Origin of the sequence: Okeania sp. SIO3I5, assembly GCF_010672085.1 — a bacterium.
GTDB lineage: Bacteria > Cyanobacteriota > Cyanobacteriia > Cyanobacteriales > Microcoleaceae > Trichodesmium.
On sequence record NZ_JAAHHT010000019.1, the window covers coordinates 82,192 to 128,438 of the forward strand.

Annotated in this window: 32 protein-coding genes (1 of these 32 running past the window's edge); 8 read left to right on the top strand and 24 right to left on the bottom strand. The window is 37.1% G+C overall.

What is annotated here, in order from left to right:
• From F6K40_RS07075 to cysE, 24 genes are all read right to left on the bottom strand, one after another.
• A protein-coding gene (locus F6K40_RS07075; RefSeq protein WP_293133359.1) for an autotransporter outer membrane beta-barrel domain-containing protein crosses the window boundary here: on the bottom strand, positions 1–402 show its start. 1,623 nt of this gene lie to the left of the window's left edge; only the first 402 of its 2,025 coding nucleotides appear in the window; it begins with the start codon at positions 400–402; the stop codon falls past the left edge of the window.
• A gap of 15 nt (positions 403–417) precedes the next feature.
• Positions 418–3,891 (bottom strand): baseplate J/gp47 family protein, encoded by a 3,474-nt coding sequence (locus F6K40_RS07080; protein WP_293133361.1) that lies wholly within the window; start codon positions 3,889–3,891, stop codon positions 418–420.
• Positions 3,892–4,112: 221 nt separating this feature from the next.
• On the bottom strand, positions 4,113–4,547 hold the full coding sequence (locus F6K40_RS07085) for a hypothetical protein (RefSeq protein WP_293133362.1): 435 nt from the start codon (positions 4,545–4,547) through the stop codon (positions 4,113–4,115).
• A gap of 157 nt (positions 4,548–4,704) precedes the next feature.
• A complete protein-coding gene (locus F6K40_RS07090) occupies positions 4,705–6,702 on the bottom strand; it encodes an eCIS core domain-containing protein (RefSeq protein WP_293133364.1) in 1,998 nt (665 codons plus the stop codon).
• A gap of 83 nt (positions 6,703–6,785) precedes the next feature.
• On the bottom strand, positions 6,786–7,967 hold the full coding sequence (locus F6K40_RS07095) for a hypothetical protein (protein WP_293133366.1): 1,182 nt from the start codon (positions 7,965–7,967) through the stop codon (positions 6,786–6,788).
• A gap of 414 nt (positions 7,968–8,381) precedes the next feature.
• Entirely contained in the window at positions 8,382–8,783 is a 402-nt protein-coding gene (locus F6K40_RS07100; RefSeq protein WP_293133368.1) for a GPW/gp25 family protein, read from the bottom strand.
• A gap of 73 nt (positions 8,784–8,856) precedes the next feature.
• Positions 8,857–10,491 (bottom strand): type VI secretion system tip protein VgrG, encoded by a 1,635-nt coding sequence (vgrG, locus tag F6K40_RS07105; protein WP_293133370.1) that lies wholly within the window; start codon positions 10,489–10,491, stop codon positions 8,857–8,859.
• Positions 10,492–10,497: 6 nt separating this feature from the next.
• Positions 10,498–11,208, bottom strand: coding sequence for a CIS tube protein (locus F6K40_RS07110; protein WP_293133372.1), 711 nt, complete (start codon positions 11,206–11,208; stop codon positions 10,498–10,500).
• A gap of 9 nt (positions 11,209–11,217) precedes the next feature.
• Positions 11,218–11,385 (bottom strand): DUF5908 family protein, encoded by a 168-nt coding sequence (locus F6K40_RS07115; protein WP_293133375.1) that lies wholly within the window; start codon positions 11,383–11,385, stop codon positions 11,218–11,220.
• Positions 11,386–11,387: 2 nt separating this feature from the next.
• The gene (locus F6K40_RS07120; protein WP_293133378.1) at positions 11,388–11,846 is read right to left on the bottom strand and encodes a phage tail protein; all 459 of its coding nucleotides are present in this window, start codon (positions 11,844–11,846) and stop codon (positions 11,388–11,390) included.
• Positions 11,847–12,443: 597 nt separating this feature from the next.
• Positions 12,444–12,905, bottom strand: coding sequence for a phage tail protein (locus F6K40_RS07125; RefSeq protein ID WP_293133381.1), 462 nt, complete (start codon positions 12,903–12,905; stop codon positions 12,444–12,446).
• A gap of 602 nt (positions 12,906–13,507) precedes the next feature.
• Complete coding sequence (locus F6K40_RS07130) at positions 13,508–15,478, bottom strand: phage tail sheath family protein (RefSeq protein ID WP_293133384.1); 1,971 nt, start codon at positions 15,476–15,478, stop codon at positions 13,508–13,510.
• A gap of 525 nt (positions 15,479–16,003) precedes the next feature.
• Entirely contained in the window at positions 16,004–18,826 is a 2,823-nt protein-coding gene (locus F6K40_RS07135) for a phage tail sheath family protein (RefSeq protein ID WP_293133387.1), read from the bottom strand.
• 739 nt (positions 18,827–19,565) lie between these two features.
• Positions 19,566–22,154 carry a phage tail sheath family protein gene (locus tag F6K40_RS07140; protein WP_293133390.1) on the bottom strand — a complete coding sequence of 863 codons (2,589 nt, stop codon included), beginning with the start codon at positions 22,152–22,154 and terminating at the stop codon, positions 19,566–19,568.
• A gap of 121 nt (positions 22,155–22,275) precedes the next feature.
• Positions 22,276–22,413 (bottom strand): hypothetical protein, encoded by a 138-nt coding sequence (locus F6K40_RS07145; protein ID WP_293133392.1) that lies wholly within the window; start codon positions 22,411–22,413, stop codon positions 22,276–22,278.
• A gap of 53 nt (positions 22,414–22,466) precedes the next feature.
• Positions 22,467–23,819 carry a phage tail sheath family protein gene (locus F6K40_RS07150; protein ID WP_293133394.1) on the bottom strand — a complete coding sequence of 451 codons (1,353 nt, stop codon included), beginning with the start codon at positions 23,817–23,819 and terminating at the stop codon, positions 22,467–22,469.
• Positions 23,820–23,860: 41 nt separating this feature from the next.
• The gene (locus F6K40_RS07155; protein ID WP_293133396.1) at positions 23,861–24,781 is read right to left on the bottom strand and encodes a hypothetical protein; all 921 of its coding nucleotides are present in this window, start codon (positions 24,779–24,781) and stop codon (positions 23,861–23,863) included.
• A gap of 26 nt (positions 24,782–24,807) precedes the next feature.
• Positions 24,808–25,392: a Pvc16 family protein gene (locus tag F6K40_RS07160; RefSeq protein ID WP_293133398.1), complete on the bottom strand. Its 585-nt coding sequence runs from the start codon at positions 25,390–25,392 to the stop codon at positions 24,808–24,810.
• Between the two features lie 152 nt (positions 25,393–25,544).
• Positions 25,545–27,545: an ATP-binding protein gene (locus tag F6K40_RS07165; protein ID WP_293133401.1), complete on the bottom strand. Its 2,001-nt coding sequence runs from the start codon at positions 27,543–27,545 to the stop codon at positions 25,545–25,547.
• A gap of 1,098 nt (positions 27,546–28,643) precedes the next feature.
• On the bottom strand, positions 28,644–28,844 hold the full coding sequence (gene nifT / locus F6K40_RS07170; protein WP_293133404.1) for a putative nitrogen fixation protein NifT: 201 nt from the start codon (positions 28,842–28,844) through the stop codon (positions 28,644–28,646).
• Positions 28,844–29,113, bottom strand: a complete 270-nt coding sequence (locus tag F6K40_RS07175) for a nitrogen fixation protein NifZ (protein WP_293133407.1) — start codon at positions 29,111–29,113, stop codon at positions 28,844–28,846. Before F6K40_RS07175 ends, nifT begins: the two co-directional genes overlap by 1 nt.
• A gap of 520 nt (positions 29,114–29,633) precedes the next feature.
• Positions 29,634–29,864 carry a DUF2949 domain-containing protein gene (locus tag F6K40_RS07180; RefSeq protein ID WP_293133410.1) on the bottom strand — a complete coding sequence of 77 codons (231 nt, stop codon included), beginning with the start codon at positions 29,862–29,864 and terminating at the stop codon, positions 29,634–29,636.
• A gap of 253 nt (positions 29,865–30,117) precedes the next feature.
• Entirely contained in the window at positions 30,118–30,396 is a 279-nt protein-coding gene (locus F6K40_RS07185) for an Asr1405/Asl0597 family protein (protein ID WP_293133413.1), read from the bottom strand.
• Between the two features lie 109 nt (positions 30,397–30,505).
• Positions 30,506–31,150, bottom strand: a complete 645-nt coding sequence (gene cysE / locus F6K40_RS07190) for a serine O-acetyltransferase (protein ID WP_293133440.1) — start codon at positions 31,148–31,150, stop codon at positions 30,506–30,508.
• A gap of 1,429 nt (positions 31,151–32,579) precedes the next feature.
• Here cysE and nifB point away from each other — a divergent pair.
• The 8 genes from nifB to F6K40_RS07230 all read left to right on the top strand — a co-directional run bounded on the left by nifB (position 32,580) and on the right by F6K40_RS07230 (position 45,914).
• Complete coding sequence (nifB, locus tag F6K40_RS07195; RefSeq protein WP_293133416.1) at positions 32,580–34,055, top strand: nitrogenase cofactor biosynthesis protein NifB; 1,476 nt, start codon at positions 32,580–32,582, stop codon at positions 34,053–34,055.
• Between the two features lie 619 nt (positions 34,056–34,674).
• Positions 34,675–35,877 (top strand): cysteine desulfurase NifS, encoded by a 1,203-nt coding sequence (nifS, locus tag F6K40_RS07200; RefSeq protein ID WP_293133419.1) that lies wholly within the window; start codon positions 34,675–34,677, stop codon positions 35,875–35,877.
• A 476-nt stretch (positions 35,878–36,353) separates the two neighbouring features.
• Positions 36,354–37,229 (top strand): Fe-S cluster assembly protein NifU, encoded by an 876-nt coding sequence (gene nifU / locus F6K40_RS07205; protein ID WP_293133422.1) that lies wholly within the window; start codon positions 36,354–36,356, stop codon positions 37,227–37,229.
• Positions 37,230–37,631: 402 nt separating this feature from the next.
• On the top strand, positions 37,632–38,531 hold the full coding sequence (nifH, locus tag F6K40_RS07210) for a nitrogenase iron protein (RefSeq protein WP_293133425.1): 900 nt from the start codon (positions 37,632–37,634) through the stop codon (positions 38,529–38,531).
• A 194-nt stretch (positions 38,532–38,725) separates the two neighbouring features.
• Positions 38,726–40,183: a nitrogenase molybdenum-iron protein alpha chain gene (nifD, locus tag F6K40_RS07215; protein ID WP_293133428.1), complete on the top strand. Its 1,458-nt coding sequence runs from the start codon at positions 38,726–38,728 to the stop codon at positions 40,181–40,183.
• A 220-nt stretch (positions 40,184–40,403) separates the two neighbouring features.
• On the top strand, positions 40,404–41,942 hold the full coding sequence (gene nifK, locus F6K40_RS07220) for a nitrogenase molybdenum-iron protein subunit beta (RefSeq protein ID WP_293133431.1): 1,539 nt from the start codon (positions 40,404–40,406) through the stop codon (positions 41,940–41,942).
• Positions 41,943–42,186: 244 nt separating this feature from the next.
• Positions 42,187–42,606, top strand: a complete 420-nt coding sequence (locus F6K40_RS07225) for a hypothetical protein (protein WP_293133434.1) — start codon at positions 42,187–42,189, stop codon at positions 42,604–42,606.
• 500 nt (positions 42,607–43,106) lie between these two features.
• A complete protein-coding gene (locus tag F6K40_RS07230) occupies positions 43,107–45,914 on the top strand; it encodes a bifunctional nitrogenase iron-molybdenum cofactor biosynthesis protein NifEN (protein WP_293133437.1) in 2,808 nt (935 codons plus the stop codon).
• Positions 45,915–46,247 lie beyond the last annotated feature (333 nt).

Below are 46,247 nucleotides of genomic sequence, written 5' to 3' on the forward strand. Positions count from 1 at the left end.
ACCACTGTCATTTACTACTAAGCGGTCACTATGTACCTCTAGCGGTGTTGCACTCCCAATACTCACAACTGTGCTGTTTACTACTAAGCGATCTTCATGCACTTTGAAAACTTCTGTTGTAGTTGCATTCCCAATACTCACACCTGTGCTGTTTACTACTAAGCGGTCGCCTCCTACCGTCAAATCTCCACTTACATTTAGGTTTGAAGTTGATGTGCCTATATTGACACTATCGTTTTTTACTACTAAATCACCTTGTACCTGTAAACTACCACTTACTATTTCTGTACTCGTCTCTGCAAGATTCAGACCAGAATCAATGAAATCTGCAAAATCTTGTCCAGAAGGGATTGCACCCTGTTTAAATTTTTCTTTTAAGTTGTCTCTATTTTGTGCACTCATAATTTTTAATCCTCATTAATTAATTTTAAAGTTATCACCAATCGCCATGTAACCAATACCGTAAGTATCTGGTTCAGCAACTGCTTGTATTTCATGATTCTCAGCAGAAATCAAGATCCAATCCGGTTGCATCTCAATTTTATCTTTAAATTCAAAATAGTCAACATAATGTACATATTCTCTTTGAGCAATAAAGTTAATAACTAAAGATTCTTCAATATAACGACCCAAAGGAATATCCACTGTCTGATCATAAGCCCACGGAGCAAAAAATTGTTTAAGCTCTTCATTAAGTTTATTGATATATTCACCTTCTTGATTAGATTCACCAGAAAACACAACTCTCATTTTACATGTCATAGGTATATACTCAGGATTTTTTACCTCCATTGTTACAAATGCTGAAGTCTGTTTTGTGAGGAAATCTGTTATTTGCTTAAGCAAATACAAAGGTGCTTTCGGTTCTTCTGGCAAAGGTGTCGTATTAGAAATATCAGGTATAACAACCACTGTCACGTTGGCAGCAGCAGGGTTTTTATTCTCAGTTGCAGTAATACATTTTACCTTATATATTTCCGAAAATTCTTCTAATACCAGACGTTCGTAATCCCAAGCTGTTATTGCCCTATGTTTATGGCGTAGTCTTTCACTAACCCGTGTGATAAACTTCTCATCATCTTCTTCTGGTTTACCACCAAATGATGTAGCAGGTTGTTTCACTATTTTAATAGCTGCTTCAGGAATAACAAATCCTTGAATAGAATTAGCTGGTAAAGGTTTCGCAAAATGATCGGCAGCATTTCCCTGATTTAAGAAAGTAGCACTAACTGCTTGAGTTTTGATATCCAGAGTTTCAGGAATAGCCAAAGCATCTTTCTCTACACTAGCTCGTAACCAATATAAATCATTGGGTAATATATGCTGATCCGGATCTAATTTTAGCACTCCCAACTGGATAATCCCCGTATTTAATAACCCGCTTGTACTATCATACACTATCTCTTTATCTTCAAATTTTTTCCAAGAATTACCATCTAAATAATGCCAGTAAATCTGGGGTATTTCTAATTCTTTATTACCACTTCCTGGTATCATTTGAAAGAGAATAGAGATACTTTTAGGAGGCTTTAGGTTGCGAAGACCAATGTATAACCTACCTTCATTTTCGTATTGAGGTAGGAGGTATTTTTTATCTTCTTGATTTTCTGGGTTATATTGATCTGCATAACCAAATGAATTTTGGATATCCACATAATACCCAAAAGGATGAATTTGGAATACTTTGTCAGACTCTTGTTGTGTTGGAGAAGAAGGCAAGTTAATTTCGACTGAACTGGTATAGTCGAGGGAGATAGTTTTTACTTCCGGGGTGTAAGGAGGATATACAATTGTTGTATTCTCTGGAGTTGTTGCATCCTCTGTTATTGTACCTTCTAGAGCTATTGTATCTCCTGGAGTTATTGTACCTTCTAGAGTTATTGTATCTCCTGGAGTTATTGTACCTTCTAGAGTTAGTGTACCTTCTAGAGCTATTGTATCTTCTAGAGTTATTGTATCTCCTGGAGTTATTGTACCTTCTAGAGTTATTGTATCTTCTGGAGTTGGTGTAGAGTTAGACAAAGCAATCTGATTTAATACTATAGGATATAAATCATGTCCAAAATCTGGTTTTTCTAATTCTAATTTAAAGTACCTGCTGTATTCAAAAGGATCTTCTGCATCAATTTCTGAGGTAGAAGTTTCTGGAGCATAGGAATCGACATCATCAAATTGGTAGTTAAGCTCAGTGCTATCACTTAATTTATTACCATTTCCATCTCCATTTTCTGCACTTGTTTGTTGTGCTGTATTTTCTGTATTTGCTTGTTGTTCTAAAGTTACTTCTTCTTCTTCATTAAAAAGACATTTAGGATCTTCAATATCCACCCAATTTTTATTATTGAGAAGCTTTAAACTAGCTTTAAAGCTTGTATTAGTAATCGGGTCTATTTCCAGAGTTTCATAATAAGCTCTATAATGTTCACTAAAATCATCAGGAAGTCCTATCCATTCCATTCTTAACGTCAGAGTCTCTAATTTTTTCTGGCTTACTTCTTGATTAGTGAAGTAAAAACCTGAACCTACTTTCGGAGTATTACCAAACAGTTCAAAAGCTGCTTTACTATCAAGAACTGAGTTATCATTTCGTAATTTTATATCCTGGATATTTTCAGCTTTGACCTGTATATGAGCCTTTGTTAATTCTATAGACTTAAACTGTTCATAATATATTTCATATTGAGTAGTTTCTACTTCTGATAATTCTGTTTGAGTAGCTTCTGCTTGTGATAATTCTTCTTCAGTAGTAGTTGTTTGTTCTGGTACTTCTATTTCATTTTCTTTCAACAAAATTTTGATAATTGGATAGGGAGCTTCAATGACAAAATCTGACTCCTCATTTAATTCCTCTAAATTGAGTGGCAAGATAGGAGGTAAAGTAGAATCAACGATTAATTTAAACTGTAAATTGTTACTATTTTCTGGATCTATTCCCCAGCTAAAAAATTGAGGTTGTATCCATTCTGCTCCACTACTCAAGTAAATATCAAAAGGTTCAACCTTCCTATTATTTTGTAGTTCTTCAATAGCACTTTGATCCAAAGTTCCTGGTTTTGCTTCAAAAGTCAGAATAATAGTCCGTTTTCCTTCTGGCAAAAATAATACCGGAGAACTAACAGCAAAACCAAGAATTATTGGCGTATTATTATTAATATCACTTCCTAAAGTTAGAAAACTTTTTTCTAGTTGTAATTCACTTTCCTCTCCCTCATTTGCATCCACTACAGAATTTGTATAAATATTTTCAACTTTATTTGATTGGTTTTTCTCAACAAATAAAGTTTTAATACTAGCTACTTGAGCTTGATTAACATTTATATCCCTATCAGTCTGATAATGAAGGTCAATATCTTGACTATCTACACCCGCATTTAGCAATGTTCCCTTTTCAATCAGATGTTCTTCTACTCCTGGAACCAGCTCAAAAATCACATTTACTCGATCGGCTACTTCTGTTTTATTAGTTAACTGCAATACATCTTTATAATAAAAATCAAGATATCTTTCAGTCAAGTCTTTAAACTGTTGCTGAGGATGTTCTAATAATTTTAAAAAAGTGAATAATAAAGCCAGATGAGCCTGAGATAATTCCCTTAATTTCTCCTGGTCATCCTGGAATTCTTCAGGATTCTCAATGTAATCCACCATTTCCTGAACATATTGATCATTTTTTTCTTTGCTATCTTTGCTAGGAAAAAAATTAGACCAATCACCATTTTTACTATTAGAAATATCATAATAGTTGACATTCTTAGCATACTCTTGTACAAACTCAAGTAAATCTGACAGAGTACGCTCGTCCACCGCCACATAATCTGGTTTGAGTTCTTTCAGGAGGCGATCGCCCTGACTCACCCCATCCCGAAAATTTTCTTGTTGATTTTCACTCATCAGCTAATACCTATTTAAACCTAATTAATGTTCCTCAATCATCAGCCATTTTTTCGCTCTTAACTATTGTTTGTTTATGACTAATTTTAAACCATAACAGCCTTACTAAACTCCATATAAAATATGAATAATAATTGCGTATCTATAAAGTTTATTTTCAAGCTTCTCTCAAACAAGTCTATAAATTTTAATATAAATTTAATGAACAAAAATCAATTTGATTAACTTCCTTGCCATTTTGTATTAGTTGTGGAAAAATTCCCCATTCCTGAATATTCAGATGTAGGATCTGGTGTAGGAGGTGCAGGACCTTTAGGAGGTTCCTTGGCAGGATTTTGAACTTCAAATTTAGCTTTAAATATACTTCCTTGAAGTAGGACTTTTTTTCCACCACTGTTAGTTTTCCTAGCCTTTTGGTCTCCCCCTAAAGATGCTATTTTTAATGTACCAGTTCCAGGAATTACATACGGAGGAGAAATGTACATACATCCGGGAACGGATAGATCTTTTTCATCCCCATCAATACAGATTTTTTTTCCTTTTAATGTAGATTTACCGTTGGCTTTTAAATTACCAGGTTTAACTGTCACTATTGCTTTCCCAAAGGCGGGAATAAAATTGGCTTTGTCGCCATCTATAAGAATAAATCTAGACATTGAATTTTGATTTTTTGATTTGATTAGGGATGATGGTTATTTGTCTACAATACAGACAATCCAATACTTACTTATTATTTACGATAATTGATTTTACTTTTCATTTTTGGAGATGTCTATTCTACAAGACGCGATCGCTTGTAATTTACTCTCCCCTCTAGGCATTCCTATTTTTCCACTCCGTGGATATCTGTTTTCCGACTGCTTTTATAAGCTTATTCAAAACCTCTTGAATCTTTTTATTGATTTCATCATTTAGAATGTCAATCGAATTTTTTTCTTCCTCATTCACAGCCATCCACTTTGCTCCTCTCTGCAACGTTTCTTGATCCCATATGCTTTGGTCAACAGCTTTGATTGCCGCAATAAATCTCTCATTAAATTGAGCTATGTTTGGTTCTGTTTGAGCGTTTAATGTTTCGGCCAACAAGTTTACTACCTCATTTAAGCGTCCTCCATGTGATGTTGGCATTGGTTCTTTTAAAGATTCAAATTGGTTTTTTATGCCATAATTTTTTCTCAAGCTCTTCGCTAGTGACGCACCTTCCTTGATCTGCTTTTGACCAGAAGATGCAAATTCTTCATATTGATTCCATGCTGCACCTGGATCTGGTCCCTCAGTTTCACCTCTATAATAAGTTGTTGGTTCAATGGCATATGTTTGTTTTCCCAGTTCTGTTGAAACATACTGCACCACTTGTCCTTCTGCACGATATATTGCTTTGCAGATTCTGTCAATAAATTGGTCTTGGCTATTTGGGATTAACTGGTAGTTAAATGTGAGCATTGCCCCCCCTGGAGCATTTTCTTCGCTCTCTTCCAGTTTTGTGTTCACATCACTATTTTGGTTAGGATCTAAAAATTGCATATCATCATCGCCCACCCGTCGCCAAGTCCGCCCCTGCGATCGTCGCTGTAAGTCTGCATAGAGATTGACTGCTCCAGTATCTACCGCAGCTTGTTTACGCAGTTCAGCAAATGGAACCTCTCCTCGTATACTTTCCTGTAAGTTTTCACGCCCATCCTGCCATAGGACTCTTACAACATTTATAGATGGGCTTTGTTTTTTCATGTTGCGTGCAATAGCTGTCAAATTTTTCTGCTTTTGATCTATTTCATCTGGCTTTTGGAAGCTATCGTTAATTGCAACAGACAAACCTACTGATGCGTTAAATTGTTGAGTCTCTTGTTTATATCGGTTTGCTAGTTGATTTCCGTTTCCAGCTATTACCATAGTTTCATACATAACTCCCCTATTTATTATTGGTTCATCACGTTGCAAATTAAACTCTCCGTTTTCAACATATATTTGCCTCGTTTTTCCAGCACTAATACGATATTGTTGCCTTTTATATGCTCTTTGTATTACATTATTATCAGATGTGTTTGTCTGTGTTTCGATAGCATGATTGTCTCTTTGTGTTCTTTCCCATCCAACACTTTGCTGCACCACATTAGTCAATTTATGGGCTACCAACTCTTGTCCTCCCTGACTTTCTAGCTGATGTGTTTGTATTTTTTCTCCCATCACATCCGCTTCTCTCTCCAACCCCGCATCATCATTAATCTGTACCCCCTTCATCTGCATCGTTGGTTTCACCTTTCCCTGCATCTGCTGAACAACGTGCCATGTTTCATGGGGTAAATGTTTCTCCTGTCCTGGAGCTACATGAATATCCGTCCCTTGGGTGTAAGCTAACGCCTGTAACTGAGAAGGTTTAGGGGAATTATAATGAACTTTAACATTATCAAGAGAATACCCTGATAAATTTTCTACCCCTGCTTTGAGACGATCTGGCAACCCAGTTTTATTTCGAGGAACTTGTGCTGTGGCAAAACCAGAGCGAGGAGGTGCTTTAAGCTGGTGTACAGGTGCAATATGATCTTCCCCTTGCTGAGGTCTCAATACTTGTAACTGCTTACCATTTATATAGTTTGGTGGTACTGAAGAATTTGACTCAGAAAAATTTCTCATTACATTCGCTATCATTTCCCCAGTCTTAGGTTTGCGGTATTCTGATAAGTCAGTTTTTGCTGAGGTAGCTGTAACATTCTGAACAACCGGAGGAAATTTACTTTCCTGAAAAATGCTCTTTTTATGGCCAATATTTGCTACTTGCCTAGATGTAATTTTTTGCCTACCGAGATTTCCCATAATTTTATGCCTATTTTCTATAATTTTTTTGATAGTATTATAATGTTTGAGCTTTAATATTAAGACCGCAAAGATCGCAATTTTTATTCATATTCACTATATTCTAATATGCGTTCTTTCAAACTCGGGTCGTTTTTTATTAACTTCTGTGCATATCGCCACTCACTTTCAGTTATCTTTCTCTTACCTCGATCCTCTTCAACATCTTTAATTATTCCCTTTGGATCTGGCTCCCATCCTCCTGTATCATTCTGCCTACCTGAAGTAAGGTTAAAATGTACCCTAGCATCTAATCCTGATTCCATTGTTGTTGCAAAATCAATTCCCAGTTTGCTTGTCCGTCGCCAAAAGGCATTCTGTACCCATTTATTTACATCTTGCGCTAATGGATTATTTTCCTTGTTTAATTTAGTAAACTTGTTCAACGCGGTATCATAATCTGTTCCATAACTTAATAATTTATGCACTAGCTTTTCTGTTAATTTTTTATTAAAATTCTCATCTATATTCTTTTCAAACCTTTTTTTAGATTTAATGAGATTTAGACCTGTTGCTTTTCCTGGTAATAATTGGAAAAATCGTCTACCTTCAGGTGTAGAATCGCCTAAATCCCATAGACCTATTTTCTGACTATTCGCTACAAGAAATTTCATCCATTTTTGTTCATTAGAGATATCTGCTCCATCTTCTTTCTTTGGGTACGTAATTTTTGATGCAGGCAAATAATCTTTCCATTTTTCAGGATTTTCTAGAGCTTGTCTAACACTATATACTCCCAGAATTGGAGATACACCTACAATATCTAAGCCTAGCGCTTGATTGTACTCATCTATTGTCATTTTCCTACTTTCTATTCCAGGTATGCTATCCTCTTCAGCCTTATCTTTTATTCGTTTTATTGTTGTTCCTCTATATCCTGCAAGGCCATATAGTAAATCATTTTTATGTTCCGGTTCTAAAATTCCCTGGCTCAAAGGATCGTCACCTTCTATTACTCTTTGTATTATTGGATTAGCAACTTTCCCTGTACTGTAGTTTTCAGATTTACTGCTTTGCTGGGCCAAATAGGTCAACTCATTTGTTTTTGTTTGAACTACTCCTACAGTAGGAAAACCAAGCCGAGGAGGTGCTTTGAGCTGGCGTACAGGTGGAATATGACCTTCTCTTTGCTGAGGTCTCGGTACTTGTAACTGCTTACCACTTATATAGTTTGGTGGCGGTGAATAATTTGACTCAGAAAAATTTTTCATTACATTGGCTATCATTTCCCCTGTTTTAGGTTTGCGGTATTCTGATAAGTCCGTTGCTGCTGAGGTAGGTGTAACATTCTGAACAACTCGAGGAAATTTACTTTCCTGAAAGATGCTCTTTTTCTGGCTAATATTCCCTACTTGCCTAGATGTAATTTTTTGCCCACCAAGATTTCCCATAATTTTATCCCTCTTTTTTGTATTTTTGAAATATTTTGCTGTTAATAATAACTTAGTTTACCATCCTTTGCTACCCAAAGGTTTTCTTAGTTGTTGATACAATCGCTTTTGAAGAGTATTGATTAATATTTTTTGTTCTTATAAAGATAATTTTTCAACTGTTTCAATTGCTTGTTGAAAGTCTGAAGTCTTAATCATAATTCCTCAGTAATTTTGATTTAATCTTCTGTCGATTTTATCATATTTCAATTATTGAGCATCATCAAGATAAAAAGGATAAACCATATTAGACCTAGTATTAGTTGCCCGAACAGTATAACTTACACCAATTAATAATAAACCCTGTTCTTCTCCTTCTTCAACACTAATATCATCCACTTCTATTCGAGGTTCATGCTCCAAAAGAGCATCAGAAACTGTACCTCTAATTCTAGTAATTAAACTTTGAGTAATTTCCTCAAACATAAACTGACTTAACTCACAACCAAAGTCTAATTGCATAACTCTTTCTGAGGGACCAGTTGAGAGAATAATCTCTAAACTCTCTCTAATATCTTCCTCATTTGATACCATTTCTACTGTTCCCGTATCCTTATTAAAGGTAGGTGGAAAACTCCATCCTGTTCCTAAAAATGAAAGCTCTGTTTCCATAGTTTACTCGTCCTTTTTTTTTATATATTTTAGTAAGTATATGAAGTAGGATTAAAGCTAATTTTATCTTTGCTTAAATAACATCCACTTTTGAACCTTTAATATCGATATTTTTACCTTCAATTGTAATATCTTTACTGGATTTAATCTGAATTCCCTTATCATCCATAGTAATCGTATTACCATTTTCATCTGTTAAATTAATTCCTTTACCCTTCTCTGATAATTCAATCTTATTACCTTTTTTGGTACTAATTTCAATTAACTTATTTTCATCATCAAAAATTATTTGTAATGATTCCTTAGTTACAATTCCTTTCTTATTATTTTTCTCAGTTACTTCTAAACCAGCAGGTAAAGCATTTTTTTGACTATATACAGCCCCTAAAACTATAGCTTGTCTAGGGTCATCATTAATAAAGCCAACAATTACTTCATCACCAGGTTCTGGTCTAAAGAAAATACCTCTTTTATTACCAGCTTCCACAGAAGCTAATCTTGCCCAAACAATACCATCTGTTTCAATTGATGGAATTTTTACTTTTACCCTAAACTGTTTATCTGGGTCTGCTTCATACTTATCAATAATTCCCATTTGCAAACCATTAATTGCTGGAATTAATCCTGCTGCTGAAGTATCAATAATATCATCATTTTGTCGATAAAAAAAGTCAGCAGATAAGCCAAACTGTACATCAGTTTGCCAACCTTCCACATCAACTTGATGGCGAATTCCTGTTACTAATGTACTCCCATTGAAGCGATCGCTAATACCAGCAACTTCAATGATATCTCCTGGTTTTACCTTAGCAAACCCAGGCACTTTGAAACGACCTTTTAACATAGACAAACTACTTTTTAATAATTTTGCATCTGCCCAAGCTTGTATTTCTTGTTCTTCTATTTGAGTTATACTTGTTAGATTAATTTTATCTCCACCAACAGCTTTTGATAATGATGAATCTCCTTTTAAATTACCTTGCTTAAGATTAAACTTTTTACCTTTTGATTCTAATACTTTCTGATTTTTAATATCCCATGCATGACTTTTTACTTCTCCATATTGATAACGAATATCAGCTTCCATTTCTAATTCATAAATCTCATTCCTACCATACTCAAATGTATGTTTTGCTGAACCGCTTAAATCTGGCTCTTCTACAGTAATTTTACCATCATCAACTATAACCCAGTTACCATTAATATCAGCACGAGATAAAACAAAATCCCAATCGGTGCAGTAATATTGCACCATTTCTTTGTACTTTGCTTTAGTTGCTTTAGATGTAACTTGTAACCCTGCATTTTTAACTATTTTATTAATAATTTCATTATCTTTCATATCTCGAAAGACAATACTTTTTCTTTCGGTACTAAGTTTAATCGCTGCATCTTTTAAGTCAATGGTAAGCAAAGAACTATATCGATCTGCTTGCACAGAGTGTTTAACTACAATACCCTGAAAAACTGTCGCTTCCTCTGCAACATTACCTTCATAACGAAGTTTAATTTCGATTGTTTTACCAGGCTTAAAAAAGTTACTATTACTAATAGCAAATTCCTGTTTTGCAGCGTCACCATCTAAGAGAATTATTTGAGCAGAAGGAATTTTATTTACCTCTTTAATAATGTCAATTGACATAACACAGTATTCTGGGTCTAGAGTAGACCCTTCACTCAAAATTGTTGCTGTGACGACACCACTCATTATTTTTTATTCTGATTGTTCTTCTTTAATCGGAGGAAATTTAAGATTCGTACCTGTTTTTAACTTTCTAAAATTATTGAGATTATTAACTTTAGCAATCTGAATATAATAGGCAGGATCGCCGTAGATTGTTTGTGTCATTAAAGGTAATTTATCTCCTGTTTTTACCATCCTAGAATGATATACATCGGGAGAATTTTTATTTTCTTTTTTAACCCGTTTGGAATCTTCTATATCCCCACAAAAAACAGTTTCTAGTTCTGCTCTAGTAGGTTGTCCGCTGCGATTAAAAAGAGTATAATTAATCTGAACTGATTGAAGGCGACAACTAAAATTTAAGTCTCCCCATTCAATTTTCAAATACTTAGGTTCATGGATGTTTCCATCCATATCAGTAGTTAATTTTAGAAAAGTCTGGACTCGTTTATAAACATCATTTTCCCCTGAAGATAATAAATTTGTTGCTCCCATACTCGTAACTCCCGTATTATCTAAAATTAATTTCAGAGACAACTCCTGGGGTTTAGAGAGAGAATATTTAACCATACGTGCGCTGGTATTAATCCCTTGATAAGTTTGAAAAACATTTTCGTATTTCAAGGAATATGATTCGGGATTAAACATCACTTCAAAGGTATCTTTTGGGGAACCACTTCGAGCTACTTTGTCATAAACATTAATCTTGAGCTTTTCTAGTTTAAAAGGATTTTTAATCACTTCTATTTTTTACCTCTCTCGTTGACGTTCTAATATTTTCAGCACTTGTGATACACAAGCAGCAATAATCTCTTGTTTTTGTCCGGTAGTTTCTTCACTTTCAGATTCTGAATTTTCATCATTATTATTGTTAACAATATTGGCACGAATAACTAATTCTTTGATTTCTACAGGCATAACTAAACCCTCAAACTTTGAAATCTGGCATAAGCTAATTCCATTGTATCAATTACAACGGCATTGTTATTAGCATCTAAATCTGATGTACTCCATTTAACTGGGTAAGCTCTCTGAAATAGCCAACCTGCAATAGGAATACTATCTTCATTTAGTAGTATAACTAAAACATTGCTGGGAGCAAATTCCATGGTACTCATAGCAACATTAAACTCTATATTTAGAGGAGAACCAACTACGAATCCTCTTTCTAAAACTAGATTATTATAAGTAACCTGGTTTGGCAAACGATGTCTGAATACATTCTCGCCTCCTTCTCGAATATCTGTTGTTTCTATTTCTGCAGAAATTCCAGATACTTTTTGAAAGCGAATATCTAAAGGATTAGGGACTACTCCACCTACCAAAAAATTAACGAGAAAATGAAATCCTACAGGTGGATTTCCAGTTATATCAACCATTATATTAAGAACAAAAGTCAAAGGTTGGTCATTTCAGTTATCAGTTAGACGTTGCATGCAACGTCCGTACAGTTATCAGTACTTCCTGGAATAGGGATAATTGAAATACGGAATCTTCTTTTTTTTTATCCCCTTAAAAGGGGAAGACCAAAATTTTTCGGTCAACTATCAGCTTCATTACCTTTATAAAAAGGAAAAATTAATTGGTAGTCCTGTATATGTAATGGTAAAATTATAGTCAGGCGATCGCTTGGTTATAATAATGAATGAAATACCAAACAATTCCTAGCTGAGAGCTGACTGCTAATAGCTGAATACTTAGGATATTTTGCCTAAAAACTCCTGTTGAAAAACTTTTCAGGCTTATATCAAATCTGGTAGTATCGGTATAAGAAAATAGAAACCGGGTTGGTCTTAAATGCCCCACCATACTAATATCTACCTGCCATAAACCCGGTTTCTTGATCTTACTAGGACTTACCCATAAACCGGGTCAAGGGAGGAAGTTTAGTGAGAGGGAAAAACAATAATCAAGGCCATAAACCCAGTTTCTTCTTTGGGTCTGCAATTCCTGATATTATTAGTAGAATTTAAGAATTATCCAGGATAGTCAACTTTGAGACTATTCGCCATTAATTCTAAACTCTCAATGGCGACTTCATTGCTAGTAGCATTGAATGATGGTGCATCTAATTTTTTAGGGAAAGCATCTAGTGCTGTCCAAGAAACGACTGGTTCACCTGCTTCGTCTAATAAGTCAATCTTAAGATCGCGCTTCTCTACAGTATTTAAGTTAATTGTATTAATCCAGCTCAACAAATAGCTATCTGCTCTGACAATACCTTTTTGGAGGGTTAGGTTAACAGGTGAATCTAATCCTGGCATGTGCTTTGCCCCTTCTTTATAACTTAAACCATCTCTATAGGTAATAGTTTCGTATTCAATACTCAGTCCCGATACCTCTGAGAATGCGTGGGAGTCATCATCTCCGATGGTAACTCGGTAGAAAAATACTGGTAGAGGATAACTAGCTTTAATATCGTCTGGTGTAGTTGCCATAATTTATTGTTCCTTGATTTTAATGTTTGCCTTACCTAATCTTACGATTAATTTTACCAAAAAACTAAAGAAAAAAAATTTCTTTTTAGTTAATTTTATTCTTCAAAAAAAGAAGAATTAATTAATAGACTTCTTGCCGAAGTCAGGGAATAGGGAATAGGGAATAGGGAATAGGGAATAGGGAATGAAATTGTTAATTTCATATCTGGAATTGATTTCATTTTTTATTTTTGGAGATGTCTAATTGATAATAGACAATGAATAATGGATAATATCAAATCCGATACCATTGCTCTTATTCAGGATTCTCAAAAATTCTCAAGATAAGAGTCTATATCGTAGGGGCGCTAGGCGAAACCCATGCCGTTAGGCGATATAGCATTTACCCTTAATCATTGGATGATGATGATAGAATTATATTACTCAGAAGCCAAGCGACTATCAATTATCCATTGGTAATTATTAATTATTCATTATTAATTATTAATTATTCCATGCACTTTTTTTCTCCTTAGAATGAAAGGCTTTAAACCTAATTGATCGACTATCAATTATCCATTGGTAATTATTAATTATTAATTATTAATTATTAATTATTCCATCTATCCCTCCTGTAATTTGTGAGAAAATCTGAGAATAATAAACTCTACGGGACGAACTGCTGCAATACCTATTTCTACAATCATTCGTCCTTCTAAAATATCCTGTTGTGTCATACTTGTACCTAGTCCCACATTTACAAAGAAAGCTTGGTCCGGAGCGCTACCTGCAAGCGCTCCTTGTCGCCACAACCCCTCCAAATAAATTTCGATCAAGGATTGGACTTTCAACCAAGTAATACTGTTGTTAGATTCAAAAACAGCAAAACTGGTAGCTTTTTGAATTGATTCTTCAACAAAATTGAATAGTCGGCGTACAGATACATAACGCCATTCATTGTCGTTACCTGCTAATGTCCTTGCACCCCAAACTAAGGTGCCTTTGCCTGTAAAAATGCGAATAGCATTAATTGATTTACCTGTAAAGTGAACATTTAGGTCTTCCTGTCCTTCGTCGTTAATTTTAATTGTGGGACCTGTAACTGATGATAAACTTATATTAGCAGGTGCCTTCCAAACACCCCGCTCTCTGTCTACTGTGGCATATATTCCTGCTATAGCGGGACTAGGAGGTAATATGACTCGCTGTTTATCTATCTCTGTTTTAACTTTGTTATACAATTCTGTATTGTCAAACTGATAATACCATAATTGTGGTTGAACGAGGGGTTCATTAGAGACTGGTGAATCTACATTGGCACTACCATCACCGTCTTGCTTCAGGTTAAAGTTGCGATCGCTATTTTCCTTTTGCCAGTTTTTCCATTCTTTGAGGATTTTTGCTACTTTTGTACTTTCTTCTCTGAGTTTAATAGTAATAGAATTATCACTCACTTCAAAATCTGCAGCATTCGTATTATCCTCATTGTTAATCGTAATAGTTACTTTAATATCTACTTCTTGTTCATAATCCTGTGTTCCGTGATGGGTAACTACCAGACCATTAGGTTTAGTTCTATATATCCTTAAATATAGGAGATCGAGTCTTTTAGGAGGATCGACTTTGCATATACAACCACAACAATTACCATTTTTCCTAACCTCAAAATTCTTTTTGGGACTATAACTTTTCCATGCCTCAACAATTTTGTCTACACTGTTGCAGTCTTGTTTGACTTTGATTCTGAGAATTTCATCGCGATCGCCTTTAATTTTAAATTTAACATCTTCTTCCTGGTCACAGTGAATAGTAATATTGATTTTGGGTCGGTCCGACTTACCTCCAGTATAATTGACTATCAGACAATTATCATCACCTCTGTATTCAAAGCGTTGGTTATAAAAAGGGTCAATGCTTACAGAATCATCTGTATAATAATAGTTCAGGGAAGTTTGTAAGTAGGGATGGTAAGCTGCGCCATATTTTAAATATAGTGTACCTATTCCTTCTCGGAATTGATCTATTCTTCCTATTGGTCGATCGTTGCTATTATTCCTTTCGAGAACATCAAAGATAGCAAACCTATCCTTTAATTTATTACACTGTGCTAAAGCTTGTTGACAAAGGTTATAATAATCATTTTCACTATCTAAATTAGTGGCATCAGTCAGCAAAATCAAAGTAGGTTCGTCTTCTGTTTCTAAAACATCTAAACCTTCCTCAAAATTTTCGATTAGTTTTTGTGGTGTATTTTCTTGGTAGGTACCAATAGAAACAATATAACAACCACCTCCACCATTATCAAAAAACATCTGCAAAGCATAGTACATTAAATACTGGAGGTCACCAATTTCAGAGATCCAAATTTCATCAGCGCTCTCTTTAATTTCAAACTTTGTAGGTTCAGCTTTGCCAAAAAATGTTTCATAATCTAGAAGAGAACGAATTAGAGTAGGTTTATTGATTAACTCTTCTTGAGTTTTTGGATCGGTATAACCAATAAAAGCAGGAATTGCTGTAGATACACTAGCAACTGAGGGAGGTAATGTAGAAATTTCTTCAACATAAACGTTGGGAGTTTTATATGTCACCATAATTAAATCGTGAGTTTTTGCTTATAGCGCTACGCGCTAGGGAATAGGGAATAGGGAATAGGGAATAGCAGATTATGAAAAGGTTTTTCCTGCGGAAATGCTCCGCAAACAGGATTTAGAAATATCCTAACCTTAATGCATAGTGCTATAGTTTTCAAATTTGAAAAACACTTGAGGACATTTAGGAAGAGGATAGAGTTTTACAGAAATCAAAAGTGAGAGTTACTCTATTAACTTTTAACTTTCTTAAATTCTTACTTTTGAATTTTGAATTTTGAGGGCGATACAGTTTTACAGAAATCAAAAGTGAGAATTACTCTATTAACTTTTAACTTTATTCAATTCTGACTCTTGACTTCTGAATTTTAACTTTTTTTCTTACTTTTGACTTTTGACTTTTGACTTTTGAATTTTGAGGGCGATACAGTTTTACAGAAATCAAAAGTAAGAGTTACTCTATTAACTTTTAGCTTTCTTAAATTCTGACTTTTGACTTTTGATTTTTGACTTTTGATTTTTGACTTTTTATCCTTCTTGTAATTTATGGGAGAATCTTAGGATAATAAACTCTGCGGGACGAACCGCTGCAATACCTATTTCTATAATCATTCGTCCTTCTAAAATATCCTCTTGTGTCATACTTGTACCCAGTCCCACATTCACAAAAAAGGCTTGTTCGGGAGCGCTACCTGCAAGCGCACCTTGTCGCCATAACCCCTCTAAAAAATTTTCACTCATAGACTTGACTTTGAGCCAGGTAATGGTATTGTTAGATTCAAAAACAGCAAATTCTGTGGATTTTTTGAGTGATTCTTCAACATAATTGAATAATCGACGCACAGGTATATAACGCCATTCATTGTCATTACCCGCTAATGTTCTTGCACCCCAAACTAAAGTTCCTTTGCCTGTAAAACTGCGAATAGCATTGACAGACTTACCTGTAGCATGGACATTCAAGTTCTCTTGTAATTCATTGTTAATTTTAATTGTCGGACCGATAACTGATGCCAAACTAACATTAGCGGGTGCTTTCCAAACACCTCTATCCCTGTCTACTGCAGCATACACTCCTGCAACAGCAGCACTAGGAGGTAACATGACTCGCTCTTTTTCTATTTCTGTCTTGACTCTATTATAAAAATCTGTATTGTCAATTTTATAATACCATAAGGGATGGTCCCCTAATTCTTTAGTGGATAATGGAACTACATCAGCACTACCATCACCGTCTTGCTCGATCTCAAAATTCTTTTTATTGGTTTCCTTTTGCCATTTATCCCATGCGTCGGTAACATCTTTTACAGTTGTGTCTCCTTCTTTTTTGATTGTTATTTCTAGGGTTAAATCTGTAATCCCAAAAGATATCTTATTATTGGTACCTTGAGTAATCTTTACTTTAGGTATTCTATCCTCTCTCCCTTGATGAGTGACTATAATACCATTAGCTTCTGTTCTGTAAAACCTTAATAAAGATTTCAAGAGGATAAGAAATGTTGCCTCATGTGCTGCGACATTCTTATCATTCTCGCCACCTGAGCTAATTTCAAAATTTTGCCGTTCATCTTCCCATTCATTCCATGCTGTGGTAATTTCTTCTACAGTTGTCTCGCCTTCTGCTTTAATTTTTATTGTTAGGGTCTTACCATCAGTGTTAAAACCTATTTTATCAATAGAGTTTTTATCAATAGAGTTTTTGATGATTTCTACTTTAGGTCTATCTGACTTACTCCCCCTATAACTAATTTTTAGACCTTCAACCGTTGATTCAAAGTAGGATTTTAAGGGAGTAGTTATTTTAGTTTGGATATTACCTTCTTCAATATTAAAACCCGGGCAACTTGTTTGTTTCCCCTGCCATGCTGCGATAATTTCTCCTACACTTGTGTCGCCTTCTGCTTTAATTTTTATGGTAAGAATTTTGTCGTCAGGGGGTCCAAAATCTATATCATTATCGCTACGAATAATTCTCACTCCAGGTTCATCTGAGTCGCTTCCCGCATAGCTTATTTTCAAACCTTCAACTGTTGATTCAAAGTTTATTGTAGGTAAGCAAGTTAGGGTTTGAGGTGTTTCTGCTTCATTTGGTATATGATTATGATTTCCCCCATCACCTAAGTCGATATTAAAATTTTGACTATCACCTGTCAATTTTTTCCATGCTGCGATAATTTCTGTTACTCTTGTGTATTCTTGTTTTTTGATTTTTATTTCTAGGGTCTTATCATCAGTAATGTTAAAATCTGTCTGATCACTATCGTTACGGATAATTTTTACTTTGGGTTTATCTGAATTGCTTCCCCTATAAGTGATTTTCAGATGATCTTCAACTGTTAATTCAAAGTCTGCATCTAAAGCAGTCAGTGCTTGTGTTTTGATAGTATTAACACTAGATTCAATATCAAAACTTTTACGCCTGTCTTCCTCTTCATCACTTCCCGAATCCACTTGCCATGTATCCCATGCTGTAATAATTTCTTCTGTAGTTGTCTCTGTGTCTGGTTTAATTTTGATTTCTAGAATCTTGTCGTCACTAATAAAAAAATCTATACCTTCAGCAGTTTGAGCATTCCGAGTAATTTGTACTTTAGGTTCATCTGAGCTGCTTCCTGTATAATTAATTTTCAGACCTTGAAATATCGATTCAAAGTATGATTTTTCAGATTCAACCATGACAGAATCATCAGTGTAATAATAGTTCAGAGAACTGTGTAAATAAGGATAATAAGATGCACCATATTTTAAATAATTTTGACCTATTCCGTTGCGAAAATCAGTAATTTTCTGCTCATTATATTGATCGGAACTACCGTCTAAAACATCAAAAATACCAAACCTATCCTGTAACTTATTACATTGTGTCAAAGCTTGTTGACAAAGGTCATAATAATCAGTTGGAACATCTAAATTAGTTGCATCAGTCAGCAAAATTAAAGTAGGTTCATCTTCTTGTTCTAGAACAGCCAAACCTTTCTCAAAATCTTTTCTACTCTTTGTTCCTGTATATGAACCAATTGAAACAATGTAACAATTACCACCACCATTATCAAAAAATATCTGTAAGGCATAATACATTAAATATTTGAAATCAGGACTTGATTCAACATAAATTTCATCTTCGCTGGCCTTAACATTAAAATAAGTAGGTTCAGCTTTTCCAAACAAAGTTTCATAGTCCAGTAAAGAAGTAATTACAGTAGGTTTATTCGTTAAATTCTTTTTTCCATCTATAGCTTTTTCAGTATAACCAATAAAAGCCGGAATAGCTGTGGATACAGTTGACACGGAAGGAGGTAATGTAGAAATTTCCTCAATATAAACATTGGGAGTTTTATAGACCTTGACCATAGTTTAATAAGTAACTAATTTTTCTGATTTTTCTAACAAATAACAATAAAGAATATAGCAATCCTAAATGATATCAAATCCGGTTGCTTTGGAGAATCAAGTTATACCATCAGTATTGGCTAAAATTCCTAGTTTGTAGAGGGTTTTGAGACCAAACCCCTACGGTTTTAAATTCTACCGATACTACCGGATTTGATATGATTTGTGAAAAAAACTGTAGCAGTTTGTTTTCCAAATCCGATTTTTCCTTGGGTTTGGAGACCAAACCCCTACGATAAAATACTACACCTGTACGCGGATTGCTATAAGTAGTAGGGCGTCCAGCTTGAAAATGTGCGTAAAGAGTAAGTCAATGAAGACCTCACCCCCAACCCCTCTCCTGCAAGGAGAGGGGATAAATCCCCCCCTTTCAAAGCTATCCCTTATAAGGCACTCTTGAAACCCTTGTGGGAGGGTGGGGAGGAAGGGGAGGAGGGGGAGGAAGAATTCTGTCTACATTCATAAAAAAGTGTATTGAAAAATACTCTTTTCTCCTGAAAAAGCCGATTCAAGACTTAAACATAACTCCTCTATGTTGTCAAGTTTTATGAAAAGAGAAAGATGTTTATAAAGCATAGCTTTCAAAGGGGGGAACTGCAAGTCCCCCTTCTTAAGGGGGATTTAGGGGGATCGTTGATTGCCTCACACCCAGTTAAAACCGCTATACTGATAACTGATAACTGAAAACTGTTAACTGAAATTATGCTTCCTGTAATTTATGGGAGAACTTCAGAATAATAAATTCCGCTGGACGTACTGCCGCTAAACCTATTTCTACATTCATTCGTCCTTCCAGAATGTCCTGTGATGTCATAGTTACACCCAGTCCCACATTCACAAAGAATGCTTGTTCTGCAGTGCTACCTGCTAATGCTCCTTGCCGCCATAACCCCTCTAAGAAACTTTCTATCATAGATTTGACTTTCAGCCATGTCACACTGACATTAGGTTCAAAAATGGCAAATTCTGTGGCCTGTTGCACTGACTCTTCAACGTAAATGAATAGTCGGCGCACTGGTACATAACGCCATTCGTTGTCGTTACCTGCTAATGTTCTGGCTCCCCAAACTAGGACTCCTTTACCTGTAAAATAACGAATAGCATTGACAGATTTACCTGCGCTGGAATCAACGTTGAGGTCTTCTTGTTCTTCGTTGGTAATTTTGACCATGGGAGCTGTGACTGAGGCTAAACTGACATTAGCGGGTGCTTTCCAAACCCCTCGGTCTCGGTCTACCCTCGCATAGACTCCTGCCATGGAAGAACTAGGAGGTAAGATGACTCGCTTCTTAGATATTTCTGATTTAATGTCATTATACAAACCTGTATTAGCAGTTTTGTAATACCATAGGGGTAGCGGATTTATGAGGTTTGCTGGTTCATCAAGAGCTTTTACAGCGGTACTGCCATCACCATCTTGCTTTAGTTCAAAACCATGTTTAGGGTCGGCGAAAACTTCCCATTCGTCAAGGATGTCTTGTACCGTTGTTATTTGGTCTGCTGATTTGATTGTTATTGTAATCTGATTTGCAGCAGTTGTAACTGTTACTGTGTCGTCACTACCATTAGTGATAGTTACTTTTGGTGTATCGCCACTTCCCCCTTTATGAGTAACTGCAAGACCATTAGGGGCTGTTCTGTAAGCTCTCACTACTACGAGACTGAGTTCTGATGGGGCGTCCATCGTAGTTATATTTGCAGAGCCATCACCATTTTGATTTTCCGTGATTGCAAAATCATTTTTTGGAGTAAAAATACCCCATTCTGTAACGATCTCACTTGCAGTTGTAGGAGGTGTTTGTTTGAGTTTGATGGTTAGAGTTTTGTTACCATCAGTAAACTCAAAGTCTACTTTATCTGCTGCATCATTAGGAACAATATTTACTTTCAGGACATCAGCCTGATCTCCTGCATAAGTGACTATAATACCCTGCTGACCTCCTATTACCTTCAACTTTTGCTGAAAAACAATGTCAATTGGGTTTTCTGAAGCTATTATCGGAGTGCCACCATTTACTAGGATTATTTCAAAATTCTTTTTGTAAGCACTAGCAAAATCAGCACTCCATTGGTCGAAAATATCTTTTGCAGTTGTAGGGCCAGCCTTTTTGAGTTTAATGATTAGAGTTTTATCATCAGAGCTAAAATCAAACTTTACTTTATCTAACTCGCCTTCAATAATACTTACTGCCGGAGCATCACTCTCACTTCCTGTATAAGTGACTGTAATAGCAGTTTGTATTTGCGTCCCGAATAAAGTATTAAGTTTTGCTGGAGTGTTCGCTTCACCGACAGTCTCAGCGCCAGTACCATCTGCCTTGACTTCAAAAGTCTTTTTATCAGAAAAATTCTCCCATTCTGTGACAATCACATTTGCTGCTTTGTCGTCTGCTTGGAGTTTTATTATCAAAATTTCTTCATTACTACCCCCAAACTCAAAAGTTGCTACATCAGGAGCTATGGTACTATCAACAACAACATTTACTTTCGGTTCATCTGACTTTGCTCCCGTATAACCAACTATCAGACCATCAGTAGCCGTTTTGTATGCAAATGATTGATAATTAAAAGCTTTAACAGTTACAGAATCATCAGTATAATAATAGTTCAGTGATGTTTGCAAGTAGGGGTAGTAAGTAGCGCCATAGTTTAGGTATTCCATACCAATCCCATCTCGGAAATTATCAACATCCTCCTGTTCTTGAATTCTAGGATCTACCTGAACAACATCAAAGACAGAAAACCTATCCTGTAATGTATTACATTGTGCCAAAGCGGCCTTACAAAGGTCGTAATAATCGGTTGGTTTTTGCGCGGCATCCAAAGGTAAATTAGCAGCATCACTAAGCAATATTAAAGTAGGTTCGTCTTCTTTCTTTAAAGCTGCTAAACCTTCTGTAAATAGAGCTGGGTTTTTTGCCTCATCAGTCTCACTATATGTACCAACCGAAACAATATAACAAGGACCACCACCATTATTAAAAAACATCTGCAAGGCATAATACATTAAATATTTAACCCTTGCTACTTCAGCCATATTAGTAATTGAAATTCCATCTGCAGTCTCTTCAACTACAAACTTAGCTCCTTCCCCTTCTCCAAACAGCTCTTCATACTCAAAAATTGAAGTAATTCGAGTTGGGATATTCGTTAAATCTTCACCATCATTTTGTATAACCTTTGCCGTATAACCAAGAAAAGCAGGAATTCCTGTAGCAACACCCGCCACTGAGGGAGGCAATTTAGAAATTTCCTCGATATAAACATTAGGAGTTTTATAATTGACCATAATTAAGTCCTTAGTTTTTGCTTTACAGACATTTGAGAGAATAAGGTTTCAAACATCACCCTTTTAAGGGAAAAAAAAGTGGTAGTGCATTGCCATGCTGGTCTATATGTAATTATTTTGCTCAAGAGGAACAGTAGTGGGAGCATCTTGCTCCCTTGCTAGCTGTTGTGGGAGTATCTTGCTCCCTTGCTAGCTGTTGTTCATCCTTATCTACCATTAGCAGGACTACAAAAAAACCATCTTCTACATTCCAAGTCACCAGCTAATCTCTGGACATACTGATAACTGATGACTGATAACTGATAACTGAAATTATGCTTCCTGTAATTTATGGGAGAACTTCAGAATAATAAATTCTGCTGGACGTACTGCCGCTAAACCTATTTCCACATTCATTCGTCCTTCCAGAATGTCCTGTGATGACATGGTTACACCCAGTCCCACATTCACAAAAAATGCCTGTTCCGCAGTGCTACCTGCTAATGCTCCTTGTCGCCATAATCCCTCTAAGAAACTTTCTATCATTGACTTGACTTTCAGCCATGTCACAGTGACATTAGGTTCAAAAATCGCAAATTCTGTGGCCTGTTGCACTGACTCTTCGACGTAAATGAATAGTCGGCGCACTGGTACATAACGCCATTCGTTGTCGTTACCTGCTAATGTTCTGGCTCCCCAAACTAAGACTCCTTTACCTGTAAAATAACGAATAGCATTGATAGATTTACCTGCGGTAGCATCAACATTGAGGTCTTCTTGGTCTTCGTTGGTAATTTTGACTGTAGGAACTGTGACTGATGCTAAACTCACATTAGCGGGTGCTTTCCAAACCCCTCGATCTCGGTCTACCCTGGCATAGACTCCAGCTATGGCAGAGCTAGGAGGTAAAATGATTCGCTTTTTAGATATTTCTGATTTAATTCCGTTGTAGAGAGCACCTTTGGTATCTTTGATAGTCTCTAATGCTGCACCGTTCACAGTTACAGAATCATCGGTATAATAATAGTTCAGTGATGTTTGTAAGTAGGGGTAGTAGGCAGCCCCATAGTTTAGGTATTCTGAACTAACTGCACTTCGGAAAGTCTCAGCATCATCCCTAGAATCTTTCTTAAACTGAACAACATCAAAGACAGCAAACCTATCCTGTAATGTTTTACATTGGTCCAAAGCTGCCACACAAAGGTCATAATAATCAGTAGTATTCGAATCATCATCTAAATTAGCAGCATCACTCAACAATATTAAAGTGGGTTCGTCTTCTTTCTTTAAAGCTGCTAAACCATTGTCAAAATCAGCTTTTGCTTTAGTTCCATCATCTGGACCAACCGAAACAATATAACAAGCGCCCCCACCGTTATTAAAAAACATCTGCAAGGCATAATACATTAAAAACTTGGGTTCTGTAACACGTATACTGATTATCTCATCTGCACCATTTGTTATAACTGCAATTACAGTGGGTTTAGCAAGTCCAAAGAAAGTTTCATATTCCAGAAGGGAAGTAATTCGAGTTGGTACATTTGTTAAATCTTCACCATCATCATTTTCAGCCTTTTCTGTGTAACCAAGAAAAGCAGGGATTCCTGTAGAAACACCCGCAACTGAAGGAGGTAATTTAGAAATTTCCTCGATGTAAACATTGGGAGTTTTATAAGAAGTAGCCATAGTTTTATCCTTGTGTTTTGTGTTTTTTGAGTTTTGAGATTTTAGCTGTTTTTGAGGAGATTAATTACTTGATATTGAATCATCTCTTCACTCTTAGGTGCTTTTTGAATTATATTATCATTAGGTGGATTAGGTAAATGTTGTATCCATACACTCTGACTTTTCAAAAGTTGAATACTTTTTATCCCCTTTTCCTGGCAAGGAATTTTCTCTGTAGATTCAGAGAAATATTTTTTGCTACTTGGAAATTGTTCCTTAAGAGTATCATATATTGGGTCATTTTCTGTAACGTCCAGGAAGCTAGAAAAACTTATACTTCCTTCGTTATCTTTAACTAAAAATTCTTCCTTGTCATCATTAGTTATTAGATAATAACGCCAGTGTTGTTCTTTTCTCTCAAAAGTGATTTGATAATCACTGCTTTGGCTAAAATCTACAGGCAGAGAATCATTATTATCAATAATTATGACCCCCCAAACAATTTGTCCTCCTGGTAAATCTTCATAAGATAATTTGATTTTATCTTCTGCTCCGTCTGCTGGTAAGTCTTGATAATATAAGATTACTTTATCTTCTATTAATGGTACAATTCCTGGAGTATCAATATTTTTGTTACTAAAAGAAGGACATTTTAAACCATCTTCTAGCTGCTTCTGTTGAAGATTGAAAAAAATACTACCTTGAAAATCTCTTTCTGTAAAATTAACAATTTTTTGATTCTTAAGTTTTAAGATAAAAGTAAATTGCAAATCCTTGGCCAGTTCAATTTGGGGTTGATTTTCATTTTCTGGATCGACAGGAGCAATAATAATTATTCCATTAATTTTATTTCTAACAATCAAGCGATGACCACTTAATATTTTCCTACATTCAATTGTTGGCTCCAAAATGAAGTCTGGACATAAATCATTAGTATAATAATCGTGAAAAATACTCAATTCAAATAGTTTTTTATAAATCATAATCTAGACTTCACTCTTATGAAAATTTAGACATTTACAGGAACAACTATCTTTCCAGTTAGATCAGGGGTAGATTCTACTGTATCCGTATCTGTAAAGACAACCATTCTCACTTTATAAATCACAGAAGGTATATAACACAATCCCAAACCTGCCCATACATCTCTTTGTTCGGTAAAAGGCAAATTCACTAATTCCATAGTCAATTTTTGAATGTCTGGATGAAGTTCTGGAGAATTATGGTGATCGAACAACCGATGACTTTGAAAAAATTTGATAATTAAGGATAAGAATTTTAAAGATTGGTTGTAATCAGTAAAGTATGGAATAAAAAGAACATATAAGTTGAGGTAAATATTAGGGTTTTTTTTCTCTACACGACCTCCATTAGGCTTTTTTTCATAAGCGGCACCAGAACGAAAAGTATATTCTTCTTCTACATTAATTAATAAAGAAGTAATAGTATCTGGTTCTAACTGCACTTCTTTTTGAGTGTGATTTTGGAGAAGTACAACAGCTTTATCGTTATTAAAGCTGATTTGCCCTTCCATTTTGATTTGGATGTAGGTGTCGAGTTGCTCCTGGAGAAAGGAGATAACATTATCGATCATAGGCCGTTAATTGTTAATGGTAAATCAAATGGCGATCGCTTTAACTACCCAAGACAAAATATCCCAGATAAAATTTACAGTAACATGAAAACTGTTCAGATCGAAAAAAGAAACATTTTGTTATAATTTGATTTTTTTTTCAAATAAACATATTATGACCATCCTCTTATCTCTTCATCACTTAACAATTTTTTTAACTTAAAATACTCCCGTTGGGTAGCTTGGAGGATATGTTTCATCATCACGGGTTCATCCCGATCAGCAGCGAGAAAAGCTGCATTTAAGGCAATATTGCGGATATTGCCCCCAGCTACCTTAAGTTGTCCCAATAATTGGTAGTCCAACTCCTGAGTTGGTGTTTGAGGCGGAAAAATACGTTGCCAAATTTTGGTTCGTGAGGAAGCATCTGGAAAAGGAAAACCAACCATAAACCGGATACGACGTAGAAAAGCAGAGTCCAAAGCAGCTTTAAAATTAGTCGTCAAAATAGCCAAACCCTGATATGCTTCCATCCGTTGCAACAGATAAGATACTTCTACATTGGCGTGGCGATCTCGACTATCCTGAACTTCGGTACGTTTACCAAACAAAGCATCCGCTTCATCAAAAAGTAAAATTGCTCCTCCTGTTTCCGCTGCCAGGAATATGCGCTCTAAATTTTTTTCCGTTTCCCCTATATATTTACTAACTACAGCGCTCAAGTCTATACGATAAAGATCCAAATGAAATTCATTAGCTAATACCTCAGAGGCCATAGTTTTACCAGTCCCACTTTCACCATGAAAAAGGGCGCTGATACCTAAACCCCGATACCCCTTGTTGGCAAAACCCCATACTTGATAAACTTTAGCCCTTTGTCGCAGATGAGTCGCTATATCTGTGAGCACCTGACGTTGTTGTGAGGCCAAAACTAAATCATCCCAAGTTGCGGATGTCTCAATACGTTGAGCTAAACCTTCTAGTTGAGGACGAGCTTGAGAGCGACAGAAATTCCAGAGTTGCTTGAATTCAGAAGAGGTGTCGTCTAATTCTGTTTGAGAAGGAGCAGAGACATTTTTAGTTTCAGCTTTCAGTTTTGAATTTTGAATTTTAAATTGTTGACAGACTGATTGAATAGTGGTATTACTGAGATTAAATTGAGACACTAACTTACTAATTTCGACTTGAAATTGGTTTGCATCTGTACCGAGATGGGTTAGCCAAATGTCTGTTTGTTCTTGATAGCTCAGTTGGGGTATATCAAAAGTAATAAAATGACTATGTTTAGCTTGTAACCGTTTCTGACTACAAATAATCACAGGAGTTGACAAACTTTCTACAAACTGGGAAATCTGAAAAGCAAGTTGAGACTCATTTGGTAAAATATTCTCACACTCAAGTATTAGTAGATTATTGTTCAACAAAGCTTCCCTTTGCCAACGTTGTTTGATTTGCTGAATATCATTAGGAGATTGAGAAAACACAGTCGCTGACATGAAATACAAATTAAAACCGAGGTAAACAGATACAGCTTTAGCTATGGCATATTTAGCTGTTGATTCTTCACCACAGAGTTGTAAGGTAGGATATGGATAAGATAGCTCAGACCAGATCCCTACTATTTGCTCCACAATTTTTTCTTGGGAGGGAGCTAAAGGAATTTGTTCTAGATGAGGAGGAAGAGGATAAACAAAACCCAATAATTGTTTGTCAAAAGTTGGTTCTCCTAGAAGATAACTAAGAATATGTGGCTCAATGCGCAGAGAAGCTTGAGTGAGAGTTAACCCCGTACCAATTTCTATTAGTCGCCAATACTGTAATGAATTATGGGGAGAAAGTACAGACAAACTAGCTTGAGGAAAAGTATTTAAGGCTAAGGCAAGGGTAGGATAATTAAGTTGAGGATTCCCTTGGAGTTTAGCACATAAATCAGCCAGGTTGGGTTCAATCTCTAGGGTGCTACACAGCAGGAGGATATCCCGCTCAAATTCGGTGAGGCTAAATATGTGACACAATCTAGCTAAAGCTGAAGTAGGTGGTATTATGTCAGAAGGTAGGGGTTGTAGTGTTTTATCTTCCAACTTATTTTCTAGATATTGACGGATATGGTTGGTAGTATTTATTAGTGTGGTTAAGTTTTCTTGATTCCAGTTGTAGACAGGGGAGGTTTTCATGTTATAAATATACAAAGATTATACGGATCAAAATAATACTGGAAATTTTGATTCATTGCGTACTTTTCCGCAATTCCAGGTATTATCTCATCTATGTCGAACAAATCTAAGCCAGGAGTTATCTCAGCGGCTAAAAATTAGAGCCAAGACTCAAAAAATAAATTTTATCTTCCGACAAAAACAAGATACTAACTATTTTACAGAGTTATGCCTGAAGTGTGTAGGCAGTTGAGTGTGAAATTCTTAATAGTACAGGACTAAAGCCATGCAAACCCAGAAACCCGGTTTGTCGTAAACGTTTATTGTCAAAAACAATGATTTAGCCTAGAAACGGGGTTTCTTTGCGTAAGTCCTGTAGTCGAAACAAGTAATGAGCGTATCTTCTAGTATACCGGCGATTCGCGTTTGCAGAGCATTCTGTAGGAAATCGCCCCTACGACTACTGATATAGAATCCGGTTATATAGTATATGTTCATTATTAAATCGGACAATCGGACCATCTCCCCCAACAATACACTCTTGTATTCAACCGGATTTGATATTACTCCTTACTCCTTACTCCTTACTCCTTACTCCTTACTCCTTACTCATTACTCATTACTCCTCAGTAATACGATAACTAATTACCCGGATTCTATATGACTACTGATATCATGTCCACTGGTATCGTTTGTGTAAATCTAACAGGCAAGATGCCTATTCCACAAGGTGAATATCTACAGGAAATTTAAGTTTTTTTCTTCCTCTTAAGTATTTTTCCTTCCTGTTCCCTATCTTTGCATACAATACTGATGCTACCGGACATGATATGACTACTAGATTGATAGTGAGGTTGTTTAACTGGATTTGATATAATGCCCTACATCGCGCGATCGCTACTGTTCTCTGTTACCTTACAGTGCTTTTCAGTTGAGTAGACCACAGTAGGGACGTTCCATTGAACGTCCCTACAGGGTTTTGGTTGTGACGATGTGGTTCATCAAGAAAGAAAAGCGCTGTAATTTTTAAGAACTTGAGATCGCAAAAAAAACCACCAAACAAGATATAAATCTCATCTAGCGGTTGCACAATAAGGAGTAACTATGGAAAGGAAACCTTTATTCTAATTTCTTAGCATCTATTGTTATCGGTAACTTTTCTGGTTGGTCTTTAGGAATAGATAGTTCCCAACCATTTGTTAAAGTTAAAATTTTATTGTCTCCCTCAATTTTTTGTGAGACAACTTCTTCTTCTAGGTCTTTTTTAGCAACATAAACTTCTAAGTTTCCTGCTTCATTATTCCGTAATATTACTTTCATTAATGACTTTCCTCAACAAGTTCAATTTCATTTTTACGACAACCGATAATCATTCCTTTTTTGATGAAATGCACGGAATAAATATAAAATTTTTGTAAGAAGGTGCCGATGCCACAAATGTAACCGACCTCTCCTCCCTCCAAAAGAATGTCACCTCGATTTTTTCCTGGGAATGTACCATCATTACGAATGATTTTGCAAACCCTGACTTTTTGTTCGAGTTCAAATGTAGGGGGTCCGTCTAATTCTATAACTTCATCTACTTTCATTGAGTTACCTCGCTAATAGTGAATAAATTTGGTAGTTTTTGTACAGGTAAACTATGTTTAATTGACACAAATATTGGCTGAAGTCAGAAGTAAGAAGTTAGAAATCAGATAATTAAATTTTTGCTGTAACTCTTAAGTTTCCTGCCAACTGCTATATCTACAATCACTTGTAAAATAGTTGTAATTTTTTCAAATATGAAAGTAATACCTTATTCTAAATAATTACATATTTGTGTTTTGAAAAAAAGTAGCGATCGCTGCCATTTCAATTATCAGTTATCACTTATCACTTTTGTCCGAGTCAAAGGAAAATTATTAATTACTTTAGGTATAATGTATATCCCTGCCGAAGCAAATATATATCTATATCTACAAAATCACCTGTTAAACGATATTTAACTAACTAACTCAGATATTTTTAGATTAAATTACTTAAATTTTAGTTTAAGTATTTGCCTCTATTAAACATTAGTTTCCCAATCAGATAGTTTTTATTTAGATAAATTTTATAATTCATCTTTTAACTGATAAGCTGATCGTAGCAATGAGTATTTTTATTATAAGACTCTAACCAATCAAAAATTTGCTGTAGTTGATGAATAGAAATCATTCCAAACTTCCACAAAATCATTGGTAGAGGACCACAAGAAGCTTCGCTATGTTTCCGTGCTACAGAAATTGCTGCTGCCGAAAGAGCTAATTCTTCCTGCAAAAAATGAATTAATAGAGTAGTTTTGCGATCGCCTTCCATAATTATTATCCTTTATTATATTATCCTTAAGAAATTAAACTACAAGTATATAGATATGGAAATTCAGCAACTAACAATTAATAATTACCTCTCCCTCAAAGGGAAAGGATTGAAGATCAAATAAAAACAATTCTTTCCCTATTCCCTCTTCCCTATTCCCTATTCCCTGACTTCTGCAAGAAGTCTATTAATTATTAATTATTAATTATTAATTATTCCATATCCATGTGCGGATGAGCATTGTTCATTCAAATTAATGGTTGTATTTAGGAAAAACTTCCATTTTCCAGCATCTTTCTAACCAGTCTACTAACTCTGTCCGAGGAGCAATAAATTGCTTAACAGTGCTTTGGAGCAGAATAGCATCGGTGCAATTCTTGACTTCTACTAATAACTCACCATTGTCGGTACACCAACTATTAATCATTAGCTCTTTTAAGCGATGGTGAACAAACCAACGGTCTACTTGAGAAAGATTCACAATTTTAGTCAAATCTTTGGGATGAGGTTGAGAATTATGATTACTAAACATTGTTGCTGTTCCTTGTATCGCCCATGAGAGTTTGCAATTGTTGTTCTAGTTGCTCAATTCTGTCAACTAAAGCACGAGTTACGGCAGCTGAGGTTGAGAATTATGATTACTAAACATTGTTGCTGTTCCTTGTATCGCCCATGAGAGTTTGCAATTGTTGTTCTAGTTGCTCAATTCTGTCAACTAAAGCACGAGTTACGGCAGCTTCTGCATCTGGTAACTTTCCATGTTCAAGAACTCCAGTCCGTTGCCCAGATTTAGAGACGACTCTACCAGGTATACCGACAATGGTGCAGTCAGAAGGGACATGACGCAAGACAATGGAACCAGCACCGATGCGAACGTTATCACCAATATTGAGATTTCCTAGTACCTTTGCACCAGCACCAACTACAACATTTTTACCAATAGTCGGATGGCGTTTACCAGTTTCTTTTCCTGTACCGCCAAGAGTGACACCCTGATAAATTAATGAGTAGTCTCCAATAATTGCTGTTTCACCAATAACGACTCCCATGCCATGATCGATAAATACTCCCTGTCCAATTTGTGCCCCTGGGTGAATTTCTATTCCTGTTAAGAAGCGTCCCAAATGGGAAATTAAACGTGGAATTACAGGCACTCTTGGACGGTACAATTTATGAGCAAGACGGTGTAGTAACAAGGCGTGTAAACCAGGATAGCAGCATAAAACTTCCATCCAGTTGCGTGCTGCTGGATCTCGCTCGAAAATTATTTGAAAATCTGTTAATATTGTATCTAGTTCAGGAAAGGTAAAATATCTATACCAAAATCTCTGTCTACGAGAGGAATAAAGCTCTCTATTAAATTCTAGTTGTAGATTTTGTTGTTCAACTTTAGTATCAACCTTGACTTTGCCTTGAGACTTCAAGTTGTCTTGACTTTTTCTCAAGTTAGAATTGTTAGTTGTGTTAGGTAAGGTGCAGGTATTGCCAGTCATTTCAGTTATTAGTTATCAGTTATCAGTTAACCTCCTGGGGAGGTACTTTTAAACCAGTTCCTCCAGAAATAGCGGGGTTTGAGACCTTATTTCTTAGTCATGGATCGATTGAGAAAGGGATTCCCTGTTTAACAAGAATGTTTGCTTTTAAATGTTTATATCAAGTGCCTTACCAACTATTGAGAAATATTTCCTGCTCAATCTTTATTAGGTTAATTATGTTTGTACTCACAATATTTAACCTATTACGGTGATGGTATTACAGATATGTTCAAAATATATTTTGGGGTATAGGTGCTAGTATTTTTTGTAGTGGGTACGATTATTTATTAAATAATGTACTAGCATTTTTGTACTCAAGCCTCATACTTGTATTTAAGCAGGTTTGAGGTTTTTAAGTGGGGTTTTCTCTGAAGATCGAAATTTGTACTCAACTTTAGTGTAACTCATAAAATAACTGAAAATATTAAAAAAAACGTTAAAAATTATCTACTTAATTCTGAAAAAACTGCTAATTTAATTACAAAAGCTAAAAAGAAGTGTGGGAAGTGTGGGAAGATGGGGGTGAATATTTATAATTTATATCTGGATTTATCTGAATTATACAACAACGTTAATTAAAATTATTCTCAAATAAAATTTGTTCTAATTATGTGAAATACTGTAAAATAATCATAGTTAACCAAATTGCTTATTAGACTTATTAGGAATAATTGGCAAACTATAAAGAAAAGTTGAGATAAATTTGATTTACTTGCCAAAAACTGATACATTATATACAGTAATAAAGGATGAACTTAAATAGGGGGTATATGAGTACACGAGCATAGAGAAAAAAGAAGGGTCAAAAAAAACGCGAAATAACTAACATATATAGGTTCTAGCATGAGTACATAGAAGCCTATACCATTCCCCTATAAATACACATACCCCACTTAAAAAATACAAGTACCTATACCCCAATAAAAAATTTGAGATATGCCGATCTAATTGAAATTATTCAATTAGAAAAATTCGAGTACAAAATTAATTATTATAATAAAAACTAATCGCGGTTTTTGAATTTAGCAGTCTAAAACCCACTGATATAAAAACTATAACGCCGGACACACAATCTACTGACAGAACACCGCCAATGTTCCGGTCACCTAGAATTAAGTGTATCGACGCGAGTAATCCGTCACCCACGGCGACAGCTAGTACAATACCAGTGGAAACTTAGATGTTACAGCCAACAGAAGTCTCTTCCAAACCAACAGTCAACAGCTTCGCAAATACTATAGAAACCCCAGTAGAAAAAAAATCTGGCGGCTGCGCGTCAAAGGGTTGCGGAAGTAGCAAAAAAGAGGAAGTTGCTCCCAATATCCAAGAGCGCATTGCTAACCATCCTTGCTACAGTCAAGAAGCACATCACCATTATGCAAGGATGCATGCTCCAGTTGCACCAGCTTGCAATATTCAATGTAACTATTGTAACCGGAAATACGACTGCGCAAATGAAAGTCGTCCTGGTGTAGTTAGCGAACTCCTAACTCCTGAAGAAGCAGCTCACAAAGCTCTAGTAATTGCTGGAAAAATTCCTCAAATGACAGTTATGGGTATTGCCGGTCCTGGCGATCCATTAGCGAACCCAGAGAAAACATTCCGTACTTTTGAGCTTGTAGCGGAGAAAGCTCCAGATATCAAGCTTTGCTTGTCAACCAATGGTCTAGCTTTACCTGAGTATGTAGATCGGATTAAAGCATTAAACGTTGACCACGTTACTCTAACAATTAATATGGTTGACCCTCAAATCGGGGTAAAGATTTATCCTTGGGTTCATTACAAGCGGAAGCGTTACAGAGGAATTGAAGGAGTCAAAATTCTGCATCAAAGGCAAATGGAATCTTTGGACTTGCTCCAAAAAGCTGATATTCTCTGCAAAGTTAACTCAGTGATGATTCCTGGTATTAATGACGAACACCTAGAAGAAGTTAACAGAGTTGTTCGTTCTAAGGGTGCATTTATCCATAACATTATGCCTCTAATTTCTTCACCAGAACACGGTACTTACTTCGGTTTAAATGGTCAGCGCGGTCCTACCACTGAAGAATTAAAAGAATTACAAGACAAATGTGATGTTGGTGGTATGAAAATGATGCGCCATTGTCGTCAATGTCGTGCAGATGCAGTTGGTCTCTTAGGTGAAGATCGTAGTAAGGAATTCACAAAAGAAGCCATCATGGAGATGACTCCAGAATATGACTTGGAGAAGCGCAAAGAAGTTCATGCTGGTATTGAAGGTTTCCGCAATAAACTAGCAGAAGCTAAGGCAGAAGTTCAAGCTCCTGAAAAAGTTGCTGAAGCGGGTCCGCCAATACTATTGGCAGTAGCAAGTAAGGGTAACGGATTAGTTAATCAACACTTTGGTCATGCTAAAGAGTTTATGATCTATGAAGTGGATGGTGTGAAAGCCAGATTTATTGCTCACCGGAAAGTTGACCACTATTGTCTAGGTGGTTATGGTGAAGAAGGAAGTCTGGAGAATATCATCAAGGCAATTTCTGATTGCAAAGCTGTGCTGGTTTCTAAAATTGGTGAGAGTCCTAAAGAAAAGGTACTCAACGCAGGAATAGACGTAGTAGAAAGCTATGATGTAATTGAAACAGTTGCTTTAGATTTTTACAAGCAATTCATAAAATTAATACAACCTGCATAGGTAATGAGTTAATAATTAGCAATCAGCAATCAGCAATCAGCAATCAGCAGTCAGCAAGCTGATAGCTAAAAGCTAATAGCTAGTTAAATCATTACTAGCTAATGTATTTCCTGCAATCATTGCGTTTCCCAATGCTTCACTGGTGCTATTCACTCCCACAAAGTAAAGTATGGAAACCGGGTTTGTATTTAGATACCCTACTATACTAATATCTATCTCTCACAAACCCGGTTTCTGATCACATTAGCTACAGCACCAGTACCAGCAGATTATGGATTCCTGGTTTGTTACTTATAACAAGTTGGTTTCTTAAATGAATGAGACCAAGCAGCGAAATTATTGGCTTTAGTGGTTTTAACTCTACTCGGAAAGATTGTCGGAGCAACTTTAAGCTTTAATTTTCAATGTATAAAGGTTAGTGCAGTTATACAGAAATCAAGAATATTTGACTACTGTTTTATCTGTGCTAGTTCTTAATATTAGAGCATAGAAACCGGGTTTGTATGAGATCGCCTACCATACTAACATCTTTCTCCTAATAAACCCGGTTTCTGATAACACTCCGAAGCAGACCGATTTGATATTACTTACAACCATCACCTCAATTTTTTACTCAGCTATGCAACAAACCATTTATCTAGACAATAATGCTACCACTAAAGTAGATGAGGCAGTGCTAGCGGAAATGCTGCCTTACCTGAGTGAATTTTATGGTAATCCCTCTAGTATGCACAGTTTTGGCGGACAAGTTGGTAAGGCAGTGAGAAATGCGCGATCGCAAGTAGCAGCTTTACTCAACGCCGAAGATACAGAAATTGTCTTTACCAGTTGTGGTACTGAGGGTGATAATGCTGCCATTCGTGCTGCTCTTACCGCTCAACCTAATAAACGGCATATTATTACTACTCAAGTAGAACACCCGGCAGTTTTGAATGTGTGTAAACATTTGGAGAAGCAGGGATATACAGTTACTTATCTGTCAGTAGATAGCCAGGGAATGATAGATTTAACTGAACTGGAAGCTGCTATTACAGGTAATACTGCTCTAGTTTCAGTTATGTACGCCAATAATGAAACAGGTGTAATTTTCCCCATAGAGCAAATTGGGCAAATAGCTAAGGAATATGGTGCGCTGTTCCATGTTGATGCGGTGCAAGCAGTAGGAAAAGTGCCCTTGGATATGAAGAATAGCACTATAGATATGCTGGCTTTGTCTGGTCATAAGTTGCACGCTCCTAAAGGTATTGCTGCTTTGTATGTGCGCCGTGGTACTCGGTTCCGTCCGTTATTGCTTGGGGGACATCAGGAACGGGGACGCCGTGCCGGGACCGAAAATGTCCCTGGTCTGATTGCTCTGGGTAAAGCTTGTGAATTGGCACAAGAGCATTTAGCGCATATCAACAAGGAACGGGAACTGCGCGATTATTTAGAAAACAGTATTCTAGCTGCTATTCCTGATTGTGCTGTTAATGGTCATCCTATTCAGAGGTTGCCTAATACTACTAATATTGGCTTCAAATATATTGAGGGAGAAGCGATATTACTCCATTTGAACCATTATGGTATTTGTGCTTCTTCTGGTTCTGCTTGTACTTCTGGGTCTCTGGAACCTTCGCACGTTTTGCGGGCAATGGGTTTGCCCTACACAGTTTTACATGGCTCGATTCGTTTTTCTCTATCACGTTATACAACTCGCCAAGAAGTTGAGGAAGTGTTAGGGGTGATGCCCAGCATAGCAGAACGTTTGCGTGCTTTATCTCCTTTCAAAAACGACCAAGCTGATTGGCTGCAAGAGCGTCAGCAGGCAACTGTATCATCCTAATCTGAGAATTTAGAATTGAGAACTACTTCCTAATTCTTGATGCTTGGAGAAAACATTGTAATGTTTTAAGGATTGCTACACTTTTGTTTACGCTACAAAATGTAGTGAAAATAACAGAAAAGCTCCGTTGATTAAGCCACAATCATTGTAGAGGTTAAAGAGGGGTATACATCACGCTATAAACTCACAAAATTGTAGCAAGGTCAACAAAAAAAATGTTTCCTAACCTGGAAGATAAAAATATAATTTCTAGGATTGGTAAATAATTTTGACGCCGAACGCTTGAATATTTTTAATTTGGAAAAAAAGGTAAAAAGGGGTTGCTTGATTTGAAAAAATGTGCAATGATAATAATATCAAGTTTAACCCACCTCTTCAAATTAATAAGTTATTGCTCTACTAACTGGGTATTAACCTTCAAGAAAAAGCAGAATTTTTCATCAGTAAAAACTAGGGTGTTCTAAACAATAAGGGCTATGTGGGAATATACTGAAAAGGTAATGGACTTGTTCTATAACCCCCAAAATCAAGGAACTATTACAGACCAACAAGAGGGGGAAAAGGTAGTTAGCGGTGAGGTAGGAAGTATAGCGTGTGGAGATGCTTTAAGTCTACACCTCAAAATAAATGAAGCCTCTGGTAAAATATTAGATGCAAAGTTTCAAACCTTTGGCTGTGCTAGTGCGATAGCTTCATCTTCTGCCCTAACGGCAATGCTCAAAGGCAAAACTGTAGACGAAGCCATGAATATTAAAAACCAGGATATCGCGGGATACCTGGGAGGATTGCCAGAAGAAAAAATGCACTGTTCAGTCATGGGAGAGGAAGCATTAGAAGCAGCAATCTTTAAGTATAAAGGTATTGAAGTAGAAGTTCACGAAGAAGACCACGAAGGCGCATTAGTTTGTAGTTGTTTTGCAATTACGGAAAACAAGATTAAGCGAGTTATCCGGGAAAACAATCTCACAACAGCAGAAGAGGTAACAAACTATGTGAAGGCTGGTGGTGGTTGTGGTTCCTGTCTGGCAGATATTGACGATCTAATCGCATCGGTTTACGAAACGCCAGAACCAATAACACAACAACTTCCTACAACTACTAAACCAGCAACAAAACTCACAAACCTACAAAAAATTACATTAATTCAACAAGTTTTGGAACAAGAAGTGAGACCTGTTCTCGCTGAAGATGGAGGAGATGTTGAGTTGTTCGATATAGATGGCGATCGCGTCCTAGTAACACTCAAAGGTGCCTGTGGTACTTGCAGTAGTGCAATGGCGACACTCAAAGGAGCGATCGAAGCTACATTGAAAGAACGAGTCAGCGAAAGTATTGTAGTAGAATCGGTATAAAACAGTTAACAGTTAAGAATTCTCAGTAGCTCCATTTCAATAAATTTTTCAAGTCTTTCAGGTCTACTGAAAATAGAAGTTATTGAGGAGAACTGAACACTAACAACTGATAACTGATAACTGATAACTGATAACTGATAATAACGGGTGCATTAATGACAACTATATACACGCAGGCAATGCCTGCTCAAGCTTTAGGGCGAGCGCCTCCGGGCACTCAATGTTGCTGCTAAATACACACTGTTCTTACATGAACAAATTTATGAATGTGGTGCTGTAAAGCCAAAAGCCCTAGAAACAGCAGCTATTAAACACAGAATCTAAGGAAACCCTATACAGCAAAAAAATCACATTCGTTCATAATTTCAAGTCAAACACACTAACAAAACGGAGAAATCTATCATGCGTCAGATTGCATTTTACGGAAAAGGCGGTATCGGTAAATCCACTACTTCTCAGAACACTCTAGCTGCAATGGCTAACCGTCACGGTCAGAGAATTATGATCGTAGGTTGTGACCCTAAAGCTGACTCTACTCGTTTAGTCTTAAACGCTAAAGCTCAAACTACTGTACTACACGTTGCTGCAGAGCGCGGTGCAGTTGAAGATGTAGAACTAGACGAAGTATTGAAAGATGGTTTCGCTGGTATCCGTTGCGTTGAGTCTGGTGGTCCTGAGCCTGGAGTTGGTTGTGCAGGTCGTGGTATTATCACTGCTATCAACTTCCTAGAAGAAGAAGGTGCTTATCAAGACTTAGATTTCGTAAGTTATGACGTACTAGGTGACGTTGTTTGCGGTGGATTTGCAATGCCTATCCGTGAAAACAAAGCTCAAGAAATCTACATCGTATGTTCCGGTGAAATGATGGCAATGTACGCTGCTAACAACATCGCTCGTGGTGTTCTTAAGTATGCTCATGCTGGTGGTGTACGTTTAGGTGGTTTAATCTGTAACAGCCGTAAAGTTGACCGTGAAGTTGAGTTAATTGAGAACTTAGCAGCTCGTCTCAACACTCAAATGATTCACTTCGTACCTCGTGACAACGTTGTACAACGCGCTGAAATCCGTCGTATGACTGTTGAGCAATACTCTCCAGAAGATAACCAAGCTCAAGAGTATGATGCATTGGCTCAAAAGATCATCAACAACGACAAACTAACTATTCCTACTCCTCTAGAAATGGATGAATTAGAAGAGTTGTTAATTGAATTCGGTCTATTAGGAGACGAAGAAGATCGTCAGAAGCAAATTGCAGAACAAGATGCAGCTTTAGCAGCAGCAGCAAAGAAAACAGCTAAATAAGCTAAAAATCTTCTAGCACAAAAGTAGGGGTGTGCCAAGCGCACCCCAGATCGAGACACAAATAGTGGTGAGTCTTGTATTAATCAGTTTTGTAGGGGGCAGGTTTTGTAGATGATAAAAAAGCAACTGCCCCCAGTAACTAATACAAAACTCAAACACCAAAATCTTCAAATATCCCAAAGGAGATATGTAACATGACATCTGAACAAATCGAACAGAATAAAAAGTTAATTCAAGAAGTCTTAGACGCTTATCCTGAGAAAGCTGCTAAGAGACGGAAAAAGCACCTCAACGTTATCGAAGAAAAAGGATCTGACTGTGGCGTTAAGTCCAATGTTAAATCAGTTCCTGGTGTAATGACAACTCGTGGTTGTGCTTTTGCTGGAGCAAAAGGTGTGGTTTGGGGTCCTGTTAAGGACATGGTTCACATCAGTCACGGTCCAGTTGGTTGCGGTTACTACTCTTGGGCAGGTCGTCGTAACTATTATAACGGTGTAACTGGTGTTGATACTTTCGGTACAATGCAGTTCACTTCTGATTTCCAAGAAAGAGACATCGTTTTTGGTGGAGATAAGAAACTCGCCAAAATCATGAATGAAATCGAAGATTTATTCCCTCTGAATGCTGGTATCACAATTGAATCGGAATGCCCAGTAGGTCTAATTGGAGATGACATCGAAGCAGTAGCTAAGAAAGCTGCTAAAGAACTCAATAAGCCAGTTGTACCAGTACGTTGCGAAGGTTTCCGTGGTGTTTCTCAGTCATTAGGTCACCACATTGCTAACGACACAGTGCGTGACTGGGTATACGAGCCATCTGCAAAGATAACTAACGAAGAGATCGGCTTTGAAACCACTCCTTATGACGTATCCTTAATCGCTGACTACAACATCGGTGGTGACGGTTGGAGTTCTCGTTTATTATTAGATGAAATCGGTCTAAGAGTAGTTAGCCAAGCAACAGGTGACGGTACTTTTAACGAAGTATTCATGGCTCCTAGAGTGAATCTTAACCTCATTCACTGCTACCGCTCCATGAACTACATCTGCCGTTACATGGAAGAAGAGTATGGTATACCTTGGACAGAATTCAACTTCTTTGGTCCTACTCAAATCGCTAAGTCTCTACGGAAGATTGCTTCTTATTTCGACGATACAATCAAAGAAAATACAGAGAAAGTAATTGCTCGCTACCAAGAACAAGCTGATGCAGTAATTGCTAAGTATCGTCCTCGTTTAGAAGGCAAGAAAGTAATGATGATGGTTGGTGGTTTACGTCCACGTCACGTTATTCCTGCTTTTGACGATTTAGGGATGGAAGTTATCGGTACTGGTTATGAATTCGGTCACGGTGACGATTACAAGCGTACTGCTGACTATGCTCAAGAAGGTACTCTAATCTACGATGACGTTAGTGGCTACGAATTTGAAGAATTTGCTAAGAAATTAAAGCCAGACTTAATTGCTTCTGGTATTAAAGAGAAGTATGTATTCCAGAAAATGGGTATGCCATTCCGTCAAATGCACTCTTGGGATTATTCTGGTCCTTATCACGGTTATGATGGATTCGCTATCTTTGCTCGTGACATGGATCTAGCTCTCAACAGCCCAACTTGGAACTTAATCAAGGCTCCTTGGAAGCAAGCTAGCTAGTAGAAGTCAGAAGTTGTAGGGGCGAATGCCATTCGCCCTCACTTGATTTGCTTTTGACTTTGAAGATAAATTTAGTTAGGAAATGGGGTAATGCCATCTCTACGGCAACCCCAATATACAAAGAAAGATTTGACTAGGAATTGGGAATTAGAAGTTGTAGTTGAAATTCTTCTTACTTCTTCCTTCTTCCTTCCGAACAATACCATAGAGGATAAACACCATGAGTCAGAATGTAGACAAAATCAAAGATCACTTTCAACTCTTCCAAGAACCAGAATATCAAGAAATGTTCGAGCGGAAGAAAGAATTTGAAGGCGGTCCTTCCAAAGAAGAAGTAGACAGAGTTCGTGAGTGGACAAAAAGTTGGGAATATCGCGAAAAGAACTTTGCTCGTGAAGCTCTAACTATTAACCCTGCTAAAGCTTGTCAGCCTTTAGGTGCTATCTTTGCAGCTGCAGGTTTTGAAGGAACTCTTCCTTTTGTACATGGTTCTCAAGGATGTGTTGCTTATTTCCGTTCTCACTTAACTCGTAACTACAAAGAGCCATTCCAAGCTGTTTCCTCTTCTATGACTGAAGATGCTGCGGTATTCGGTGGTCTCAAGAACATGGTTGATGGTTTGGCAAACTCTTATGCTTTGTACAAACCTAAAATGATTGCTCTCTGCACCACTTGTATGGCAGAGGTTATTGGAGATGACTTAGGTTCATTCATCACTAACTCCAAAAACCAAGGTGCAGTTCCTCAAGAGTTCCCAGTTCCTTTTGCTCACACTCCTAGCTTTGTTGGTTCTCACATCACTGGCTATGACAATATGCTCAAGGGTATTCTGGTAGCTCTAACTGAAGGTAAGAAAGCAGAAACAGATAATGGTAAAATCAACTTCATCCCTGGTTTTGACCCTTACATTGGTAACATCCGGGATTTGAAGAGTATTCTATCTGCAATGGATGTTTCTAGCACTATTTTAGCTGATAACGCTGAGAGCTTTGATTCTCCTAACTTGGGTGAATTCAAGATGTACAATGGTGGTACAACTCTAGAAGAAGGTGCTGATTCTATCAATGCTAAGGCTACTATCTCCTTCCAGAAGTATTCCACTCCTAAGACTCTAGAGTACCTAGAGAAAGAAGGCGGTCAAACTACAGCTACATATCGTCCTATCGGTATCCGTGGTACTGATGAGTTCTTAATGGCGTTGTCTGAATTGACTGGTAAGGCTATTCCTGAAGAGCTAGAAATTGAGCGTGGTCGTGCAGTTGACGCTATCACTGACTCTCAAGCTTGGTTACACGGCAAGCGCATCGCTATCTACGGTGATCCTGACCATGTATTAGGTTTGTTGAACTTCACTCTAGAATTAGGTATGCAGCCAGTTCACGTTGTTGTTACTAACGGTAACGTTGCTGGTTTTGAAGAAGAAGCTAAAGCATTGTTAGCTAACGATCCTAATGGTCAAGAAGCTACAGTTTGGATCGGTAAGGATTTATGGCACTTACGTTCATTGTTGGATACTGAGCCAGTTGATTTGTTGATTGGTAACTCCTATGGTAAGTTCCTACAACGTGATACTGGTACTCCATTAGTACGTATTGGTTATCCTATCTTTGACCGTCACCACCAGCACCGTTATTCTATCTTAGGATATAAGGGAGCATTCAATCTACTCAACTGGATCGTTAATACTATTCTTGATGAGTTAGACCGTGGTAGCATGGAGTTAGGTGTTAACGATACATCTTTTGACTTGATTCGTTAATTCATTAACCATATAGTTTTTGTAGGGGCAAATGGCTCACACGGATTATGGCACGGATATACGGATTAAGTAGGGTATCTGAGACAGATCATTAGCCATTTTGTAGGGTGCGTTAGCTTCGCTAACGCACCCTAATACTGGACTTATTTTTTGTAGGGGCAAATGGCAGTTTGCCCCTACAATTCGTTTGACAGGTTTTCAGGGATAAGTTATACTGAAACTGCTATCTATTCCCTATTCCTATATGGTTCAAACTTCTCCTATTTTCACAACTATCTGTACTCTAGGCGATCTTGAGCAAAGGTTTAAGTTATCTCCTACAGATAATGACCTCTTCTTTCAGGAATGGCAACAAGATTTACCGAAGCTCACTGCTGAAGAAAAGGAGAAGTTAGACGAAATTCAAAGACGATTTTTACGTCATAGAAAACGAAGTCCTCTGACAGAAGGTGCGATTAATCAATTATTAATTGGACCTTTACTTGCTTTAGCAGGTTTATATGATGAACCTTTCTATTTCACTACTGAATCAAGTGTTAAAGTAGAAGTAGAAGACAAGGATGAAATTTTACGCGGTAGAATTGATACTTTAATTATTGCACAACAACTTTGGGTTCTCCTAATTGAGTCTAAATCTACTATTGCTTTTTCAGTATTGCAGTAGTAGACAGACAAATCTAAAATGCTGCCCTGCGACGGACTGCTAAATTCCTTTCACACCTGTTAGTTATAGCCGTCTAATGCACCCTACTGAACCTTAACCTTTATCTGTTAGGTATCAGTTCCTCAACCGAACTTTGAGATTTAATCAGCAAGCCCTATTTAATCTGTGTATCCGTGGCATAATCTGTGTGAGCACCTCAACCCAACCTACAAAATGCTAACTTTTATACAAAACCAATAATAAAAATTTGTCATCCTAAGATTAGATACTCTAGGAGAAAAAGGTTAAAAAATACTCTAATCTCCCCTGCTCCCCCACTCCTAACTTAAAAATCAGGTTTCCAACCTCCCCTTAAAAGGGTATGAAAAGAATAAACTTCAGCATTTCAATCCTCTGACTTTCCTACGGAATGCTGCGCAAACAGCCAGAGGAACTGATAACTGATAACTGATAACTGAAATAACCCCGCCCCAACATAGTTAATAAAGAGAATTAATAACATGGCTATGATGACCCCAGGCAAAGTTGCCGAACTATTAAATGAGCCTGGTTGCGAACACAACCATAAGAAAAATAACGGAGATAAAAAACAGAAAGGCTGTAACCAACAAGCAGCACCTGGAGCTGCTCAGGGAGGTTGCGCTTTTGACGGAGCTAGCATCGCTCTCGTACCTATCACAGATGCAGCTCATCTGGTTCATGGGCCTTTAGGTTGTTCTGGTAACTCCTGGGGAACTCGTGGTAGTCTTTCCTCCGGTTCCCATCTCTACAAAATGGGTTTCACAACCGACATGGGTGAAAATGACATTATCATGGGCGGTGAGAAAAAATTATTGAAGGCGATCGCTGAATTAAAAAAACGCTACCAACCTCCTGCCATTTTTGTTTATGCTACCTGCGTGACTGCCCTGATTGGAGATGACTTAGAAACAGTTTGTAAAGTCGCTACGAAAAAATTAGAGCTTCCGGTTATTCCTGTGAACTCTCCTGGTTTTATAGGTAGCAAGAATCTAGGCAACCGGGTTAGTGCTGAAGCATTAGTAGATCATGTCGTCGGTACGGCAGAACCAGAATTTACTACACCTTACGATATTAATCTCATCGGCGAATACAATATCGCGGGTGAAATGTGGGCAATGTTACCCCTGTTTGAAAAACTTGGGATTCGGGTATTGTCAAAAATCACCGGAGATGCTACCTACAAAGAAATTTGTTATGCTCACCGTGCGAAACTCAACGTTATGATCTGCTCTAAAGCTATGATCAACATGGCACGGAGAATGGAGGAGGAATATGGCATTCCTTACATTGAAGAGTCATTTTATGGTGTTGCTGATATTAATAACTGTCTCCGAAATATAGCAGCTCAACTTGGTTATGCTGACTTGAAAGAGCGAACAGAAAAACTCATTGCTGAAGAAACAGCTATTCTTGAAGAAATATTAGAACCCTATCGCCAACGTCTCAAAGGTAAGAGAGTTGTACTTTACACGGGTGGGGTAAAAAGTTGGTCTATTATTTCGGCAGCTAAAGATTTAGGTATGGATGTGGTTGCCACTAGCACCAAGAAAAGTACGGAAGAGGATAAAGCTAAAATCAAAAAGTTGCTTGGTAAAGATGGCATTTTGCTAGAAAAGGGTAATGCCCAAATTCTGCTGAAAGTCATTGCCGACACCAAAGCTGATATGCTCATCGCCGGAGGCCGTAACCAATATACTGCCCTGAAAGCGAGAATTCCGTTTTTACACATTAACCAAGAACGTCATCATCCCTACGCTGGATATCATGGGATGATTGAAATGGCAAAAGAATTAGATGAAGCTCTCCATAGTCCAGTTTGGGAACAAATGCGACAACCTGCACCTTGGTTAGAGGAATGTCAAATAGATGATGTGTCAGCATTAGAAACTTTACCAAGTCTGACTAATATTCCACCCGCAACAGTCAATGTTCATAAAAATCCGTTATCCACAAATCCTCTGAAACTCAGTCAACCTCTGGGTGCTTCCTTAGCGTACTTAGGAATTAACGGGATGATGCCACTGTTCCATGGGACTCAAGGTTGTACTGCTTTTGCCAAGGTATTGTTGGTGAATCATTTCCAGGAAGCTATTCCCCTGTCTACCACTGCTATGAGCGAAGTGACAACTATTTTGGGAGGAGAGGATAACGTTGATAAAGCGCTGCTGACTCAAATTGAGAAGTCTAACCCAGAAGTTATTGGTTTGTTGACTACTGGTTTAACTGAAACCAGGGGCGATGATATGGAAGGCATTCTCAAGAGATTTAGGGAAGATCATCCGGAGTTAGATGGGTTCCCCATATTAAATGTTTCTACTCCAGATTATAAGGGTTCTGCTCAGGATGGTTTTGCTGCTACAGTAGAACGTATAGTAGCTTATGATTATGGCGAACCTATTCCCAGGGAAACTGAAAAACCTTTGATTACAATTTTAGCGGGTTCTTGTCTTGCTCCTGGAGATGTGCAGGAAGTTAAAGATATTGTGGAAGGTTTTGGTTTAATTCCCATAGTTGTACCGGATATATCTCAGTCTTTGGACGGACATTTAATTGATGATATTTATAGTGCGACGAGTTCGGGTGGTACAACAATAGAGGAATTGCGTAATTTATGCCACTCAGCTTTCACCTTTGTTATTGGGGAAAGTCTACGGAATGCAGCGATAATTTTGCAAGAAAAATTTGGGACTCAATATCAAGTTTTTCCTCGATTGACAGGTTTGGGTGCTGTAGACAGTTTCATGTTAAAATTGTCTCAGTTAGTTGTGTCTCGAACTGACTTCCATCTTGACAAAGGTTGCGAAGTGCCTCAGAAGTATCAGCGTCAACGCCGTCAGTTACAGGATGCGATGTTGGATACTCACTTCTATTTTGGACATAAGCAAATATCTATTGCTCTGGAACCAGATTCACTTTGGGCAACAAGTTGGTTTTTGCGGGAAATGGGGGCAGATATTAAAGCTGCTGTTACAACGACACGATCGCCTTTACTAGAAAAGTTACCCACAGAAAATGTGATAGTTGGAGACTTGGGAGACTTCGAGGAAGTAGCAGCAGGTTCGGATTTACTAATTACTAATTCTCATGGTAAGCTAATATCTGAGAAGTTAGGTATTGCTCTCTATCGGATGGGAATGCCAATTCACGATCGCCTCGGTAACGGGCAACGTTGTTATGTAGGTTATCGTGGTACAATGAATTTATTGTTTGATATTGGTAATATTTTCCTAGAGCAAGAGGAATCCAAAATTCATACTAATGATTATTCATTATTGTCACTACAGTAGCAGTATCAGGACTTACGCACCAAGCGCCATATCTCGTAGGGGCGAATGGCATTCGCCCCATACAGATAGCGTGTTGTGTAATAATTTGCGTAAGTCCTGAACATGAAATCATTCGTGAGAAAAAACTGTAGGGGTTTGGTCTCCAAATCCGTTGGCGTTTGGGTTTGGAGACCAAACCCCTACAATGAAATCTTGCGATCTATATAGGATTGCTGCTAATAGCTAAATGCTTACGAACAGTTTTTGCTACATACAACAAGCAAGGAGGAAAAACAACAATGAAAGTTGCATTTGCAACCACTGATTTAATTCATATAGATGGTCATTTTGGTA

What these genes read in the sequence shown, in the direction of transcription:
- nifH (WP_293133425.1), top strand. Translation starts at nt 37,632, where the DNA reads ATGCGTCAGATTGCATTTTACGGAAAAGGCGGTATCGGTAAATCCACT.
- nifU (WP_293133422.1), top strand. Translation starts at nt 36,354, where the DNA reads ATGTGGGAATATACTGAAAAGGTAATGGACTTGTTCTATAACCCCCAA.
- F6K40_RS07085 (WP_293133362.1), bottom strand. Translation starts at nt 4,547, where the DNA reads ATGTCTAGATTTATTCTTATAGATGGCGACAAAGCCAATTTTATTCCC.
- nifT (WP_293133404.1), bottom strand. Translation starts at nt 28,844, where the DNA reads ATGAAAGTAATATTACGGAATAATGAAGCAGGAAACTTAGAAGTTTAT.
- nifB (WP_293133416.1), top strand. Translation starts at nt 32,580, where the DNA reads ATGTTACAGCCAACAGAAGTCTCTTCCAAACCAACAGTCAACAGCTTC.
- F6K40_RS07150 (WP_293133394.1), bottom strand. Translation starts at nt 23,819, where the DNA reads ATGGCTACTTCTTATAAAACTCCCAATGTTTACATCGAGGAAATTTCT.
- F6K40_RS07165 (WP_293133401.1), bottom strand. Translation starts at nt 27,545, where the DNA reads ATGAAAACCTCCCCTGTCTACAACTGGAATCAAGAAAACTTAACCACA.
- nifK (WP_293133431.1), top strand. Translation starts at nt 40,404, where the DNA reads ATGAGTCAGAATGTAGACAAAATCAAAGATCACTTTCAACTCTTCCAA.
- F6K40_RS07080 (WP_293133361.1), bottom strand. Translation starts at nt 3,891, where the DNA reads ATGAGTGAAAATCAACAAGAAAATTTTCGGGATGGGGTGAGTCAGGGC.
- F6K40_RS07230 (WP_293133437.1), top strand. Translation starts at nt 43,107, where the DNA reads ATGGCTATGATGACCCCAGGCAAAGTTGCCGAACTATTAAATGAGCCT.
- F6K40_RS07175 (WP_293133407.1), bottom strand. Translation starts at nt 29,113, where the DNA reads ATGAAAGTAGATGAAGTTATAGAATTAGACGGACCCCCTACATTTGAA.
- nifD (WP_293133428.1), top strand. Translation starts at nt 38,726, where the DNA reads ATGACATCTGAACAAATCGAACAGAATAAAAAGTTAATTCAAGAAGTC.
- F6K40_RS07100 (WP_293133368.1), bottom strand. Translation starts at nt 8,783, where the DNA reads ATGGAAACAGAGCTTTCATTTTTAGGAACAGGATGGAGTTTTCCACCT.
- F6K40_RS07180 (WP_293133410.1), bottom strand. Translation starts at nt 29,864, where the DNA reads ATGGAAGGCGATCGCAAAACTACTCTATTAATTCATTTTTTGCAGGAA.
- F6K40_RS07140 (WP_293133390.1), bottom strand. Translation starts at nt 22,154, where the DNA reads ATGGTCAATTATAAAACTCCTAATGTTTATATCGAGGAAATTTCTAAA.
- F6K40_RS07155 (WP_293133396.1), bottom strand. Translation starts at nt 24,781, where the DNA reads ATGATTTATAAAAAACTATTTGAATTGAGTATTTTTCACGATTATTAT.
- F6K40_RS07185 (WP_293133413.1), bottom strand. Translation starts at nt 30,396, where the DNA reads ATGTTTAGTAATCATAATTCTCAACCTCATCCCAAAGATTTGACTAAA.
- F6K40_RS07130 (WP_293133384.1), bottom strand. Translation starts at nt 15,478, where the DNA reads ATGGTGACATATAAAACTCCCAACGTTTATGTTGAAGAAATTTCTACA.
- F6K40_RS07115 (WP_293133375.1), bottom strand. Translation starts at nt 11,385, where the DNA reads ATGCCTGTAGAAATCAAAGAATTAGTTATTCGTGCCAATATTGTTAAC.
- F6K40_RS07225 (WP_293133434.1), top strand. Translation starts at nt 42,187, where the DNA reads ATGGTTCAAACTTCTCCTATTTTCACAACTATCTGTACTCTAGGCGAT.
- F6K40_RS07120 (WP_293133378.1), bottom strand. Translation starts at nt 11,846, where the DNA reads ATGGTTGATATAACTGGAAATCCACCTGTAGGATTTCATTTTCTCGTT.
- nifS (WP_293133419.1), top strand. Translation starts at nt 34,675, where the DNA reads ATGCAACAAACCATTTATCTAGACAATAATGCTACCACTAAAGTAGAT.
- vgrG (WP_293133370.1), bottom strand. Translation starts at nt 10,491, where the DNA reads ATGAGTGGTGTCGTCACAGCAACAATTTTGAGTGAAGGGTCTACTCTA.
- F6K40_RS07125 (WP_293133381.1), bottom strand. Translation starts at nt 12,905, where the DNA reads ATGGCAACTACACCAGACGATATTAAAGCTAGTTATCCTCTACCAGTA.
- F6K40_RS07135 (WP_293133387.1), bottom strand. Translation starts at nt 18,826, where the DNA reads ATGGTCAAGGTCTATAAAACTCCCAATGTTTATATTGAGGAAATTTCT.
- F6K40_RS07090 (WP_293133364.1), bottom strand. Translation starts at nt 6,702, where the DNA reads ATGGGAAATCTCGGTAGGCAAAAAATTACATCTAGGCAAGTAGCAAAT.
- F6K40_RS07095 (WP_293133366.1), bottom strand. Translation starts at nt 7,967, where the DNA reads ATGATAGCCAATGTAATGAAAAATTTTTCTGAGTCAAATTATTCACCG.
- F6K40_RS07160 (WP_293133398.1), bottom strand. Translation starts at nt 25,392, where the DNA reads ATGATCGATAATGTTATCTCCTTTCTCCAGGAGCAACTCGACACCTAC.